Raw genomic sequence first — 57,671 nt, 5'->3', positions numbered from 1 at the left:
ACCAGTTACCAGTTATCAGTTATCAGTTACCAAATACTACAGAGTAAGTACATATTTATTAATATTTCTTTTCGGGAATGTATCTAGTAATTTGCTATATTGAAAACGAGATTTAATCTAGCAAACATTTATAGAAATAAATATAACGTTCTTTGTGCAAATTCTGTTAAATAGAATACAAATTAGGTTTAATTATTTAGGATGCTTTGCAGATAATATTTTAACAATAGTATCTAACTGCTATATAACATAAGATAAAAATTATTTAAACATATTTAACAAAGACGAAAACTATTGGAGTTGCATATTTTGAAAAATTCAAGTAATAGTTCTTTAGATTTAACTAGCCTGAAAGAACCAATAATTCATTTAGGTAGTCAAATCCAGAGTCATGGTGTATTACTTGTTCTTCAAGAACCATCACTAGATATTTTACAAGTTAGTCGCAATGCTGCTTCGATTCTTGATGTTTCTTTAGAACAACTCTTACAAACAAATTTAGAAGATTTATTAGATCCGTATCAAATCGGGAGAATCAAATCTCGTTTAGCAGAAGATGCTCTCGATTTTACTAATCCGACAAAAGTTTGGGTAAAGAAAACAAGAGAAGAATATACTGTATTTGACGCGGTATTTCATCGCAATTCGGAAGGAATTTTAATATTAGAATTAGAACCAGCAATTTCTGAAGATAATATTCCTTTTTTGAGCTTTTATCATTTAGCTAAAGCTTCTATAAATCAGTTACAAGAATCTGCCAGCCTTGAAGATTACTGTCAAATTATTGCCGAAACAGTACGAAAAGTCACCGAGTTTGACAGGGTGATGCTTTATAAATTTGATCGTGATGGGCATGGCTGCGTAGTTGCTGAAGATAAAGTCGCAAGTATGGAGCCTTATTTGGGTTTGAATTTCCCAGAGTCGGATATTCCTAAACCTGCGAGAAAAATGTTTCTTTCTAATTTGATTAGATTGATCCAAGATAGTCAAGAGGAACCTGTAGATATATTTCCGGTTTTAAATCCACTTACAGATCGTCCCATTGACTTAAGTCATTCTACTTTGAGAAGTCCTTATTCCTGTCACGTAGAATATTTACATAATATGGGTGTGGGTGCTTCTTTAACTATTTCTTTGATTAAAGAAGGTAAACTTTGGGGCTTAATTGCTTGTCACCATCCAACACCGAAATTCGTTTCCTTTGAATTGCGGAAAGCCTGTGAATTCTTGGGAAGAATGATATTTAGCGAAATTTCGTCAAGAGAAAAAACTGAAGATCGCGACTATCGAATCAAGTTGAAATCTATTCAATCTAGTTTGATTGAAAGTATATCTCAAGTGGGTAATTTTATTGTTGGTTTGATCGAGCATCAGTCAAATTTGTTGGATTTAACTAGCGCTCAAGGTGCAGCAATTTGTTTTGGTGGTAATTACACTAAGGTGGGTGAAACTCCCCAAGAAGAAGATTTAAACGATTTAGTTAACTGGTTGCAAAAAAACGTTGATGAGGAAGTTTTCTATACAGATTCTCTACCGAAAATTTATCCAGAAGCGGAAAAATTTAAAAATATTGGAAGTGGATTATTAGCGATTCCAATTGGTAAAAGGAATTATGTATTATGGTTTCGTCCCGAAGTAATTCAAACTGTTAATTGGGGAGGTAATCCCGATCGAGCATTTGAAGTTTACGAAGAAGAAGGAAATTTACGTTTATGTCCGCGTAAGTCTTTTGAATTGTGGAAAGAAACCGTTAGTTTAACCTCTTTACCTTGGCAATCTGTTGAAATCAAAGCAGCATTAGATTTGCGGAAAGCTATAGTTAATATTGTTTTAGAGCAAGCTGAAGAATTAGCCCACTTAGCAGCAGAATTAGAAGGTTTTGATGGTGGAAAAAATTTGCTGACATTGCTTCTTAGGGTTATTAAATAGTTAGCACTTAGGAATTAGGAGTTAGGAGTTAATAATTAAATCTCCCCCATCTCCCCCATCCCTCCATCCCCCTCTCCCCATCTCTTCATCCCCCAGCTTCACGCAGCAATTGCTGTACTGCCCAATCGGCTAACATTATCGGCGTATTCCCTTCGTTGTCTCCCTGATTGACATCGGCTCCCGCTTCAATCAATGCTTTGACTGAATCGGCATTATCGCAACCTATAATCAATGCTGTTTCACCGCTATCATTACGTGCATTCACATCGGCTCCCCGGTTAACTAGAAACTTAATTATTTCAGCGCGGTTAGAAGCAAAAAGGCTGCTAGCAATGCACATTAAGGCTGTTGTACCTTCTTCAAATTCTTCTTCACCTCCAAGGTTTGGATCTGCTCCGGCATTTAATAACGCTTCCATAACATTTTTATGTCCGTACATTGCAGCTAACATTAGCGGAGTTTTGCCACATTCGGTAATTGCGTTAACGTCTGCACAGAGTGCAACTAGTTGCTCGACTTTGGCTAATTTACCGTACATTGCAGCATCACCAAGTTGTTCCGACAAAGGTATATTTTCATCTTCTCCATCAACATCATTTTCCATTACTTGAGACATCCCAACCGAAGCAAGCCCGCTGGTAAACTGCAACAAGCCGTGCCCTGGATTGGATTGCTGGCGGATTGTGTATTCATCCACCATGTGAGCGATCGCTAATAAATCGTCAAACATCGCTAGCACTTCACCGCAACGTTTTTCAAAGTCTTTGACGTAATCTAAATGCTGCGATATCAGTTCATTTACGTTTAAACCGGGGAGGGAAACGCGAAATAAACCTTGCTCTTCATAAGCGTTTTGAATAACTTTTACCGTGGTGGTTGTAAGATAGCTGTTATCGGCAAATCTAGAGACACAATCAATTCCTTGGAAATTGGATTCTTGTGCTATTACAGAAATTGCAAAATGCTTTTCGGGGCTAACATATGCATAAATTTCTATCTGATGAAATTGCGAGCAAATTAGTTTTCCGACATAAACCATACCTTGATTCGCGAGCAATGCTGCAATTTCAATAATACTGGGATGGACATTTTCTGGCAGCTTATCATATTCTGTACCAAAGTAATCTCCACCTTCTCCGCTATAAATTAAAGCAATCGGTTGGTTTGCGCTCATAGGATTAAAAATACAACTCTAAACTAAAAACTAAAAACTAAAAAACTAAATATTTTAAATGATGTGGTAATGGTTATTTTACAAACCACAACTACATCATTTTATTTGAAAAATTGCTTTTAAATTATATTCCTTTTACTAAAAAATCAGTAATTTTTAAGGCTCTACTCGAACCAGAGTTCCAATTTTGACTTGTTCGTAGAGTGCAATAACATCTTTGTTGTGCATCCGAATACAGCCGTGCGAAACCGCTTTCCCAATTGATTGCGGACGATTAGTTCCATGAAATCCAATTTGAGTTTTACCATCACTCCAAACACCAATCCATCTATTACCTAAAGGATTATTTTTGCCCGGTGGAATAATTGCTCCTGTTTTAAAATTTTTGAAAGTTGGATCTATTTCTCTAGAAAATATATTAAAGCTGCCCTGCGGAGTTTCGTAACCTGGTTTTCCAACGGCTATTGGATAACTTGTAATTGCGCGATCGCCTTTGTATACATAGACGCGCTTTGCATTCAGTTTTACAACTAAAATAATTTCTTCTGAAATAGATTCGCTAGGAATACTATCTTCACCTTCAAAAACCGTAAAATTATTTATTGTACCTTCTTGGATAAGCTGCCAATCTAGATAAATATCTTTGTTTGCTTTGGCATTCTCCTCAGTAATGATTTCTGCATCAGGAAATTGAGAGAGCGTATTAGCTAAAGATGGTTGAACAATTACAAAATTGACTCCACTGCCAGCAATTAATAAAGTCCCTAAATTCAAAAAATTACTTTTTAAAGATTTCCGATTAACACTTATTTTCATCACATTTATACTAATCAAGTTTCAATCAGCGGGTATATTCTGATTTTTTAGCACTCAAAGAATAAAAATAGGTTCGGTAATACTAACTATTTTGATAGTTGTACTTAAATAAAAAATACTTTTAGTTTAAAAAGGTTCAATCAAATCAACGAACAACCACCACGAAATAAAAACCCAAAAAAAAACCTGTCATATCTATGGCTCGCAAGAGTTTATTAGACATCTCCGGAAAAGAAAAAGAACTGCATCCAAACCTCTCCCCCATTCCCTCATGAGGCTTAAAACCCCCATTCCCTCATAGGGAAGGGGGGTAGGGGGGTTAGGTTTGTGTGTAATTTAAAACCATAGAAATGTTTTCCGGAGATGTCTATTTGGGGATGTAGTGTGGGGGGGGGTACGATTAAACTAAAGCTTACGATTCCGAATCGAATGCAAATCTCGCTTCATCTAAAATCAAAATTCTTGGATTGAGTAATATAGCACAAGCGATCGCGATTCAAAGTCTTTGTCCCCCGGATAATTTTGCACCGCCTTCAACGACTCCTGTACCATTAGAAGATTACCATTATTAATCGGAGGGGAAAGAATTATTGTTAGACTGCTGTATGCAATTTGTCCCTATCGCTTAATATCTATGCTTGATAGCCTATATTGTCTTAGGATAAATATTTTAATTTTACTAAAGTTTTTCTTATTATAATCTTGATTTACATAGATAAAACTTATGTAAAGAAAATATTGTTACCTGATGTCACTTTTATTTGGTATCATTTGTATCAGTAATAGAAATTGTTAAAGGTTAATATTGCAGAAGTTTAGATAGATCAAAAATCTGTTTAAATACCGCTAAATTTTGGTTTTCCACAGAATTACATTAACGATCGTAATTCAAGTGATGTTTTATCAAGAAAGGTAGATGTTCCCCGTATCAAGTTCAGGGGTTTCGTCTTTGCGTTCGATTTTGGAGGCGAACGTAATAAGGAGTTTATCATAATATTGTTCTTTGGGAGAACAGTTGAGGATAATTATCTATCCATGTATATAGAGTATTGAAGTAAACTATTTCTTTTGGAATATAATTTTATCCTCACTCAGTAATTATTGAGTGGGGATTGTATATTAAATGAAAATAATAATCACTTCTTAAAAGGATGGTTATGTATTAATTTTCAATTCCACACCCTACGTAAATTCAGCACAAAACCAGGTAAAACCTTTTCACCGAATAGCTCAACAGGATTTTCCAATATTTTTACTTCTATTTCTGGTTGATAAATTTCTACTCGGCGATTTTGTGGATCGAGCAACCAGCCTAATCTTGCGCCATTATCCATATATTCTTTCATCTTAGTTTGCAACGGCTCAATTCTATCGGAGCTAGAGCGTAACTCAACTACAAAATCGGGACAGATATTAGCAAAAGTTCCTTTTTGTTCGGTTGTGAGTGAATCCCATCGCTGTTGAGAAACCCAAGAAGCATCGGGAGAGCGAGTAGCACCGTTAGGTAAAATGAAGCCAGTAGAAGAATCAAAAGCTAACCCCGTTTCGCCGGAATTGCGCCACCATAAATACAACTCTCCAGAAATACTCGAATTAAATCTTCCAGTTTCCCAGCCAGTTGGTGGATTCACAATTAATTCTCCTTGTGCATTTCTTTCAAGTTTCAAATCTCGGTTTGCTACACTCAAGGCTAAAAACTGTTCTTGAGTAACATATAATCCAAGGGTTTTAGGCAATTCAAGCAATAGGGTTTCGGCTTCAGAAGTAGTAGGTGTCTGTACCATCTTGACCTCTTGTACAATAAGAATTTGGTGAATGGAACTACCTTATTTAGTAGTATATTCTTTTTTTGTTCTTGGAGAGAGGGGGGAGAGGGGGGAGAATAAATTTCAAAATGATAAAATTCTCCTTTATCGATTATTAACGGCTCATGGTAAAGTCAGTTGCAAAAATACCTTTAAGTGAATTTCTTTCTCAACCTAATATTGAGGCTTCTCCTGCATGGGAATTAATTAATGGGGAAGCGGTGCAAAAACCAATGCCAACTCTTTTTCATTCCCGGTTGCAACGCAATCTTGTAAATTACATCAATAATAATACCGAGCAGTTTGAAGCGATACAAGAATTACGCTATATTGTACCTCCATTATCGACCGTACCAGATATTTCTGTAATTGCTTGTCAAAGAATTTCTGATGAAGATGGAGCCTTTGAAGGTGCGCCGGATTGGTTAATTGAAATTCGTTCTCCGGGGCAAAGTACTATAGATTTACAGAACAAAATTCTCCACTGTTTGAGCAATGGAACCCAATTGGCTTGGTTAATAGATATAAATCGTCAACAAATTTGGGTATGGATTGGTGATGAGCTACCCCTTGTTTTTTCGGGAGAGGATGTTTTACCAGTTTTGGGTGAGTTACCGGAGCTTACAGTTAATGTAGTGGTGAGTATGACTCGTAAGTAAAAAATCACTTGGGTATTCCCATTGAAATGGGTAAGCGATGGTTAGAGACAGCGAAACACAATCAGTAATGCCCCACAAAATGTAATAGATAGGAAATATTCAAGGATACTTCTGATGCATTTATCGTCTAAGAGGATGTTTGAAAAGTATTATGTTTTACTTCCAGCATCTCGAAAACCTAACCCCCCTACCCCCCTTCCCTACGAGGGAATGGGGATTTTAAAGCCTCTCTCCGCATCTGGAGAGAGGTTTGGAGAGAGGTTTTGGATATATTTATAGACTTCCCAAACATCTTCTAAGCTAATATATAAACTTACTACCGTTTTAGGTACAAAATCAGTGCGTGACAACAGCTAACCATCCGCAATTTGAAATTTATCTGCAATCCATCAGCGAAAAGTATAAAGACTGGTGGAATCTCTACACGTTGACAGATGCAGAAGGAAAAATACACCACAATCCAAATATTGTTCACTTTTGCGGGCATGGTGCGGGGGATGATGGTTTACTATTAGAAAATGAAAATGAACAAAAGCAATTTGTCAGTAGCGAGTCTTTAGCAGGTTTATTTAAGTTATTTAAAAATGATGTTGAATGTGTAGTGATGAATGCTTGTTATAGCGAAGTACAAGCAGAAGCAATTCACCAACATATTAACTGTGTAATTGGGATGAATCAAGCTATTGGGGATAACGCTGCAATTAACTTTGCGACTGGTTTTTATGAGGGTTTATTCAATGCTCGGAATTATCAAGATAGTTTTGAATTTGGAAAAAATGCCCTTGATTTAAAAGGTATTCCCAAATCGCAAATTCCACAAATTAAGATTAGAGATAGTTCTCAAAGTTTGATTTCTTGAGATTCAAAGAATTTCGGGGTTGGGTGAATACCAAGATAGAATAATTAATTATGAAGCTGCAAATTCCGAAAGTTTTCTTTGCTCAAAATCTCTAAAACCTAAAACAACTTTCTCTTTAGGAATTCCCTGAGCAACCAAATCTAAAGCAATACCTTCTTCTGTACCATCGTGCTGAATCCAAAGCTTATTATCAATGATATCTATATGTAATAAAGTACCATAAATACGATAACCATTTTGCCATCCAGCTTCTACTAAAAGATATCTATCGCGTTCCCTATCAAATACCAATTCTATTTTTACATTCTCATCATTACCTAAAAAATCAGCGTAATCTTGTAGTACTTTTTCGATAATGTCAGGGTAATTAGAATTTAGCGAATCCATCGGACAATTTCCTCTTTAGCGATATCGAAGGTAAATAAACAATAATATCTTTTCCTATTACCTTAGAATTGTTTAAAAGATAAATAAAAAAAACTCTGCATCCCTTTGCGTTTACCTTAGCGTCCCTTTGCGTTTAAAATATATAATTCCGAATTATTCAATTGATAAATTTATATTTCATTTCAACTAAACTGCCTTGCATAAAACCTGGCATACCGACGCTCAAAAGCCAACAATTCATCATGAGTTCCCGATTCTACTATTTCCCCATGTTCCATTACTAAAATACGATCGCACTTCCTAACCGTACTCAAACGGTGAGCAATTATAAACACGGTGCGATTTACCATCAATCTTTCCAAAGCTTCCTGTACTAAAGCTTCCGATTCCGAATCTAGTGCAGATGTGGCTTCATCTAAAATCAAAATTCTCGGATTTAGTAATACAGCACGTGCGATCGCAATTCTTTGTCTTTGTCCCCCAGATAAGCTCGCGCCGCGTTCGCCGACTACGGTATAATAACCATCGGGCATTTGACTGATAAAATCGTGGGCGTTGGCGATTTTCGCTGCTGATTCAACGGCTTGCATATCGAAGTCGGTTTGTCCAAAAGCGATATTTCCAGCGATTGTACCGGAAAACATCACGGTTTCTTGAGGTACTATTCCGATTTGTCTTCTTAAACTATTTAATGTAACATCTTTTATATCTATTCCATCAATTAGTATTTGACCTTTTTGAGTATCATAAAAACGCGGTAAAAGATTGACAAATGTAGTTTTACCAGCACCGGAAGCACCTACGAGAGCAATTGCTTCTCCCGGCATTGCTAATACATCGATATCTTGAATTACGGGTTTATCTGGTTGATACGCAAAGCTAACGTTGCGATATTCTACTTTACCAGTAACTCGCGGAAGAATCATCGCGTCTGGTTTTTCTACTACCGCTGGTTTAATTGCTAATAATTCAAAAACTCTATCAACAGAAGCTTCACCTTCTTTAAATAAATTATAGTTATTAGTAGTATGACTTACGGGATCGATTAATAAAGCTGCTGCAGAAAGATAGCTAAAAAACGTTCCAACTGTAATATTTTCTATAGAAATCTGCCAAGCAGCGAAGAATAATAATAATATAAAACTTAATGCCTGTAAAAATCCAATAATTGGAATTTGAATCGCTTTTAATCTTTCGGTATTGTACTTAGCTTTTAAAGTGCCTTCCGCTTCCTTACTAAACCGAGCAACTTCGTAAGACTCCGCCGCAAACGCTTGTATAATCCGGATTCCACCAAATACTTCGGTTAAAATTGCCGATAAATCCGATACATGATTTTGACTGCGACGAGATAACTTTTGCAGCCTATTTCCAAACCAAGCAATCAACACACCCATCAAGGGAGCAATAATTAATGTAGCTAAGGTTAGTTGCCAGCTAAGATAAATCATATAGATGGGAATGGCAACCAACTGTAGCGAGGAAGGGATAAAATCGTGAAACATTTTATGGACAACTTCCCCAACTCTGTCAACATCTTCGGTGAGTCGGTAAGATAAATCCCCAGCTTTCGCGGTTTCAAAATAGCTCAGATTCAACTTTTGTAGATGAGCGTAAACTTGCTTGCGGAGATTAAAAGCTACTCTTAAAGCAGCTTTTGCCATATAAATATCTTGTACTGATTGAAAAAAGCCTCTAATTAAGAAAACTGCCGCTAAGATAACCGCAAGCTTTGCTATCTGTAAAACATTTCCTTGTCCGAAGGGAGTTGCTAATTCTTCTACAAGTTTAATTAATCCTAATGTTGCGATAACATATCCGATAATGCCCACAAAACCCTTAGCGATCGTTTGCGATTGGGGACGGATATAAGGTACAAGTTGCCAGTAGTTAGAACGATTCAAGCTGAAATTCCCAAAAGTTGATTTATTAATCTTCAGACGGTATCAGCTTTTAAGTGGTTTCTCAAATAATTGGGAATTGGGCATGGGGATTGGGCATGGGGAAGCGGTAAAAAACACTTGTAATGCAAGTGTGGAATCCAAGGGGTTTTGTTTTTATAAATCTACGAATGGAATTAAAAGACACGCTTGCTGTAGATAGCTTGGGGTTTCCTTTTTTTACGCACTGCACCAAAGCGGGGCGTATCATTTGGATTTGGGATTAATTGAAATGTTGTCAGATAATATTGATTATTTCAAATCTAAACCCGTCAACATTCCTAAAATCACAATCCTGCTTGACAACGGATATCACCCGGAAAAATTGCAGGAAGAGTTGAAAAAAATTTACCCACCAATAATGACCAAAATTAGGTTTAAGCTTTCACCAAAACCATCTAAAGCCCAAAAGGAAAAACAAGGGAAAATAGGCTTTATTCCAGTCAAAGCAAGATGGGTCATAGAAAGAACCAATTCTTGGATGGAGAGATGCAAAAGCTTAGTAAAAAACTTTGAAAGAACTCTTGAACATTCTATCGCTAAAATTAATCTTTGTTGTGTCCGATTGATGCTTAAAAGATTGGCTGCCGATTAAATAGATCCCAAATGGGTTCTATAAAATAATGCCAAGAAAGTAAGGCTCTAATTTCAAAATTGTAAAAATTTATAAAAATGTATTTATTTTTTCTTTTCTTATACGGAAAATAGTATGATAATCATTATCATTATTAAAAATATTACAGCTACTACAGCATTATGAGGGTCAAAAACTCATAAGACTTTTGTGTTGTGGGCTGAAATTTTCTGTGTCTATTTATCAGAGTGTGGAGTGGAGGAAAATCTTGAAGCTACGACATTTTAGTTATTTATGGATTGCAGGAGTTGTTTGTTGGCTATGTTCCGAGTCTGTACAAGCACAGGAAAAAGAAAAGTTAGTCAAGATTAATTTAAATCCAGAGTATACAGTCTCTAAAGAGGGAACAAAAGCAGAAGTACCTATCACACAGATTCCCCGAATAAGTGATATTCAACATCCCCACACCACCGCCAAAGACTTGCTAGCACAGCAGCAAAATCAAGTCATATTAGTAACAGGGGTAAACTTAAACACCAGCGAGAATAGTTTTGAAGTAATTTTAGAAACATCTAATCCTAAGCAATTGCAAGCAGTAGCTAAGAGTGAAGGAAATAATTTTATCGTTGATATTCCTAACGCTCAACTGAAGCTAAATACTGGTGAATTATTCCGTCAAGAAAAACCAATTGCGGGAATTACTGATGTTGTGGTGACAAATCAAAATCCAAATACTATCCGAGTCATGGTGACGGGTGAGATGGGTTTACCGAAAGTTGAGCTATATGAGAGCGATAAAGGTCTAATTTTTGTTACCACACCAGCTACAACTTCTGCACAGCAACCACAAACACCGGATACACCCTCTGCAAACACCACAGAACAAGCTGAAGAACCACCAATAGAACTCGTTGTCACGGGGACAAGATTTGAAGTTCCGATTCAGGACGCTCCGCAATCAATTCAGGTAATTCCGCGCCAAGTGCTGGAAGATAGGGGAGTAGTACGTTTAGATGAGTTTACTGATAACGTCAGTGGTATACAAAGATTAACTGGAGGAACAGGACCTGGTTCATCAGGCTTTATCATTCGTGGTTTTGCTGACGACTACGAAACTCTCCGCAACGGGTTTCGCACTCAGGGCGGTTTTGCCAGGGATTTAGCAAACATAGACCGTGTTGAAGTCTTGAAAGGGCCTGCTGCTATTTTGTATGGCAGTGGTTTTCAATCTGGTACTGTCAATACAATCACGAAAAAGCCCTTAGAAGACCCATTATATGAAGTAAAAGCCACAGTTGGTAGTTATGCTTTTTATCGAGGTGAAGTTGATTTTACCGGGCCGCTAACCGAGTCAGGATCACTACTATACCGACTTAACGCTTCCTATCAAAATCAAGGGAGTTTTCGTGATTTTGGTAGATATGCGGGGACTTTTATTGCGCCGGCCTTGACTTGGAAACTGGGCGATCGCACTACATTGAGCGTTGACTACGAAAACTTAACCTACGAATCAGTAGATCCTGGTACATTCCGAGCAGATCCAAGGTTTTTGAACGTCCGTCGCAGCTTTTATCAAGGAGAACCCGATCTCGATCTAGAAACCTACAGTGCTAACTCGCTAACTTACGAATTTGAGCATCGATTTAGCGATAATTGGCAATTCAAACAGACATTTAACCGCCTCTGGCAGGAACTTAGTATAAAGCGAGCGAGTAGAAGAGGATTGCAAGCAGATGGGGAAACGCTAAACCGTCAATATGTAGTCGGTGATAGTGATACGAATAATTTAACGTTTCGTAACGAACTCTTTGGTAAGTTCAACACGGGGTCATTACGGCACAACTTACTATTTGGGGTAGAATACTCGCACTTGGACTATCCTGGTAAATCCTTCAGCACAGCCATCGATCCCATTAACATCTTCAATCCTCGTTATGGTGCTAGACCAACTGGGGAACTCTCACTAGACTACTTTGAAACTTACGGCAATGATGTTTTTAGTATTTACGTTCAGGATCTCATAGAAGTGCTGCCTAATTTAAAAATTGCCGCAGGAGTCCGCTTCGATAGCTCCAAAGGATTTTACGAAGACTTACAAACAAACACCACTATCAACGAGGTAAGTGATAGCCAATTTTCACCGAGGCTTGGCATTGTTTACCAACCCAGTGATACAACAACGCTCTATGCTAGTTTTTCTAATTCATTTACACCACAAATTTTTGGTAGAAACACCTCTGGAGAAGCTTTCAAGCCAATCACTTCGGAGCAATTAGAGGTGGGAATTCGGCAGGAGTTTTTTGATAGAAGGTTATTAGCAGGTCTAGCACTATATCAAATTACACGCCAAAACGTCTCTACTACAGACCCGAACTCAGATGACTTTTTTGACAGAATTCAAACAGGAGAACAACGCAGTCGGGGGATAGAATTAGATATCTCTGGGGAAATATCACCTGGATGGAAAATTATTGCTACCTATGCCTATACTGATGCTGTGGTGACAAAGGATAATGTCATTCCAGTTGGCGATCGCCTGGGGGGTGTGCCATACAATAGTGCGAGTTTGTGGACAACCTATGAAATTCAAAAAGGTAATTTGCAAGGATTTGGCGGTGGTTTAGGATTAGTGTATGTAGGCGATCGCCCAGATGCAATACCCAATACATTCACTGTTCCATCGTATTTGCGAACGGACGCAGCACTGTTTTATCGTCGCGAGCAGCTTGAAGCACGACTGAATTTTAAAAATGTTTTTGATTTGAAATATTTTGATACTAATAATTTTGGTAGCTTGAGCGCACAAGAGCCATTTACAGTTATTGGTAGTTTTTCCTATAGGTTTTGAAGATGATTTTGATGAATTATACCTGTGCAGAAACTACGGTTAAGTCGCTTTGCTCCAATTCAAAATTTTTGATATGGCGTTTCCTAAACAACTGAGGTACACATATTTATTTTTTCTTTATGTTTTTCTACGGAAAATAGCATGATAATCATTCTTATAAAAAATATTACAGCATTTAAAAGTCAAAAACTCATAAAACTTTTGTGTTATGGGCTGAAATTGTAAGTGTCGATTTATCAGACTCGGAAGTGGAGGAAAATCTTGAAGTTAAGACATTTTAGTTATTTAGGGATTGCAGGAATTATCTGTTTGCTATGTTCTGAGTCTGTACAAGCACAGGAAAAAGAAAATTTAGTCCAGATTAATTTAAATTCAGAAAATATAGTTTCTCAAGCCGAAACAAAAGCAAAAGTACCGGTCACACAAATTCCCCAGATAAGAGATATTCAACGTCCCCACACCACCGCCAAAGACTTGCTAGCACAGCAGCAAAATCAAGTCATATTAGTAACAGGGGTAAACTTAAACACCAGCGAGAATAGTTTTGAAGTAATTTTAGAAACATCTAATCCTAAGCAATTGCAAGCAGTAGCTAAGAGTGAAGGAAATAATTTTATCGTTGATATTCCTAACGCTCAACTGAAGCTAAATACTGGTGAATTATTTCGTCAAGAAAAACCAATTGCGGGAATTACTGATGTTGTGGTGACAAATCAGGATGCAAATACCATCCGAATCATGGTGACGGGTGAAACTGGTTTACCGAAGGTTGAGCTATATGAGAGCGATAAAGGTCTAATTTTTGTTGCCACACCAGTTACAACTTCCACACAACAACCACAAACGCCGGATAAACCTCCTGCAAACACCACAGAACAAGGCGAAGAACCACCAATAGAACTCGTTGTCACGGGGACAATATTTGAAGTTCCCATTGAAGACACTCCGCAATCAATTCAGGTAGTACCACGGGAAGTGCTGGAGAATAGAGGAGTAGTACGTTTGGATGAATTTACTGATAATGTCAGTGGTGTCCAACGGATAACAGGTGGAGATGGATTTGGGACATCGGGTTTTATCATTCGTGGGTTCTCCGATCAATTTGAAAATCTCCGCAATGGATTTCGCTCTCAGGGCGGTTTTCCGCGCGATTTGGCCAATATTGATCGAGTTGAGGTACTTAAAGGACCGGCGGCAGCTTTGTACGGTGGTGGTTTTCAGTCAGGTGTTGTGAATATTTTGACGAAAAAACCCCTTGAAGAACCAAGTTATGAAGTCAAAGCTACTGTTGGGAGTTTCGACTTTTATCGTGGTGAAGTCGATTTAACAGGCCCATTGGTAGAAAATCAATCGCTGCTGTATCGTCTCAACGTCGCTTATCAAGATCAGGGGAGTTTTCGTGACTTCCTTAACTACAAAAACTTTTTTATTGCGCCATCTTTGACCTGGAACATCGGTCCACGTACTACTTTGAGTTTTGATTACGAATATGTTGATGCCGATTACTCTGACGATCAAATATTTCCAGCCGAGCCAGAATTTTTACAAATTTCCCCGAAAACCTATCTGGGTGAACCAGATTTAGCCAGTGAAAGATTCACTGCTCACTCCCTTGTACTCGGATTTTCACATGAGTTTAGCGATAACTGGCAGTATCGATTAGGATTTAATACACTTTGGCAAGATGTTTTTGATGAGGGAGTAATTGAGAGTGGTGGACTACAAGCAGATCGTCGCACATTGAATCGGGAGTTCCAAAGACGCACTAACGATCTGGAAAATCTGACCCTGAGAAATGAAATTTTAGGAAAGTTCAATACTGGTTCGGTGAAGCATAATCTACTCTTTGGGGTGGAGTACTCCCGCTTAGAGTATGCCTATAAATTCTCTGGTGCGCCAATCGCTCCCATTGATATCTTTAATCCAATCTACGGTGCTAGACCAACAGAAGCACTTTCACTGAGCTTTAACGAGGCATACGGTAATGATACCCTTGGTATTTACCTTCAGGATATTGCTGAAGTGCTGCCTAGTTTGAAAATTGTAGCAGGAGTGCGCTTCGATAATGTCGATGGCTTCTACGAAGACCGCGAAACAAACACTAGCTTTAATGAAGTAAGTGATAGTCAGTTTTCACCGAGACTTGGGATTGTTTACCAACCCAGTGATACAACGACGCTCTATGCTAGTTGGTCTAATTCATTTACACCACAAGTTTTTGGCAGAAACTCCAGCGGGGAACCTTTTGAGCCAGTCACTTCGGAGCAATTAGAGGTGGGAATTCGGCAGGAGTTATTCGATAAAAAGTTATTAGCAGGTCTAGCACTATATCAAATTACACGCGAGAATGTTGCTACTACAGACCCTAACTCAGATGACTTTTTTGATAGAATCCAAACAGGAGAACAACGCAGTCGGGGGGTTGAATTGGATATTAATGGGGAAATTTTACCTGGCTGGAATATCATTGCTACCTATGCTTATACCGATGCACAGGTGACAGAAGATAATCTCATTCCGGTTGGCGATCGCTTACCAAATGCCCCTTACAATAGCGCGAGTTTATGGACAACTTATGAAATTCAAAGTGGCAATCTGCAAGGGTTGGGTGCAGGCTTGGGGATAGTGTATGTAGGCGAGCGCCAAGGTGGACTGCCTAACACAGTCACCGTACCCTCATATGTCCGTACAGATGCAGCATTATTCTATCGCCGCCGTCAGTTTGAGGCACGCCTAAACTTCAAAAATCTCTTTGATATTGATTATTATGATGCTAATGATTTTTCATCAATTAATCCCCAAGAACCATTTACGGTTATTGGTAGCTTTTCATACAAATTTTGATTGAGAGTTTGATGGATCGTACTAGTTGTAAAAATTATGCAAAGATATTTCTTAGCTGCCATTTCCAAGCCAATGCTGTCTCATTGGCAGGGGATGAAAAAGCTAGCGTTTGCTACTTGGGGAATTTTACTTACAAGTCTAACTGCCTGTAGCCAAAATACTACAAATTTCAACGCAGCAGTAGCTCGTTCTGTTCCTAAAGATAAAATTGTTATCGATTTAGGATGGAATGAATACGTTAATTTCCGCCAGGGATTTGACCCCACCGATGGTTGGTCTTGGGATAGTTACGGCAACCCATTATTGCAAAGTCGCTTATTGAGGCGTGACATTAATCAAGGATTAGTCATGGACTTGGCTCAAGAATATAAATTGAGTAGCGATGGCAAAATTTGGACAGTAAAAATCCGCCCCGATGTCCGCTTCAGTGATGGAAAACCCTTAACAGCAGAAGATGTCGCTTACACATTCAATAAAGAAGCAGATAATGGTTTAGAAAAATTTCTAGACAAAGCCGTAGTTACAGGCGATTACGAGGTTAAGTTATATCTTAAAAAACCAAATATCATCTTTGTTGACAAACTCGCCAGCTTAGGGATTGTCCCCAAACACGCCCACAGCAAAACATACAACCGCAATCCTATTGGTTCTGGCCCCTACAAGTTAGTACAGTGGGTTGAGGGAGAACAAATCGTTTTGGAAGCTAACCCTTACTACTACGGGAAAAAACCCAGCATCAAGCGTGTTGTGTTTTTGTTCACCCAAGGAGATGCTGCTTTTGCGGCGGCTAAATCAGGTCGCGCTCAAATTGCCAAAATTCCCTATCCCTTGGCAAAGCATTCTGTCCCCAGAATGCAACTATACCAAGTCCCGACTTTAGATCATACTGTCACGATCTTACCTTTTGCCCCCGATACTGGACAAAAAAATGCTCAAGGTTATCCCACTGGAAATAACGTCACGTCAGACCGAGCAATTCGCCAAGCAATCAACTATGCAATTAACCGCCAGACATTAGTAGATGCAATTTTGTGGGGCTATGGTAAGAGTGTTTATGGTTATCCTGGCGGGCCACCTTGGCAAGAACCAGCCCCAGCCATTGCTGATGCAGATGTCAATAAAGCAAAACAAATCTTGGCTGAAGCTGGGTGGCGGGATAGCAACGGTAATGGCACAGTGGATAAACAAGGAACAGAAGCAGAATTTACCCTGCTTTATATGGCAAGTTTACCGCACGAACAAGGATTAGCGATGGCGATCGCCCAAATGCTCAAATCAGTCGGGATCAAAGTGAAACCAGAGGGTTCATATTGGGAGCAGATGAAGCATCGCATCTCTCATGATGCTTGGTTATACACTCTAACAACACGTTCTCAAGATTTGTTTTCCCTCTACCGTAGTCCCAATGGGATACCCAACGGTCGCCCTAACTACAGTAATTATACCAATCCCACAGTTGACCGCTTATTGGATCGAGGATTGGGTGCTGCTAATGAAATCGCTGCTAGCAAGTTCTGGAAACAAGTACATTGGAACGGTCAAACTGGAATTGGAACTCAAGGAGATGCTGCTTCTGCTTGGTTGGTTAATCTGAATGAGACTTATTTAGTAAGTGAATGTCTGGATATTGGTAGAAAAAAAATGCCTTCCTTACGTCACCAAGGACGGTTGTTGAGTAACATTACTGAGTGGAAGATAATTTGTAATTCGTAATTTGTAATTAAATGAATTCTTTATTGCAATTCTTTGTGAAAAAACTGCTTTATCTTTTCCTACTACTATTGGCAGTGGCAATTCTCACTTTTGTGTTGATGAGTTTATCTCCTATTGACCCAATTGATGCCTATGTCAATGCTAACCTGAGATTGACACTCACTCCCGAGCAACGAGAATTAATTGCCCAACGCTGGGGATTGGATAAGCCCATGACTACCCGCTTCTTTCTTTGGTTAGGGCAACTTTTGCAAGGGAATTGGGGCGAATCTATGGTTTATCGAGCATCGGTATCTCAAGTGATTGCCAGTCGTTTTGGTGCATCGCTTTGGTTGATGTCACTTGCTTGGTTGCTATCAGGAATATTCGGTGTAACTCTTGGTATCCTCGCCGGAGCAAAAGAAGGCTCATTTTTGGATCAAACTATTCGCCTGTATGCCTACACTTTGGCATCAGCTCCCACCTTCTGGGTCGCTTTACTATTACTGACCTTATTTTCTGTAACCCTACAAGTTACACCAATTTGCTGTGCTTCGCCACCTGGGGTATTGTTGCGGGATGTCAGCCTTTGGGATAGACTCTACCATTTAATCTTACCTGCTCTAGCACTGAGTTTGATGGGTGTTGCCACCATTGCCTTAGCTACTCGTGAAAAACTAATCGAAATTCTTCACAGCAACTTCGCACTGTTCGCCTATGCTCAAGGGGAAACTAAAATAGGGTTGATTCTCCATCATGGTTTGCGAAATATTGCCTTACCTGCGATTACATTACAGTTTGCGGGTTTAGGTGAATTGTTTGGTGGTTCCGTATTGGCTGAAAAGGTGTTTGGCTATCCTGGTTTGGGCGATGCAACAATCAAATCTGTACTCTCTGGTGATGTACCTTTACTGGTGGGTATTGTTTTCTTCAGTGCAGTGTTTGTGTTTACAGGTAATGCAATAGCCGACTTAACCTATCAAATCATTGATCCCCGCATTCGTCTTGGAAACCCCATACCATGAAACAAAAAAATGCGATTCCTGCTTCTTTGACTAGAAAGCGTCATCATCTGTCGATTCTGGGTAATCGCCGTAGTAAAACTTTAGCGATCGCACTCCTTTGTTTATTCGTGTTGATCGTTCTACTTTTGGCTACTCAAATTATCAGCACAGATGGACTAGAAATCAACTTGCAAGCTCAAAGTCAACCACCTAGCTTTGCCCATCCCTTCGGTACTGATTGGTTGGGACGGGATATGCTCACCCGCACCCTGCATGGATTGAGCCTGAGTTTATGGGTGGGATTACTCACTTCTATATGTAGTGCAGTGTTTGCAATGGTGTTAGGCACAATTTCCGCAATTATGGGTGGTAAAGTCGATATAGCTATCACTTGGTTAATTGATGTGTTTTTCAGCCTACCTCATTTGGTGCTGATTATCTTAGTGGCATTTGCAGCTGGTGGTGGAGTAGGGGGTTTGTTCATTTCGATCATCATTACTCATTGGATGCAATTAGCAAGACTTTTGCGAGCAGAAGTTCTGCAAATTAAGAGTTCCGACTACGTGCAGCTATCTTCTAAATTGGGGCGATCGCCATTTTGGATTGCCCGTCATCACATGATACCCCACCTGTTTCCCCAGTTCATCGTTGGGCTAATTTTAATGTTTCCTCATGCTATTCTCCATGAGGCAGGTCTGACTTTTCTGGGTCTAGGTCTTTCACCGGAGACACCAGCCCTGGGTATCATACTATCAGAATCAATGCGCTACTTATCAGCAGGTTACTGGTGGCTTTCCGTATTACCTGGAATTGCACTATTAATTGCGGTCAAAGCATTCGATATCTTGGGTGCAAGTGTGCGTGCATTACTCGACCCCAAAACAAGTCAGGGTTAGTAACGGCAACAATTCAAAATTTTAATATGTTATCAGTAAAAAATCTGAGTGTCACTTTCACAATGTACGATGCAGGACAGATCCAGAAGCAGTTAACTGTAATTACTGACTTGGATTTAGAAGTTAATGCTGGTGAAGTAGTGGCAGTTGTTGGTTCTAGTGGCTCAGGAAAAAGTCTACTCGCTCATGCCATATTGGGTATATTACCGCACAACGCTCAAGTAACAGGACAGATAATATTTCAGGGAGAACCGTTAACTGTAGAACGTCAAGCGCAGTTGCGAGGAAAGCAAATCGCCTTGATTCCCCAGTCCATAAGCTATCTTAACCCTTTGATGCGTGTTGGCTCTCAGGTGCATCGCGCAGGTCGTTTAAGTGGATTACCTAAGATAAAAGCCAAACAAGAAGTAGATCGAGTATTTGACCGTTATAGTCTGGCTGCATTGGTGAAACAACAGTATCCTTTTCAAATTTCTGGAGGTATGGCACGGCGAGTGCTGGTTGCTACAGCGGCGATAGGATGTGCTGAGTTATTAATTGCAGATGAACCTACTCCTGGGCTTCACCCAGAGGTGGTAGTGGAGACGTTGAATCATCTGCGGAAACTTGCTAACGAGGGTAAAGGTGTAATTTTAATTACCCATGACTTAGAAGCAGCCTTGCAAGTGGCGGATCGAGTGGCTGTGTTTTATGCAGGGACAACACTAGAAGTGGCGAAAGCTGGTGATTTTACTTCTGGAAATCTACGTCATCCCTATACCCAAGCTTTATGGCGGTCGCTTCCCCAAAATGAGTTTATCCCAGTTCCTGGTAGCCAACCCAGCCCAGAGGATTTACCTGTTGGTTGTCTATTTGGCAACCGCTGTCCCCTAGCAACAGAAGCTTGCTTGGAAGCTAGACCCCAAATTAGTATTGTGCGGGACGCTCCCGTAAGGTGTATTCATGTTGAAAACTGAACATTTATCTTTTCGTTACCATTCCCAGCAAAGGTGGATTTTGCAAGATTTTAGTTTGGAATTAGCCAAAGGCGAAGTTGTGGGTTTGACTGGGCCAAGTGGTTTGGGGAAAACCACAATTGGTAAACTCCTGGCTGGATATCTCCAACCGACTCAAGGAAAGGTAACTTGTAACGGTCAATCCTTACCAAGCAGTAGTTATTCTCCTGTACAGATGATTTTTCAAAACCCTGAACTAGCTGTTAATCCACGCTGGCGAATTAGCAAGATTTTAGCAGAAGGACAGCCGCCTTCAGACGATTTACTAGCTGCTTTAGGCATTCACCAAAGTTGGCTCAATCGCTATCCTCATGAACTCAGTGGGGGTGAGTTGCAAAGGATTGCAGTGGCGCGATCGCTCAATTCTTTCACACGCTACTTAATTGCAGATGAAATGACGGCAATGCTAGATGCTAACACTCAAGCCCTTATTTGGCAGGTGGTAATTCAATATGCAAGAGCGCATCAGGTAGGAATTTTGGTGATTAGCCATGAAACTGCCTTACTTAGGCGCCTTTGTAATCACACCATGAACTTGGATATATGATAATTGCAAAAAAAATGAAGCCATAATCACCCAGCGATTATCTTCCAATAACTTTCCCTCGAAAGGGAATTCAAAATTTTCTGCTGGAGTTTGAACTTGCTATTTTTTATGGTATGTATATACTATTGGGGGATTTGACTGCTTCTTACGGTAATGCAAAGGTTTTGAAGTATTTTAGAGTTTTTTCTTCGCTAAAATCTCAAACGATGCTGAGGCTATTTCAGGAGGCGATCGCCACTCTTAGAACGCTAGTTTTATTGATAAAAAAGCTATGTAATTGAAAATTGAAGCCATGTTTCACCTGCCGGAACCTTGCTCTTGGTTTATTTTTAAATGCGGGTTTACTGAACATTTACGTGTCTTATTATTTACTTATACTCAGAAATCACCATGTAACGTTTGTGTACTACATTTTGAAGTGCGGAATGTGGGATATAATTAGATAATTTAGCTGCGATCGCATCCTGAAATAGCATATTTTCGTTCCAAATTTTAATAACCTTTTTCGCGTTGCTCCCAAATCAACAATCATCTAGCTTATAACCGGGCTATAATTTTAGATTATTTGCAGATTTTGCACAAGTTAGCGTGTTTTACCAACAGCATAAGTTAATTGGAAAGTTAAATCGTAATTATTAATTATTTTTACCATAAGTAAGTCGGCTCAAAAAAAACACAACTACATTTAGTTTTGTAAACAAGCTTGAATTCCAGCTATATAGAACCCATTTGGGATCTATAAATAGGACTGAGCAAGGCTTTTAGTGCGTTTCAACGTACTTCCTATATCAGCCTTGAAATTGATTTCTCTGCGAGAAAGCCTCCGGCTTACAAGGCGGGAATGTAGGCTTAACGATAATGGTGCAAGATGTGAGTTAATTCTGACTTCTTGCACCAATCTCAACAAGCCGAATATTCCCGGTTTCTTTTTGTTTTTTGTTAATCATATTGAAATAATTCTCAACTACCAATTACCCATTACCCATTCCCAATTACCCATTACCTAATATTCTCTACCCACTTCCGAGGCTCGCTTGCTCTGCGTATATTTCGCCAGATTTGAGTGGCTGCCATTGTACCATCTGCGACTGCAACAGAAACTTGATTTAATCCCTTTTTCAAATCTCCTAGAGCAAAAATACGCTCGTGAGTAGTTTGAGCTAAATCATGAGTGACTAAGTTTTCACCATCCCACTCCAATCCATCTATACCCTTCAAATATTTATTGTGGTAAATCGAACCCATATTAATTAAACCAGTGGTTGCTTCAATTATCGTACCGTCTTCTAATTCAACACCACTCATTTGATGCTTTTCACCCAAGAATTTAGCAATCTTTTGCTCGTACAAAGGATAACCGTAATCTGCTAATTTCTGTTTCATTTCGTCACCCACTTCACACAATCCATGAGTCAAAACGGTGATATAAGGTGTAAACCAGTTCATCACGAATGCGGCATTAATTTGAGACTCTTTGCCTGCAATCAAAACTGCACGTCGATCCCACATATCAAAACCATCACAAATCATGCAGACGTGCAATGTATAACCAGCATAATCGTAAACGTTCTGCATATTTTCTAATTCGGGTAAAACATCAATTACACCCGATGCAGCAATCAAATATTTACTTCTAAATACTGTAGGAATACCGTCTTTTCTGCCAATTTTAGTTTTAACTGTAAAGATATCACCTTCATCGATAACGTCTTCCACAAATCCCTGCAAGCTATCTGCACCCCATTCAATAGCTTGCTTGGTAGATTGATTGACAATTGAACCTCCGCTGGTATCGGGGCTTAATCCGACATAATTACGCAAGTCTTGCATCCATATCGAACGTCCCTTTCCTTTTTCAATTACGAGACATTTTAAACCGTAGCGAGCCAAATAAATTGCAGCTGATAAACCACCCATTCCACCACCAACAACGATGGCATCATATATTGTATCCGCACGCTCGGCAAGATTCTTTTTAGTTAGTTTCATAACACTACTCCTAGATTTTTAATTTTAATTTTTTAATTTTTTAATTTTTTTATTTTATTTGAAAAAAGGAACGGGGAAATTTTTAAGTAAAAAACTGGCGTTAAAATGAATTTAACTAAAAGAGATTTTTAACTTTTTAAGATCAAAAATAGTTTAAAAGCTTAATCTAATTCTGAATGAAAAAAGTCTTTTGATTTTTAAAGGATTTTGGACTGGATTTTACTGACGAGAAAAATCCAATCCAAAACAAATGTTAAAATCCAAAATCTAAAATTCTTCGCTTATCCTACAAATGCACGAGCTTGGGAAACACCAGCCGATTTATCTCCCTTTAGATAAGCCAACATGGTATCAGCGTCGGAAACCTCAAAAGGATCGGTGGGACAGTTATCGCCAAAATCCGCCTCTATGAACATTTTTTCAATCTTGCCATCGTTCACCAGCATAGAATAACGCCAGGAACGATATCCGAAACCTAAATTTGATTTATCAACAAGCATCCCCATCTTGCGGGTAAATTCACCGCTGCCATCGGGAAGTAAGTAAACATTCTTTGCTCCAATTTGCTTACCCCATTGGAACATTACAAAAGCATCATTTACAGAAACGCAGATGATTCGATCTACACCTTGAGCTTTAAACTCATCATAAAGTTCTTCGTAGCGTGGTAGGTGATTGGAAGAGCAGGTGGGAGTAAACGCACCGGGCAAAGAGAATACTACAACTTTCTTTCCAGCAAAAATATCTTGAGTGGTTTTATCTTCCCAGCGATAAGGATTGGGGCCAGAAACGGACTCATCACGGACACGAGTTTTAAAAACGACGTTAGGAACCTGTTCGATTGCAGGCATAGTTACCTCCTGATTTTTGAGCAAAATTTTGATTAACTCCTAAATCAGAATAATTCTTACTTAGAAAATATTCAATAGAGATAATTACTCATTGGTTATTTTTAGTTTTTTGTTAAATTAATACTTATACAAAAAATTTATGCTCGGATTAGTTTTATCTTTTGATAAAAAAATACAGCAAACATAAATATGGAAAAACAAGCCGATACAATTGTCCAAACTTTAAAGTCTAAGGGATTGCGAGTAACACCCCAGCGGTTTGCGGTTTATTCAAATCTACTTAATCGTCAAGATCATCCAACTGCGGAACAGATATTAATTAGTTTAAATCAAAACAGCCCTACTTCTTCTCAAGCTACGATATATAGTTCTCTTCAAGCTTTAAGAGATGTGGGATTAGTTAGAGAAGTTTTATTAGAGGAAGGTGTTTGTCGTTACGATGCTAACGTTGCATCCCACCACCATTTCCGCTGCAACAAATGTGGAAGTATTGAAGATATTGATTGGGAGCAGGTTGAAGGTATTAGTTTTAAGAATATTCGTTCTGGATTAACCGTAGATAAATATGAGTTGACGGTAAGGGGTGTTTGCGATCGTTGTGGGGATTGAAATTTTGACCTCTCTCCAAACCTCTCTCCTAAGAGGAGAGAGGCTTTCAGTTTCCCCATTCCCTTGCAGGGAAGGGGGTTTTAGGTCTGACGATAAATTTTGACCTCTCTCCAAACCACTAAAGCTGCGAGGAGAGAGGCTTTCTTGTTCCCCATTCCCTTGCAGGGAAGGGGGTTAGGGGGTTAGGTCTGACAAGCTTGTAAAATATCTTTCAAAACTTTATCAATATTATCTCTTACTTCTTCATTTTTGATTCGTAATAAACGCAATCCCCTAGCTAACAAAACTTTATCTCTTTCTGCATCATATTCAACTTGGTTTTCATGAATTTTTCCATCTATTTCTAATACCAAAGCCGCAGCATGACAGTAAAAATCGATAAGAAGTCCATCTATAATTTGCTGACGGCGAAAGTGAAAACCCTGTAAACGATTTGCCCGTAAATTCTGCCAAATAATCTTTTCTTCTGGTGTCATATTGCGCCGAAGTTCTTTAGCGCGTTGTAGTTTTATTGATGTTATTTTTTGTCCGATAACTATGTTGCGGGTTCCTTCGCTACGTGAAGAGGACTTTTTACCTATGGGTTTACTCATTTAAGTTGATGTCAAATTAGTTTTTTATGTACCCATTTTGGCTTATGTAAAATTGTTTGTCTATGACCTCTCTCCAAACCTCTCTCCTCTTAGGAGAGAGGCTTTGAAAATCCCCCATTCCCTCGCAGGGAAGGGGGCTCGCGGGGGTTAGGTTTGAGAGGCTTTGAAATTAATTATTTCCTGCTTTCAATTTCCCCCATTCCCTCGCAGGGAAGGGGGTTAGGGGGTTAGGTCTTTTAATCCAACGATTTCAACCCGATCGCAATTTTACTATGCTGCTCAATCTGCCCCATTACCTGTTTGGCTCGCTTTATCACTTTTGCTGGTAAACCTGCCAATCTTCCGGCTTCAATTCCATAAGATTTATCAGCACCACCGGGTTGAACTTGATGCAAAAAGATAATTTGATCTGGCATTTCTTTTACCGTCACCTGATAGTTGGCAACGTTATCTAGTAAAGATGCTAATTCATTTAATTCGTGATAATGGGTAGCAAAAATTGTTCTGGCTAAAAGTTCCGTGGCTATATATTCTCCTACTGCCCATGCGATCGATAAACCGTCAAAAGTTGCCGTACCTCTACCAATTTCATCTAATAATACCAATGACCTTGACGTACCATGATTGAGAATATTCGCCGTCTCGTTCATTTCCACCATAAAAGTAGATTGTCCGGTAGCTAAATCATCCACCGCACCTACGCGAGTAAAAATGCGATCGCACACTCCCAGAGTTGCCGAGCTAGCTGGAATATAGCTTCCTACCTGTGCCATTAGCTGAATTAATCCCACCTGACGCAGGTAACAACTTTTACCGCTGGCGTTTGGCCCAGTTAAAATAATTAAATCGGGAGAAGAATTTATATTTTGATTATTATCATGATCTTGATTTTCTTCCCTCCCTAAATAAGTCGAATTTGGTACAAAGAAACCAGCGGGTAAAGATTGTTCAACTACCGGATGTCTGCCGTCAATAATTGTAATTTCTCTTCCTTCAACCATTTCGGGACGACAATAACCTTGAAATACCGCTAATTCTGCTAAACCACACAACACATCAGCAGCAGCGACAGCACGGGAAATATTGCGAATGGTTTCGGCAAGGGAACCAACTTCTTCCCTTAAGGCAAGAAAGATATCAAATTCCAACTTGTTTAAATCATCTCTCGCTGTCAGAATCCTCGCTTCCCTTTCTTTTAATTCCGGAGTGATATATCGTTCTTCATTAGTTAAAGTCTGCTTGCGAATGTAATTATCGGGGACTTTTTCGGCTAAAGCACGAGAAACGCTGAGATAATAACCAAAAGTCTTGTTATAACCAACCTTTAGTTTAGGAATTCCCGTCCTTTCTCTTTCATCAATTTCTAAATTCGCAATCCATTTTTGGTCATCTTCTACTAATTCTTTTCTTTCATCCAATAAAGGATTTATCCCTTCTTTAATTAAACCACCTTCCTTAATTTGAATCGGCGGTGATTCCACAATATGAGCTTTTATCTTATCCGCCAATTCTTCCATACTCGGCGGAACTTTTTGCAAAGCTTTTAAGAAAGGAGAGCGAGCATCTTTTACTAAATTACCCAACTGCGGTAACTTAGATAAAGAATCAGCTAAAGCAAACAAATCTCTCGCATTTGCAGTTCCAGAACCAGCACGTCCAGACAACCTTTCCAAATCGTAAATCTGTTTTAACAATCCGCGTAAATCTTGACGCAAAGTTGTATTTTCCGTTAATTCCTGTATCGTATCTTGCCTGGATTTAATTCCTTTAACATCCAACAACGGCTGCAACAACCATCTTTTTAAAGCACGTCCACCCATTGCCGTAGTCGTTCTATCCATAGCCCACGACAACGAGCCATGATAAGTACCATCGCGAATCGTCTGGGTAATTTCCAGGTTACGCCTTGTTGAATAATCTACAACTAAAAAATCAGTAAAAGTATAAGTTCTTAAAGGTTGCAAAGGAATTTTATTTTCCTTTTGCGTCTCCTCCAAATATTCTAATAAACCACCAGCAGCACGCACGGCTAACGGTAAATGGTCGCAACCAACCCCTTCCAGAGAGCGGAGTTTGAACTTTTGTAATAAACGACTTCTCGCTTCACCTTGGGAAAACGGAACTTGCGATCGCAACGCATAACAAAACGAAGTTGGCAGACATTCGGGTAAACTATTAGACTTCTCACCAGGTCGTAATAAAGCACCCAAATCCGGAGCATTGGTAGGAAATAATACCTCACTCGGCTGCAATCGCATCAACTCTTGAGTTAAATGCTCTAGATCGTTGGTTTGAGTAGTTAGAAATTCTCCGGTAGAAATATCAGCATAAGCCAAACCCCAATTATCTCCCGCAATTACCACAGCGGCTAAATAATTGTTGCGACTTGCCTTCAACATCCCATCTTCTAAAAGAGTACCGGGAGTTAATATTCTGGTAATTTCCCTTTTTACCAATCTGCCACCAGTTACTTGAGAAGCATCTTCCACCTGATCGCAAATTACTACCGCATAACCTTTTTCCACCAACCCAGTAGCATGACGCTCCCAAGAATGATGGGGAACACCACTCATCGCTACCCTTCCGACATCAGCACCAGCTTGCTTGCTAGTTAAAACAAGTTCCAAAACAGTAGCTAAAGTTACAGCATCTTCAAAATAACATTCAAAAAAATCACCCACCCGATAAAAAAGCACCGCATGAGGATGTTTTTCCTTAGTTTCAATATAATGCTGGTACATCTGACTCAGCTTACTAATATCCACCGTGCGATGGTCGGTAATAGTTGTTGTATTTTGGTTCTTAGATGCAGTCATGGATATTGATGCAGATTGCAAGCTGACAATATATGATGATAACCCGATTGCGAGATTATCCGGAAGCTACTCAAGGTTTATTTATTTTTCTTTAGGTTTGTAGTGAGGGTTTTAACCCTCTACATCAAGTTGACTACAGGTTATTTGCTGCATTTTTTACAATTGCTATTTATATAACTCCGGCTTTTTCTCAATATAATTACTATTTTTATTTGATTGCAGTTAAATAAAATACCTATTTTTCTTAATTTGTAAATTGTAGGTTGGGTTAGACACCCTCGATCAAACTTGATTGTTACGAGAATTTTTCCTCTGGTGTCGTAACCCAACATCTTGCGGGTATATCTACTTGGGGTGATGTTGGGTTACGAGGCTATGTAGATTCTTAGCTAAAACCTTAAATTATAAAAGCGTATAACCCAACCTACAATAATTACTCAACCGTTGAAATACGGCTTTATAAACTTAATTTTCGTATCAAATAATTTTTTGCTTAATAAAACTCAATGTTTAAAAATCTAATTTATGGGTTTGAAGCTATAGATTGTGATAAAAAATTACAAGTTTTTAGTTAATTGAGAATGGCATCATTAATATTGCAAGTCTTGTCATTTAATAAACGAAATTACCTTGTTATCGTTACTGTATAAAAAGGTTGTCAAAATTTAAATTATTTTTTTGATATAATCCTGTTGGGACGTGTATATACTGTTTTTGAAAAAGACTTTTGTAAGTTTGTAGGTTGTAGTTGGTAGGTTGGGTTAGACACCAAAACCAAACTTGATTATTACAAGCATCTTTACTTATGGTGTCGTAACCCAACATTAGCCGAAATGGATAAATAAGAAGATGTTGGGTTACGCCGCTATGTAGATTTTTAATTTAAACCCCAAATTGTAAAAGTGTCTAACCCAACCTACATTTAGTATTAAGGATGTTTCAAAATTATTATTCAAATCCAAAAGCTAAAGTATCGAGCATATGCTTACTTTTTTCGCTACCAACTTCTAAGTAAATCTCTAATAATTCGCTGTAAGCTGTTTCTCCTCCAATAATATTCCAAAACTCATTACCAATAACTACAGCATCTTTAAAAGGCATATATTTTTTTGCATATGACCATTTATAATCAGCTTTTGTGGCTCCGTAAGGATTATAAGGCATAGCATAATAAGCCTGAATTTGAGGACGAGATTTACCATGTAATAAGTGAAATCTCAGCAAACGTTGTGTAACTTCTAAACATTGTCCTTTATTGGGTTTTGGTGCTTTAATTTCAAAAAAATATTCGGTTCCATCTTTTGCCACAATATACAAGTCTGTACGAACGCTTTTTGTTTCTAAATCATCAGTGCGTCTAGCTTGCAGTACTGCTGCTATCATTTCTGCTAAAGTTGGTTTAGCTTTTCCTGTCTTAACTGATGATTCATAATTTTCCTTTTGACGCTCGGCTTCCGCGAATGCTGCAAGACTTACATCTGCTTTGACATCGTAACCTCGACGCGCTTCTTGATGATGTTCAAGAGCAATTAAACGAGCGCATTCTTCAATAGAATTTCCTAACCTTGTACTTAAACCGCGTTCAAATTGATTGATGCGTATTAATGCTGGAGGAATTAATGCTGCTTGAAATGGTTTTAATTCACCTTTAGATGAAAATCTGGATAAATATTCTTCTGCATCGTCTGGCTTTAATATTTCACGTCCTTTATACTCATCTATAAGCCCTTGAATAAAACCTTCTAAATAACCTTTAATTGTAATTCTAGTATTAGAGCTAATAGCTGTCATATTATCAATTATATAAAATTATCAAAAATTACAAAATAAATTCTAACAATGCTTTCGCTAAATTATAAACAACTGGAACTGAAACCGCATTACCAAATTGATGTTTTGCTGTTGTTTCGCTGTCAGCTATCTGAAAAGATTCGGGAAATCCTTGTAGTTTTGCATAATCTTGGGCTGTTAAAGGTTTAAATTTTTTTGGTTGATAAATTTTCTGAATAAAATCTTGTTTATATAATTCTGGCTGTTGACATTCTAAAGAGACTGTTGCCACTAAATCTCTGGTTCCCGTTGCTGTTAAAGTTGCTATTGCATCAGCATGAGGTAAAAATATTTTAGATACTCCGTCAATTCCTGAAGAAATCTTGGAGTTAACAAATTCATATCCTTTATCTTCAACTAATCGCAGAATCTCTTTTTTAGTTAAAATATCCAGTTCTTCTTGATTAAGATTCGGGATGATTTTTTCTAAAACTTGAAAACTTAAAGGATTACCATCTTTCGGTCCGTAAATTTTTTTTCTTCGATTTTTTAAAATCGCTTTACAGATTAACTTTTCTCTAGCACTTGTATCAATTAAATCCCAAGAATGAACCGTGGTATGTCCGTCTCTTATATCAGCAAAGGTAAAAAAATCATTTAGTTCATCTTTTTTTTGAAATCTACCTCTCGAAGCCGGTACTTTCCCACCTTGATATAACACTTCTGGAGCAAACTTTTTCTTGACAAAATCACTCTTTTCAATACCATCAATTACATCATGAAGTTTGATTTTCTTATCTAAAGGTTTCGGAAAGCTAAAACCCCAACAGTTATCTAAATCATTTCTAATTCCAACAATGAATATCCTGTCTCTATCTTGAGGTAAACCAAAATCATAGGAATTTAATACTTGAGATTTGACTACATAACCTAACGTTGTCAAATTGCTAATAATATAATTAAGACTACCTTTATTTCTAGGTTCCATTAAACCTTTGACATTTTCAAAAATAAAAGCTTTGGGTTTATTAAGTTCCACTACTCGAACAACATCCAACCATAACTTACCTCTTGGATCGTCTAAACCTTTTAATTTTCCTGCAATTGACCAAGGTTGACAAGGAACTCCCCCGACAATAACATCTATATCAAAAGGTAATTTATTTATATTATTGATATCTCCTAAAAACAACTCATCTGAATCTGTATTATTAACAAAGTTTTTCTGATAAGTTTTGATTGCTTCTTTATCTATTTCTGAATAACCCAGACAAACTCCTCCTAATTCTGAAAGAGGAATTCTAAATCCGCCAATCCCAGCAAATAAGTCTATAAAAGTAAATTTAGTTTGGATAGTTACCAGATTTGGTTTAAATAATTGAAATAAATCTAACTGTTGAGCATTATCACTTAATTGCATTTTCGATTAAATATAGTTAACTCATTTATTTTTTGGATTTTACCAAATTGCTTGTTATTTTAGAATAAATTTTGGAATAAAATTTTCTAAATGTAATTCGTAGGTTGGGTTAGACACCAAAACCAAACTTGATTATTACAAGCATCTTTACTTATGGTGTCGTAACCCAACACCAGCCTTTATTGGATAAACCCGCAAGATGTTGGGTTACGCCGCTATGTAGATTTTTAATTTAAACCCCAAATGATAAAAGCGTCTAACCCAACCTACAATAAATACAATTAATTCAAGTTTGCACGGCAAATTCTTCTGGATCGATTCCCCAATTAACCCAAGTTATCGCTTCCCTTGCTGAATTAATATCGGGAGGTACTCTTAAAAAATGAATATGTCCCGTACTTGGACAAGTCATCTTTAATAAATGCATGGCTTCATTAGCATCTTGCGAAGCCCATTCATCAACTTCGATATAATTCTCAATCTTTAGTAAAGTATATTCTTGCCAAGAATCTAATTCAACTGCTCCCAATTCTTCACAAATCCGGTAGTTACCAACTCCCTGTACCAAAATTCTTCTTAATTCCGCGTTTCTTTCTGACAGCAACCATTGAGATTTCCATTCCGATGTTGGAATAGTACCGTATTTATCCGGCAATAACACCCCGCTATTAGCATAAACCTTATAACCGTCAGCGTGTTCGATCGCAGCTTCACCATCTGCATGAAGACGGTTTTCTCGATCGAAGGATAATTTAATCGGGCGATTACATATAAAGCAAATTTCTTGAAACGGGAAAAACCAAGGACAATTTATCACGATATTTTGCAAAATCTGCCATCTTTGTTCGTCGTGGGGATAATCTAAGACGGAAATACAAAAGTCATAGTAGCTGCATTCGGCAATTAATAAATCGAATTTGATGTATTTTCTCTGGGTATCTAAGGGAATAAACTTTTCTTCATCGATAGATTCAAGCAAATAAAATTAACGGAAATCTCAACTTTGAAGAACAAATTATCGTTTAAACCAAAGCAAATCAAATCATCGTTATCGTTATATTCGTTGATAGCTGAAAAAATGCTGTCAAAGAAATACACTTTTGGTTCCGTTTCACCAATTAATTCAAAAGCTGCCTTTACCGATTCTGCTGCTTTTTCTTTATCAATTCTCTGGGTTGAACGAGCAATTTTACGCCATTTTTCCTTGTAAACTGGAATTAACGCTTGTTGCTCTGGTGATAGTTGAGCGATGATTTGATTTACAGGCATATAATTTTAATGATAATAATTCAAAATAAAGTATTCCCAGTTGGAAAGCTGGAATTTCGATTTAAGTAATTTGATTAAAATAAGTATACAAAAATATGATTTATTACCAGAGATATTCAGATCCCCCCAACCCCCCTTTTTAAAGGGGGGCTTTTTGTAAGTCTTCAGATTTAATAAAACTAACCAAAATTCCTAGAATTTCTTCTAACGGGGGAAGAGTATATTCTATCAATCCTATTGTCACGGTTTGATTTTCAATTTTGAGAAATTTCCAGCGATCGCCAGTGGTAACGGTACCATAGATAATCGGAATAGAAGTATTATTCGTTTCGTTAAATCTTTGCGCTGCGATCATTTCTGCAACACACTGTCCCAAACCACCATTCAAATCTTCTTTTTTCGCTTCTACTATAACTATTGCTGGTGCTTCTACAAAAAGTTGCTCGGAAGAAAGACTAATTAAAAAATCACAGACTCCAGAAAGTCCTACCGATGCATCAACTGTAAAATCATTACCTGAAAATAAGCTAATAGAAGATGTACAAATTTCTTTAATTTCTAGTAATATAGGACAAATCAACATTTCTGACCTAGCTTTCTCAGTATTTAATGCTAAGGCTAAAGGTAAATATTTTTTGATAAATTCAGCTAGGAATAGACTTGGTTGTTGAGATTGAATATTATCTAAAAAGGTGTTTTGTTCGACAATCGTTAAATTAAAATCTTGTCTCACCTTTCTCAGAGTAAAATCACTGTAGGGCATTTTTTTTATAGATATTGATTAATATACGATAGTTAGAGATTTTGGGTTACGACGCTATATAAATTGTTAACTCAAACCCTAAATCATTAAAGCGTCTAACCCAACCTACAACTTAACTCCTAACTCCTAACTCTGATTCTTCTAATTCTTTCTTATCAACAATATTAAAATCCCCATCTCTCCAACTATCGGCAACACTTTTAATAAAGCTAGCTAAGGGAATCGCAATTAATAATCCCAAAACTCCCAACAATTTAGCACCAACCAACAACGAAATTACTACCCAAACTGGATTCAGTCCCGTAAATTTACTGAGAATACGCGGTGCAACAAAATTATAATTAAACTGGTCAATTGCAATAGCTACCGTTAAAACTTCAACTCCCAACCAAAAGTTTTTTAATCCCACCAACAAACTTACCAAAGTAATTCCAATACCAGTACCGAAGGGAAATAACGCAAAAAATCCAATAACTAATGCAAATAATAAATTTAAAGGCACTCGCAACGCTACAAAAGCCAAAGTTAACCCAGTTGCCAGAATCAAAGCTAAAGTTGCTTGTCCGATAAAGTAATTCTGAAAGTCTTCACTCAAAGACTCGCTTACCTGCTTAGAAATGTGAGAAGGAAACCATTTTAATATCCCCTCCCAAACGCGATCGCCATTTAAAATCATGTATAAAGTTAGCACTACCGTCAGCAATATATTTAAAACGCTGCCGATTGTACCAAAAGCTAAACCTATTATCCTTCCACTCAAGCTTTGCACTTGATTAGATAATTTTTCCAGAATATCGGGAAGTAAACCACTTGGGTTAATTGGTAGCTGTTGAGTAGCAGCCCAATTTTGAAAAGTTTGTAACTGTTGCGTACCAGAATCAATCCAATTGGGCAGTATATTAACTAATTCGTTTACCTGTTCGAGAATTAACGGTAAAACTATAATTCCTAAAACTACGACTATTACAATCGCTAACAACAACACTCCCGCAGTCGCTAAATTACGGTTTACCCCTCGCTTTTGGAAAAAACCAATCGGATACTCTAAAACAAAAGCCAGCAATACCGCTGCAATAACTATATCTACCAAGGGTTGAAGATATTTTATCACCCCAAGCAATACCCAAGCATTTAAAATAAATAACGGAAAAGCCAACCCGAAACTTAACCATCTCGGCAGTTTGAAACCTTCAGCCATAGCACCTTCTCCACAATAGTTATAAGTTTATATGAAGGGTGGGGGAATGGGGCATTGGTAATTGGGCATGGAGAGAGGGGGGAGAGGGGGAGAGGGGGTAGAGGGGGAAGAATTCAATTTTCATAACTCCTCACTCTTAATTAAGATTTTTAATCCAAAATCCAAAATAGTAAAACGGTTTTTTTGTCAATACCAGTATTTGAACAAACTGTTTTTTGTCTGATTAATCACAATAGAATTTACATCGCTTCATATTAACTACGAACATTTTTCAATGATTCTTCAGCTTTGTAGTATATAAATGATGCAAATATCAGGCTAATTGCTATTCTGTGAAGAGATTTATAGTTTAAAACTGTGGGGAAATTAAAATCTGAGTAAACTGCTTCCCTAAGAATAACAATAGCATATTACAGCGGAAAGTATTGTAATCTCGTGGCTTAATTGAGAATACTGTCAATTAAAAAAAATATGTAAAGTTGGGTAACGGGTTTGTGAAGGAATATGAATACAGAAGTTTGATGAGTTGGGGCTTTTTGAAAAGATTTGATTATATAAAGGTTGATTAATCAACCATAAATATTATTCATGCGCCTTTAACCCAACCTACTAATAAACCCACGGAGGTGGGTTTTGCCTGTGTAGCCGCGATTTCCAATCGCCAGGTATTTACTTTTAAGCTCCGCCGGTTTAAATAAAGCCTCTTCCAACATGAGCTTGGTGGTCTTTAATGGCTGGCGGCGAGGTCTAAAGCCAAGTCTTAGCCGGCTGATAGCTGATAGCTAAGAACTGATAGCTAGGGCGAAGCCCTTTACCAATCCCCAATTCCCAATCCCCTCCTATTAAAAACGTCAAAAGCCCAGCCATAAAGACTGAGCTTTTAATAATTAACGGGATTTAATAGATGAAGTTTCCCGGTTTCGATATAAAAATTGGCTATAGAATTCGTCAAGCTGATTATTACTTCCACCGTATTTCTATCTATTCCGGAAAGTTTATGAATTATTTACTGGTAATGGGTAATGGGTAATTAGCGAGAGGGGGAAATGGGGAGAAATTAACTCCTAACTATTCCCTGCGGCCCAATTACCCATTCCCAATTCTCAACTTGATAAAATCCAGCAAAATCCTTTGATGCACATCACCTAAAGGTCTTTCTTCCCCTGCTGCTGTTGAATAACGTTTGCCTTGACGAATTTCTTCGGGAGTTACCAAACCCATATCCCAACCTTCACCGAGAACTAATTGATCTAGTTCAACTTCTAGGGGTGCGTGGAAAACATGACGTACTGCTTTTTCTGAGTCATAACGACCAAATTCGTAAATTTTTTCTGGTAACGTATAGCTGATTTCTTCGATAATTTCTCTTCTGACGGCGATTTCTGGGGTTTCACCTGCTTCAATATGTCCGCCGAAAAATGCCCAGTAACCCGGATAAGGAATAGTTGGAATGTTATCTCGCAACTGCATCAGAAATTTATTGTCTTTGTAGAGAATGGCGAGGGACACATAATGCACCTGTTTATCTTGATTATTCATATGGAACAGTGAAAATAGGAATATTTATTTCCAGCAAGCGGCTTTAACACCTTTAACCTTTGACCTATAACCTATAACCTTTAAGCTATAACCTTTACTTTTCTTCCAAATAAACTTGTCCTAATTCTGCACCAGATATAGGAATGCTTTCATATTGAGGTATGGCTTTAACGACAACTTTGTCTCCTACTTTCCAATTTTTCTGATTGGTTAACACCCAAATTTTGCCAGTGGAGTCCTCTATCTGATACATTTGTTTTTCTAGCAAAGGTACTTTTCTTTCTACCTTACCGCTCACGTAAACGGGATCTTTATTGTCTTTGTTTTGCGGTGTTAGCTCGTTAATTGCAGTCACATTCACGCCAATGGCATTCATTCCGTATTCGTTAACGTTACTGCAACTGAGTAAGCCCGACATCAAGATAGAGGCTAATGCTAAACGCGATATAAGTTTAAGGAAAATAAGGAAAAATCTTTTTCTGACTGGTTGCATTGTAGGCACCATATCCGGATTGGGTATCAGCGCTTGGATTGTCGTAATTTTCATATATATAGTTCCCGATAATACTAAGTTTTTAACAGATAAAAATAAGATTGAGCGTACAGCCTTCCTATCTGAGAAGATAAATAATATGGTGAAGACAAGGGCGTATTTACGCTCCTTAAAATTGCTCATGGAAACAAAAACAGCAAAACGACTTGATGGTAAAGCTTTAGGGTTCAAGATTCACGAACAACTTTCAACTAAGATAGCCCAATTACAAATTAAAATTGGTCGTCCCCCCGGTTTGGCGGTGTTGATGGTGGGTGACAACCCTGCAAGTGCTGCTTATGTCCGCAACAAGGAACGAGCTTGCAGCAAAGTGGGTATTGCTTCGTTTAACCGACATTTCCCCACAGAAACCAGTTTTAACGAACTTCAAGAAGTTATTCATAAGTTAAATTCTGACGAACGAGTTGATGGGATTTTGGTACAGCTACCCCTACCCTCCCATTTAGATAGTGTGGCTTTACTACACCAAATTGCTCCCGATAAAGATGTTGATGGACTGCATCCCCTGAATTTGGGAAGATTGTTAAGGGGTGAGCCGGGATTACGCAGCTGCACTCCTGCGGGGGTGATGCGGTTGTTAGAGGAATATTCTATACCTTTATCGGGAAAACAAGCCGTAGTTTTAGGACGTTCGATTTTGGTAGGGAAACCAATGTCGATCATGCTATTAGAAGCAAATGCCACGGTAACAATGGCTCATTCGCGCACCCAAAATTTACAAGATATTACAAAAAATGCCGATATTTTAGTTAGCGCGGTGGGAATTCCAGAATTAATTACCGCCGAAATGGTGAAAAAAGGCGCAGTTGTGGTAGATGTGGGGATAAACCGTATTACCGACGAAAACGGTAAAAGTCGCTTAATTGGTGATGTCAGGTTTGATGAAGTTGCAACCGTTGCAGACTATCTTACCCCAGTTCCCGGTGGTATAGGACCTATGACTGTTGCCATGTTGTTAGAAAATACTGTTAGCAGTTATCAGTTAACAGTTAACAGTGAACAGTGAACAATTACCAATTACCAATTACCAATTACCAGGAAATCAAGGAAATTTACAATGCTTGCAGCAGATAATCTGACAAAAAATGGAACGGAATCTAAACAATTAAAGTTTGATTTATCGGTTTATCTCAAGGAAAGACAACAGCTTGTGGAAGCTGCTTTGAATAAATCGATTCCGGTTGTTTATCCGGAGAAAATTTATGAGTCAATGCGCTATTCTCTTTTAGCTGGAGGTAAGCGCTTGCGTCCGATTTTATGTCTGGCTACTTGTGAAATGACTGGTGGCAATATCGAAATTGCCATGCCGACGGCTTGCGCTTTGGAAATGATTCATACCATGTCTTTGATTCACGATGACCTCCCGGCGATGGATAATGATGATTACCGTCGGGGAAAGTTAACCAATCATAAAGTATATGGCGATGATGTAGCAATTTTAGCTGGCGATGGGTTACTCGCTTACGCTTTTGAATATGTGGTAGCTAACACTAAAGAAGTGCCAGCAAGCCAAGTTTTACAGGTTATTTCCCGTTTGGGACGTGCGGTAGGTGCTGCTGGTTTAGTTGGCGGACAAGTTGTAGATTTAGAAATGGAAGGAAAAACCGATGTTTCCTTAGAAACTTTGAATTTTATTCACAATCATAAAACAGCCGCTCTTTTAGAAGCTAGTGTAGTTTGTGGCGGTATCTTATCGGGAACATCGTTAGAAGACTTACAAAGATTATCTAAATACTCTCAAAATATTGGACTTGCATTTCAGATAGTTGATGATATTCTGGATATCACCGCAACCCAAGAACAATTAGGTAAAACTGCTGGAAAAGACCTAGAAGCACAAAAAGTTACCTATCCCAGTCTTTGGGGTTTGGAAGAATCGAAGAAACAAGCACAGTTACTTGTTGAAGCCGCTTGTGCCCAATTAGAACCTTTTGGGGAGCAAGCTAAACCTTTAATTGCTCTGGCTTATTTCATTACTAGTCGTAATAACTAATTCAATCTTTCGCAAGATTCGCCTTCCGGGGATTTTAATTAGTAATGTCCCACACTTGCTCACGCGCACAACCGCTGCTAATATTACCCTAATTTAACCGTAATACCATGCAAGACATAGGCAATATCTTTGACAATCACGTACTGTTGGTTGCCTTAATAGCTTGTTTCGCCGCCCAGGCATTAAAGCTCTTAGTAGAGTTCATCAAGAACCGTAAAGTGAGTGCGAGTGTTTTAGTCACAACAGGAGGTATGCCCAGCGCTCATTCAGCCCTTGTTACCGCTTTGGCTGCTGGTGTCGGACAAACTATCGGCTGGGCTTCCCCCGATTTTGCTTTAGCTGCGATTTTCGCCGTTATAGTCATGTACGATGCTGCTGGTGTCCGACAAGCTGCCGGAAAACAAGCACGCATCCTCAACCAGGTAATTGACGAAATGTTTCACGATCATCCAGAAATAGCTGCCGAGCGTCTTAAAGAACTACTCGGACATACACCCTTTCAAGTCATAGCCGGTTCGGCTTTGGGTGTGACTATTTCCTGGTTGGCGCAAGCAGCGTACTAATCAATGAACAATATCAATTTAGTTAGGAGTTAGGAGTTAGAAGTTAAAAGTTAGGAGTTAAAACTAATAACTAACAACTAATAACTGATAATTAATTTGGCAAATCGACGACAGAACGCAATAACATTACCTTTTGACTATCAACTATGATGGCGAAGAAGCCGCGTTTTGATAGTTCTTCTAAGGTTTGATAGGCTTCTTTTTGATTGCTGGTGTAACTTGCTAATAAGTAAGGTCGTCTTCCGTAAGCAACGAAACCTACGTCTCCTTTAACTGCTTTACGAACGTCAGATGCTAGTTGCGGACGATTGTAATAATCTACTAGTACTGCATAACCATTCCCCAAGCGTCGGGGTTTGTAGCTGACAGTAGTTGCTTGGGTTCCGGCTTGAGATGGTGTGGGCGTATCCGTAGGCTTAGTAGTAATTATTGCAGACAACCCAGCAGAATCTTTGATATATCTTGCCCAGCGATTGGCATCGTCAATTTTCTTAAATCCACCGATACGGGTAACTGTATCGTCGAGATATTTACAGGTATTTGTGCTAATTTTTGTTGGTAATACTCGCTTTAATTGAGTTTGATTATCTTCTGTCGGACTGACTACTAATAAAATATATTCACCAGTTCGAGGAGCTTCACAGGTCGGAGGATTGCTCTGAGCAAATGCAGAATTTATACCGCACAGCAAACCCGCTGTTGATAATATTAAAGCGGTTGGTATTTTAAATTTACGCAAGATACTTACCTTATTTGGATTCATATTTATTCCCCTAATACACACCATATTTAAAAGACTTTATCAAAGATTGAAGGTTTAAGGTTTAAGGTTTAAGGTTAAAGTTATTAAATTGCCTCGCGATCGATTGCATAAAAAAATATTTTTCTCCATTCCCTATTCCCTATTCCCCGTTCCCTATAATTAAAGGTTAAAGGTATTAAGTTCCCTCGCGATTGATTGCATAAAAAAATATTTTTTCCCCGTTCCCCGTTCCCTGTTCCCCATTCCCCGTTTCCCTACTAAGAAACTGAAGCAAGACTCGCTAAAGCATCGGGAATTTCTGAACTGGGAGCTTGAAATTCACCAGTTACCACATATTCCAATCGCAGTTTCAACCAAGTGATAAATTGAGGATTGGTAGAAACAACTGCCGCCGACGGTTGAGGACATTTGGCTTTAATTTCTGACATAGCCGCAGTTTCGAGAAAAGCTGGCTGTTTAACCAACCAAAAATCAATTTCTTTTTCTTGTTCGTGATAATAACGGGTACGCTCCTTCAAAACCTCCTCTAAAGGTTCTTCTTCTAGTAAAAAGCGTTGAGAAGCTAGTACGTAATAGTATGTTTGCATTGTCACACTCTTATTGATTGAATAGCTAATTGAACAAAATTGAACAAACAATTGGGACACAGCATATAATACTGCGTCCAAGTACAATTTAATTTGAAGAATTGAAAGGAGCGGCTAATTTTTTAAATGGACAGCTAGTTGCTAGCTGCTGCGAATGCCGTGTTTCACGAAGCAAGAAAAATCTTTTGATTGTTGCCCAAATTGACTTACCACTTTGATGCTTTCCACCACTCGTCAGCTTGGCAAAAAACTGGCTGTTGTCAAAGTAATGTTCCACATTGATGATTTTCAAGTCATCGGTAACGCGGGCTATGCTCATCCCTATTATCTCCACAACTTCCCCTGTAGGAGAATAGTCTTTGTATTTACCATTAAAAGTTCCCCAATGTCGCCATTTAAATGTAACGTTTGGTGGAGAACTGTAAACTTCTAAAACTTCCCATAAAAATCCTTTGGGAAATGCGCTGCGAAAAAGTCTTCCCGATGATTCAAAGTTTTCCTCCGAGGCTTTGTATTGTTCGGAGTCGGTAATAAATAAATTATAAGTTCCTGCTGCCGAAACATCTTCAGCCCTAAACTCTTCACCACCATTGCTACTCATGCGAAACTTTTCATTTACAACCGATAACCACTGTTTGGGATTGGTTTTAAATGAAGCCTCCAATTCAAAAGCTCGCACCAAGTTTTCTACAATAGCTTCGAGGGAACCCACAGGATGATGAATTAGACTCTCGGCAGCCAAACCTTGATTTGATTCGGAATAATCGGGAGGATTCCCACCACGCCATTCGTTATCAATGCCACTAGCAATTATCTTCTCTCTCTCTTGCACCCACAATGGCAAATCCTGAGATTGTGTTGCGCTCATATCGTACTTCTACCGGGCTGTTAACAATTATCAATTATCAATTAACGACAAATTTTTACTGTTTACTGTTAACCGTTAACTGTTCACTGTTTGCCATGCATAATTTGCTTGATTTCTCGCACTGCTCTTTCCATACCTATCAAAGAAGCTCTACTAACGATGGTATGACCAATATTAAGTTCTTCCATACCTTCAATGCAAGCTACTGGATAAACGTTGGTGTAGGTAAGTCCATGTCCGGCATTGACGCGCAATCCGGCATTTCTCGCTTGATTGCAAGCATATGTTAATAAATTCAACTCCATATCTTGAGTTACTTGATTTTTTGCTTCTGCATACCTTCCCGTATGTAACTCAATAAATTTGGCTTTTACCTTGACAGATGCCTCAATTTGTGAGTCTTCAGCATCGATAAATAAACTTACCGGAATACCAACACTTTGCAACTTATCTACAATATTTCCGATTCTATCAACTTGTCCGGCAATATCCAAACCGCCTTCCGTGGTAACTTCTTCCCGCTTTTCCGGTACTAAAGTTACATAATCGGGTTTGATATCGAGAGCGATCGCCAACATTTCATCGGTAGCCGCCATTTCCAAATTCAGATGAGTCCTGACAGTTTCCCGCAGTATCCGCACATCTCTGTCTTGAATGTGTCTTCTATCTTCCCGTAAATGTACGGTAATACCATCAGCGCCACCCAACTCAGCTAGTACCGCAGCCGCCACGGGATCTGGTTCCACCGTGCGCCGCGCTTGTCGAATAGTGGCGATGTGGTCAATATTTACACCGAGTGTCAGCACCCTTGTTATCTCCCGTTTGCAGTTTATTATCTTTTATCTTTATCTAAAAATTGATTTTACCTTTTAATGGGCATAGGGAATAAAAAGTTAAGAGTTAAGAGTAAAAATATCAATAAAAATGTATTCTTCTTAATGTCAATAAATTTTGTCTTCAATCCATACTTGATTTATGTAAAACGAAAAACTGCGATATTAAATTGGCATATTATTTATACAATTTATTTTTTGTGAGGGTAATTGAGCGTGTGGTTATACGATAAAGATTCGGTAGAGTACGAAGTATTTAAAAAGTACGAAAAAGCTTTAGTTAGTGCTGGTGTAAATTTCTCGCGTATTGATGTACGAGAAGCTTGTATGGGTTGTTTTGATGGACTTGAAGATGCTTTAAGAGCAGCAATTAGCTATATATTATGGTTGCACGAATACAAACATGAAATCCATCCCAGTATGATTCTTGTCAAGGCACTTAATGAAAAATGGCAGCCGAAAGAATGGGAAGATGAATATCTAAGTTTACCAATACTCAAGTCTCAAGGGCAAAGATGGTGGGAAGGTGCTGAAAATATCTGGGGATATGACAAGCGCAATCAACTTGTTGCCGATATTATTTATGACGCAGGAAAAGAATACATTGTTTTTACTAATGGTAAAGAAATGTTGGTAGAAACCGCTTGGCGCTGGGGTTGGGAACGAGTTTTAGATTATGCTAGTAATTAGGGAATTGGGGATTGGGGATTGGGAATGGGTAATTGGTAATTGGTAGTAGTGAATAGGGAATAGGGAACGGTGAATGGGGAACAGCAGGAAATCCAAAATCTAAAAGAGTTGTTAAAATCTAAAATCCAAAATCGAATGACTTCACTTACATTAAACTTAAATTCTATAATCAAACTTACTTCAGAACAGTTTTATCAACTGTGTGAAACAAATCCGGAATTAAAATTAGAACGTAATGCTCAAGGGGAATTAATTGTTATGCCACCAACGGGAGGAGAAACGGGAAGAAGTAATTCTAGTATTAACGCTCAAATATGGTTTTGGAACGAGCAAAAGCAACTTGGTGAAGTTTTTGATTCTTCAACTGGATTTACATTACCATCTGGTGCAGAACGTTCTCCAGATGTTTCTTGGGTAGAAAAGTCTCGTTGGGATGGTTTAACAAAAGAACAAAAAGAAAGATTTATTCCTCTTTGTCCGGATTTTGTAATTGAAATCATGTCACCTTCCGATAATTTGAAAAAGCTGCAAAATAAGATGCAGGAATATCTGGAAAATGGTTGTCGTTTGGGTTGGTTGATAAATCGTAAGAAACAGGAAGTTGAAATTTATCGTCAGGGAAAAGAAGTTGAAATATTGAAATTACCGCAAACTATTTCTGGAGAGGATGTGTTACCTGGATTTGTGCTGAATATGCAGAAAATTTGGGGATGAGATATTTTGATTATAGGGAATAGGGAACGGGTAACAGAAAGAATAGTAAGTGATAGTGGCTTTTTAAGGTAAAATTGAGTATGAAAGGTACGGAAAAGCCTTGATTATAATATATACTTTTTTCAATATATTTAAGTAAACTAAAAACTAAAAACTAAAAAGTTGTCTATAAAAACAAAAAAACCGGGAGAATACATCCGTAAATTAGCTAGAAAACGAACGCGATCGGCAATGATACGTTATTTTCTGGCTGGGGGTGTTTCAATCGCTACAGTGTGGTTATTTATTATTTTCTCTACCTCCTCAGCAGCAATTTTGATTTTGTTGGCAGGTATAGGCGGCTCATACTATTTATGTCGTAGTGGTAGATACTTTCAAAAACGAGCTTTGGATGCTCAACGTGGTGCAAAAGCCGAAACTGACGTAGCCGATTTATTAGATGTTTTAGAACTTAAAAAATGGCACATTGAATATAATTTGAGAATTCAAAAATGGGGAGATGCAGATATAGTTTTACACTCACCTAAAGGTAAGTGGTACGTAGTTGATGTTAAGTCTCATGGTGGGACAAAAATAGCTGAAAACGGACGTTTAAGAAGACGTTACGGTAAAAATATTTATGATTTTAGAGAAGGCGATTTAATTCATAAAGTCAAAGGACAAGCAAAAGAAGTAAGATTGTTAAAAAGTGCTTCGTGGGTAACTGCAATTCTTTGTTTTACCAGGGGTGGCGTGAATATTGCTGGTGATGAAATTAATGATGTTTATGTAGTCAGCGATGGTAAATTAGTTGATATTTTGTTGCAGTTGGATAAGTGATTGGGGAATGGGTAATTGGTAATTGGTACAGAGCAAAATATTCATGAATCAAAACATCAAACCAGCAGACTTAAATTGCTGCTTTATTTCGGGGCCAGTTCTTTCTCCTTCATTATTAAATGCAATCCAAAGTTGGAATATTTCCGTTTACTTGCAACCTCCAACACCTCCACTACCAGAAACAATTAATATTATTAATGATGCCGAAGCAGCCACTTATATTAAAGATAAAAATGCAGCAGTAATTATAAATTGGGAAGCAAGTCTTTCTTTTATTCTTAATAATCTTCCACAGCAAAAATTAAATCAAGTTAATGCTTTTAAAAATAAAGCTATTTTCCGTAAATTAGTTAAAGAGTTATATCCAAACTTATTTTATGTAGAACTTACAAGAGATACTTTGCAAGATTTCCGATTTCCTGAAGAAGTTGAAACGGTAGTAATTAAACCCAATATAGGAACTGCTTCTATAGGTATTCGCACCGTACACGGACAAAAAGAATGGGTAAAAGCGGTAGATTCAGTTCTTAAAGATATTGATATAGCCAAAGAACACATGAATCCTGCTATGTTAAACGACTCTTCTTTTCTTGTGGAAGAATTCGTGAATGGGGATGAATTTGCTTGTGATGGTTTTTGGGATGCAAACGGTAAAACGGTAATAACTGGGATTTATCAACATCCTTTTGCTTCAAGTTTGGATGTTAGTGACACGGTTTACTATACGTCTACAAAAGTGGTAGCTGAAACAATAAAGCCGACGATGCAGGTATTAGAGGATATTGGAAAAAAGCTTGATATGCGTCGTTTTCCGTTTCATTTTGAATTTAGATTTAGTAACGGTAATCTTTTCCCTATTGAATTAAATCCGCTGCGGTTTGGACAAGTTGCTCTACCAGATATTACAGAATATGCTTTTGGTTTCAATCCTTATGATTTATTTTTTACAGATAAAGCACCAGATTGGGATTCTTTGTTAAATGATGTAGGTAATTCTAAAGTTTATGCTTTTGTTCTTGCTAGCATACCATCGAAATATGAACCTGAAAAATACAGCTTTGATGAGGAATCTTTTTGTAATAGCTTTGGGGATAAGTTATTAAATTATCTTCCTAGTAATCCGGAAATAACTCCTTTTTTTGGGGTAGCGCATATTGTTGTAGATAAAGTTGAAGAAGTTTTGGAATATCTTACTCTTGATTTTGAGAGTTTTTTGAAGAGTAGGGAACAAGATTAAGAAAATAAAACCGCAGAGACGCGGAGGGCGCAGAGGAAAGAGGTTAAGAGAGATGGGTTGTTTTGGAGGTATATAGGTGAGGATAAAGCGAAAGTCTACTCAAGTAGACTAAAAACCTTGGACAGTCCTATTCATCTGACATCTTGCACCATTCTCAACAACCGCCTTGGAATAAATTCCCAGGCTTACATACAAAGTCTGATAAATCAGACTGGGCAAGGCTTTTAGTGCGTTTTAACGTACTTTATGTATTAGCCTTGAAATTGATTTCTCTGCGAGAAAGCCTCCGGCTTACAAGGCGGGTATTTGTGCTTAACGACATTGGTGCAAGATGTAAGATTCATAGGACTTTTACTATTAGACGGGGGTTTGCAACCGCCGGCGGTGTTGAGAATGGTGCAAAATATGAGATAACCGCACTTCTACGGACGGACACCACTACAGTTACAAACATTAAAATTGCTTAACACTTCGTTACTATAAATGTATTGAGAGCAGAGAATTTGCCTCTCGATGTAAAAAAAACAAAGGTAAAAGCCATGAATAACACAATTCGTGTTGGCAACCTATTCGGAATTCCCTTCTATATTCATCCATCCTGGTTTTTAGTATTAGGTTTGGTGACTTGGACTTATGGTAGCGGGCTAGGGAGTGCATTTCCTTATTTAGGAACTGCGTCTGCTTTATTGTTGGGTTTAATGACAGCTTTAATGCTTTTTGGTTCTGTTGTTGCCCACGAACTGGGACATAGTTTTGTTGCCATTCGTCAAGGGATTGATGTTAAATCCATCACCCTGTTTATATTTGGTGGTTTGGCAAGTTTAGAGAAAGAATCAAACACTCCAGCATCTGCTTTTTGGGTCGCGATCGCCGGTCCTTTAGTTAGCCTGTTGTTGTTTGGTGTATTTGCAGCAATTGGTTTTGGTACTGGAGCCTCTGGGGTATTCTCAGCAATTTTGGGACTGCTCGCTTCTGTTAACTTAGCACTATGCTTATTTAACTTAATTCCGGGCTTGCCCTTAGACGGTGGAAATATACTTAAAGCCATAGTTTGGAAAATCACAGGTAATCCTAATAAAGGAGTGGTTTTCGCTAGTAGAGTAGGACAACTCTTTGGTTGGATTGCGATCGCAAGTGGCTTACTTCCATTATTGTTAACTGGCAGTTTTGCTAACTTCTGGAACTTATTGATTGGCTTCTTCTTATTGAGAAATGCTGGTAATGCAGCCCAAGTTGCAAGGGTGCAAGAACAGTTTACAGGTTTAACTGCTGCGGATGCAGTAAGTAGCGATAGCCCCATTGTTGCCGATAACCTTACAATTCGAGAGTTTGCTGACGAGCAGATAGTAAGCGGACAAAAATGGCAGCGCTTTTTAGTTACCAACAGCGATGGACAACTGGTAGGAGCAATATCTGCTGATAATTTTCGTTCCGTTTCACCACAATTATGGTCAGAAACTCAAGTCAAAGATGTAATGCGACCAATTGCAGAATCTACTACAGTAAAAGCCGACCAACCTTTACTCGAAGTAGTGCAGTTAATCGAACAACAAAAACTATCTGCACTAACCGTGATTCGCGATAATAACGTATTAGTAGGAATTTTAGAAAAAGCTGCAATTCTCAGTTTGCTACAGAAAAGGATGCTTTCCAATCCTGCTTAATTCTCGCTTGTTGAATAATTAATAGTGATTGATGTATGAAGCGATTCGGGCTGTATCGCTTCATTCGTCGTTTAAAGCTGATACAGCCATGATTTTTACCGCTCCTTTTAAATCCGGAGTTGATAAACCTTCTTTTCGTAAACCTTCTAAGTGAAACTTAATAGCTTCTTTAATTTGCTGATTAACTTCTTGAATAGTCGCACCAGTTGCTACACATCCAGGTAAATCTGGAACATAAGCCGAGTAATTATTGGTTGCTTTTTCAATTACAATTGCATAACGCATTAAATGAATTAAAAATAATTTTAAATACTAGGTAAAGATTTAAGATAATTTAAAAACTCTGTGATTTCATTTTTGTTCAACTCTTGGCGAGAATATTTTTTATAATTTTTCTCTAAGTACGAACGTCCTTGTTTTATACTCCAACCAATTCGCTTCATTTCAACTAAAATCAAGTCAAACTCAGATAATTCAATCACACCTGCAATCAATTTCCAGCATGGGTAAGGGTCATCTTTCCCCCAGGTCGGAGGTTTATATGGCATACCTAAACTGACGCTTACTAAGCAAGGATTGTGAGGACGATAACTAGATTTGAGTCGTTCAACAAATACAGGATCGGTTATGCGAGTTTCAGTTAGCTGTAACCCAGTATCAGTTATGAGTGTACCTTTCCATTTTCCATTTTGAAGTTCATCTTCCTTCACCGAGAATTTTGTTGCGTATACAAGTTCTAAAGTGCGTCTTTCTTGGAAGGGTAGGGATTGTAGAGAACTTACTGTAACATACTTGTTGGAATTATGAAGAATATAGCTATAATTATGGCAATATTCAAGTAAATCAGTTGGTTGAACTCGTTCTACTAACTGCCATTTTCCAGAACCTATAGTGATGTTTTCACTTTCAAAACCGAAGTCCGGACCGTTATTTTCTAGAGGAATGTCTAAAACATCAAGTAAAGCAGGTTCTTTTCCCTCTATAAGTCTGACGCTTCTAGGAACCTTACCATCCTTTGGATTTAAACTGGATACTGGACGAATCCATTTTTTTGTATCTATATTTATACCAGCGATGCACCGCTCACCATTTTTCCAAGAATTAGCAAGGCAGATAATTTGAGTCATAAACTATTTTAGATTTAATTTGCTCATAATGGACAGACAAATGTCTATCTCATTGTAGCTTTATCATAAGTATTTAATCATTAAAACAGTAATTTATCAGACAATTCTATAAATGTTTTATACGTATATTTCCTAGTTTATCGTTCAAGTATTCTGCTACTAAACGACGGTGACAGTGATGCGGTTTAGCTTCACTGCATAACAAGCAACCCCCGTCTAAAAGTTCCGGTGAAATTTTCTTTTCTATTTGGCGATCGCCAACCAGTTGCAAAAATTTTTGTTCGTAAGTTTCCCAATCGCCTTTCTTTTTTTTATAATCATCCAAAATATCTTTAGTCGGTGCCATATCTAAAATATGAACATATTCGATATCACCTATTTGCCGCAAAAAATACTCTAAGTCAGCACGTTTAGCAAAGCCTGCTAATTGGGAAACATTATTTAGTCGCGTATCGATAACTCTTTTGACTCCACTATTTACTAAAGTCTCGAAAAATTTTTGAGCAGTCTTTTTAGTAAAGCCAATTGTAAATAAATTAATTGATTGGTTCATACTGTTTTTCTCTTTTCTCTACGTAAGCAATATTATCACCTTGAAGTTTATATGCCTTTTCCAGAGATTCTTCTCTTGAATACTGATTTATTAATGGTTTAGATAATGACATATTATCAAACAAAGATAGTTGGACTTGTTGCGACTGTTCTGGTAGTTTTAACCCATGCAATTTTAAAAGTCTTTCTTCAAGATTATAGTTAGTTTCTAGATCACCGTTTCTCAATATATGATTGATGTCTAAACCAGATTCGCGCAGATGTTGACAGACAAGAACTGCTCGATGGCAGGTAATCGGGTCTTTTTCAGCACACATCAGCGAAATATTATAGCTTTCTGCTCCTTTCAATATTCGTTCAATACCATCATTAAATTCTTTAGTAGATGCAATTTTTTCGTATAGAGCTTTGCCATCAACATAGCAACTAGGATTATTGGATCTTGCTCCCAGTTGATTTCCCAAAAATACGTAGCGAATTCCAGCATCTAGTAAAGATTTTTTTAGCAGTTTCTGATTGAAATGAGGTAAGTACTTGCTATACGGATGCGAACGTACATCAGCAATTGCCGTAACACCGTGCTTTTGCAGCAGTGTAATAAATGTCTCTATGCTGTGATTGGAATGTCCAACGGTAAAAAGTTTCATTTTAAAATAAACGGTTTACGTTTATGCTATCGTGCCACAGTAAACCAATTATAGACCTATGGTTTGGCGAAGGTACTCACAAAAATCAGCAATTTCTAACTCGAAGCACTAGTATAATATCTCAACGCAAACCGCCAAAATCTCGACGAAACAAAAAACAACGCTACCGCCAAAATTCCCGCACCTATTACCCAGTTAATCTGAGTTCTACCCAGCATCGCTTCCGCAGGAATAGTAGTTAAAAATGCCACCGGAACTACAAAGGTAAAAAATAAACGAAAACTTGCCGGATAAGCCACCATTGGATATCTTCCGGCTTCAATCAATCCCCGCAATACTTCCGTGACGTTGTATATTTTCACAAACCAAATACTTGTAGCTCCCAGCATAAACCACAGGCTATAAAGGATTATTAAACCAAAAAACAGCGCTGGAACACTAGCGAGATAATCGCCGATTCCCAAACCGAGACGATTACCAGCGTAAATAATTATAATGCTCCCAAAAATCAAATCAGAGACTCCCCAAGGTGAAACGGTGTGGGAAGAAAGCCAAAATTGGCTGCGAATGGGTTTTAATAAAACAAAATCTAAAGTTCCTTCCTGTACGTGACGCACGATGCGGTTTAAATTAGGAGCGAGAAACGTTTCCGCAAACCCCTGCAATAAAGTGTAAATCCCTACAACAATTAAAGCCGCTTCCCATTGCCATCCAGAGAAAGTATAGCCAGTACGGTAAAACAAAAACAAGCTGAACAAGCTACCCGCAAGGTTTCCCACGCTGCTGAGAGTCGCGATGACAAAATTAACGCGGTACTCCATTTCAGCCGCTATAGCAGCACTCCAAAATAATCTAATAACTTTTAGGTATCTTCCCATGATGAAAACAAGCAGTGCTTCCGGTATAGTTTATTGTCAGACTGTATATTGTGCTTGATAAAACGTATTCTTAATAATCTTATGGCTAAACTGTCCAAGGAATTAAACCGCTTTTTCTTTGAAGAAGAACGTACTTCTACTACGATAACTTTAGAAGATGTTCTGGAATTAGCAGGGGAAAGAATTTTCGGATTTTTGTTTGTTATCTTATCTTTACCTTCAGCTTTACCGCTTCCCGCACCAGTTATATCAATTCCTTTCGGGATTGTCATGGTAGTGCTGGCAGTGCAATTAATTATAGGTCGTCAAGAACCTTGGGTGCCCAAAAAATTTGCCAAACGTCCGATTAAAGTTGAAACAGCGCGAAAATTCATTAAAGCTGGAATTCCTTTCTTACAAAAAATTGAAGCCGTAAGTCGTCCCCGTTTACCGTTTATTTGTACTACTATCCCCGGAAAAATCATTATTGGACTTGCGATCGCGCTAATGTCAACGTTCATGATGATTCCCATTCCCGGAACAAATACTTTACCAGCAATTGGTATCTTTGTAACCGGGTTTGGCTTATTAGAAGACGACGGTGCAATTAGTTTAGGAGGTTTAACTATTTGTTCAATAGCTGCAATATTAGTTGGTTCAGTTTTTGCAGCATTAATTTGGGGAGGTACGAGTTTAATTGACCAAATTAAAACGATGTTGAAAGGTAATGGGTAATTAGGGATTGTAATATACTTTTATACCTCACCCCGCCCTTTGGGCACCCCTCTCCTTATTAAGGAGAGGGGAAGGAGTAAGTATAATTCGTAAATATTCAATAATTTTAAACTTTACGGAATATTACGTATTAATTATGTATCCTCTAACGTAATTGCCGTGGATAAAAATGGTTATGGAAGTTATTACAACTAGTGCGATCGCAACTCTTGCTTTTACTAAAGCTTTTGAAAAGTCTATTGAAAAATTTACTGAGGCAACTTGGAACAAAATTAGCGCTCTACGTAAAAAGATTTGGCAGAAATTCGGTAAAAATGAAGCAGCGCAAAATGCTTTAACTGCTGCCGATACTGGTTCTCAGCAAGATTTGGATTTAGTAGCTCAACACTTAGAGCAAGAAATGGAATGGGATACAAACTTTGCTCAAGAAGTACAAACCCTAGCTCGTGAGATTCAGCAGGAAATTAATATCGGTGAAATACAAGGGCAAAATGTACAAAATGTTTATGGTGGGCAAGCAGAACAAAATATTGTGACTGGCAACAATGCACCAGTTATTCAAGGTGGTAGCGGACACAATATTACATTTAATTGACTACAGTCGTCGGGAGGGGAACCGACAAAGTATCATCCCATCAAATATATACCAAAAATTGGTAATCCGAATTTTGTCGGACGAACAGATGAACTTGAAAATGTTCACAAGGAATTATATCAACACACAAATAATAGAGTCGCCATTTCTTCTGTATCGGGAATGGGTGGTGTAGGGAAAACTGAATTAGCGATACAGTATGCACAAAAATACTACGATGATTATTCTGGGGGTATTTGTTGGTTAAATGTTAGAGATACCAATTTAGCTGCGGAAATTATTCAATTTATCCAGTTGAAGATGGGTTTGGAAGTTCCACAAAAGGATATCCAAGAAAACCCGCTGACTTTGGAGGAACAAGTAGCTTGGTGCTGGAAAAATTGGCAGCCACCTGAAGGTTTGGTATTGGTAATATTAGATGATGTGACGGAATACAAAGACATCAAAAAACTATTACCAAGAATTGATAATCAACGTTTTAAATTATTAATTACAACTCGTCAGCGACGGTTAGATACTAATTTAATTGATATACCTCTTGATGTACTTTATGAATCTGAAGCTTTGTCGCTGTTGAGAAGTATTTTAGGTGAGGATGATTCACGCATTGATAGGGAACTTGAAACAGCCAAAGAATTATGTAAGTGGCTGGGTTATTTACCTCTTGGTTTGGAATTAGTTGGACGATATTTGGTAGAAGATGCGGATTTATCAATCGCTGAAATGTTGGAAGAGTTGAAAGCAGAGCGATTGGAACATGAAGCTATCAATCCAGAGTCAGATGATTTAAAAAATACAGAAATTACCGCTAAGTTAGGAGTTCAAGCTGCATTTAATTTAACTTGGGAAAAACTAGATTCTAAGACTCAAGAAGTTGGAGAAATATTAAGTTTATTCAATCCAAACGCAATTGCTTGGAGTTATGTAGAGTCCGTTAGCGAGTCGTTAAGCTGGAAAAAGAAAGATGTTAGAAACGCGAAAAAGCAACTTTATGGACGGAATGTCATTAAAAGGTTAGGAGAAGAAGAAGCTAGCTATCAAATTCATCCTTTAATTCGAGAGTTTTTAAAAGTTAAGTCACAAGTATCAGTACAGTTAAAGGAGTTAAAACAAGCATTTACTGGTACTTTCATTGAAATTAGTAAAACAATTCTCCAAACATTAACCCTCGAATTTTGTAATTCTGTTAAAAACGCGATTTCTCATTTAACAGAAGTTGCAGAAAATCATCTTGATGTAGTGAGTGATGAAAATTTATATTGGGTTTTAGTAGGTTTAGGGAAATTTTATCAAGGACAGGGTTTATATACTTCAGCAGAACCTTGGTATGAAAAATATATAAATGAAGTTGAGTCTCGTTTAGGAAAAAATCATCAAGATTATGCAACTAGCTTAGCCTGCTTAGCTAATCTCTACTTTTATCAAGGAAAATACGAACAAGCTGAACCACTTCTTATCCAAGCTTTGGAATTATATAAACAACTTCTCGGAGTTAATCATCCCCAAACTGCAACCAGTTTGAACAATTTAGCTTCACTCTATGAAAGTCAAGGAAAGTACGATGAGGCTGAACCCCTTTATATCCAAGCTTTGGAATTATATAAACAACTTCTCGGAGAAAATCATCCCCACACTGCAATGAGCTTGAACAATTTAGCTTATCTCTACTCCAGTCAAGGAAAATACGAACAAGCTGAACCCCTTTATATCCAAGCTTTGGAATTATATAAACAACTTTTCGGAGTTAATCATCCCGACACAGCAAAAAGTTTGAACAATTTAGCTCAACTCTACTTTTATCAAGGAAAGTACGAACAAGCAGAACCCCTATTTATCCAATCCTTGGAATTACATAAGCAACTTCTCGGAGAAAATCATCCCCACACTGCAATGAGCTTGAACAATTTAGCTCTACTCTACTCCAATCAAGGAAAGTATGAACAAGCAGAACCCCTTTGTATCCAAGCTTTGGAATTATATAAACAACTTCTCGGAGAAAATCATCCCGAGACAGCAAACAATTTGAACAATTTAGCTCAACTCTACTTTTATCAAGGAAAGTACGAACAAGCAGAACCCCTATTTATCCAATCCTTGGAATTACATAAGCAACTTCTCGGAGAAAATCATCCCCACACTGCAATGAGCTTGAACAATTTAGCTCTACTCTACTCCAATCAAGGAAAGTATGAACAAGCAGAACCCCTTTGTATCCAAGCTTTGGAATTATATAAACAACTTCTCGGAGAAAATCATCCCGAGACAGCAAACAATTTGAACAATTTAGCTCAACTCTACTTTTATCAAGGAAAGTACGAACAAGCAGAACCCCTTCTTATCCAAGCTTTGGAATTATATAAACAACTTCTCGGAGAAAATCATCCCCACACTGCAATGAGCTTGAATAATTTAGCTTATCTCTACTTCAGTCAAGAAAAGTACGATGAGGCTGAACCCCTTTATATCCAAGCATTGGAATTAAGAAAACAACTTCTCGGAGTTAATCATCCCGACACTGCAATGAGCTTGAACAATTTAGCTTTACTCTACAAGAGTCAAGGAAAGTATGAACAAGCAGAACCCTTTTATGTCCAAGCTTTGGAGATTGTGGAACGGGTTTTGGGTGCAAATCATCCTCATACCGTGCTTTATAGGAATAATTTGGAATATTTACGAGCAAAGCAGGGAGAAGGTGAAAGATGATTGTTAGTTTTTGTCATTGCGAGTGAAACATAAGCCGCAGCTTCGCTGAACTCACATCTTGCATCATTGTCGTTAAGTCTAAATTCCCGCCTTGTAAGCCGGAGGCTTTCTCGCAGAGAAATCAATTTCAAGGCTAATATACAAAGTACGTTTTAACGTACTAAAAGCCTTGCCTAGTCTGATTTATCAGACTTTGTTTGTAAGCCTGGGAATTTATTCCAAGGCGGTTTTGAGAATGGTGCAAGATGTGAATTAAAAGAGAGAACACCCCATCTAAACGAAAGCTTGTTTGTTTAATTTCAGGTGCTATAAATTCATGGCTTGCCCCATCCCCAATCCCCTAATTAATCAAAAACTCCTTAATAAACATCACCGTAGAATAAAACTGAAAGTCAATATTCTTCTTCTTACTAAATCCATGCCCTTCATCTTTCGCCATTAAATACCACACGGGTACATCATTCTTTCTCACCGTTTTTACTATTTGTTCGGCTTCAATCAAAGGAACTCTGGGGTCATTTTTACCGTGAATTACAAATAACGGCACTTTGATATTATCGGCATTATTTGTAGGAGAAATCTTCTGCAAAAACTCGCGCATTTTCGCATCCCTTTCGTCTCCATATTCCACCCGTCGCAAATCTCTTCGATAACCCTGAGTATTTTCTAAAAAAGTGACAAAATTAGAAATACCAACAATATCAATTGCAGCTTTGATTTTATCGCTGTATTTCGTTGCTACAGCTAATGACATATAGCCACCGTAACTTCCCCCAGTAACCAAAATTTTATCTGCATCTAATTGCGGTTGCGTCGCTATCCAATCAAGTAACGCACCGATATCTTTAACAGAATCTTCCCGACGAAACCCGTTATCTAACTTAGTAAAGGTTTTACCGTATCCCGTCGAACCCCGTACATTAGGAAATAATATTGCAACACCCAATTCATTCAGGTAGTAATTATAACGTCCGAGGAAAGAAGGGCGAAACTGCGATTCGGGGCCGCCATGAATGTCAATTATTAACGGACGTTTTCCGGTAAACTTAGCGGGAGGACGATATAAAAAGCCGGAAATTGTTCTATCGTCAAAACTCTTCCACCTTACCAACTCTGCATCGGAGAAGCTGCTCGTATTTAAACCACCTGTTTCGCTTAATGTCCATCGTTGAACTTTATTGTTGCGAATATTCAAAGAATATGCATCAGCGGTATATTTAGCTGAAATCAGCGTAAAACCTAAGTCGCGGTTGTTATTATGCCATTGAATACCGTATATTTGCCCGATAGGAAGCTTTGGTAAACGTTTAAAACGACGGGTAGCAGTATTTAATATATGTAATACCCCAGTACCATCTTCGTTGGTGACAAAAGCTAAGAAATTACCATCATCGGAAAGGTCAAAATCTGTCACATCCCAACGAAACTTTTTGCTGAGATAGGTGTGTTGTAAAGTATCTAGTTCAACATAAGCTAACCGGGAAAACTCGGAATCGCGATCGGTAATTACATATAAACCTTTGCCATCCTTACTAAAATAACCGCCATCGTAGGAAATTTTTTCCTCACCTGCTTTAGGTAATAGCTGCTGCTTCTTACCAGTTGAAGTATCTATTAACCACAGATAACTTTCATTCACCGAAACATATTGCAACGCTAAGAATTTACTATCATCCGGCGAGAAATCCAAACCATACCAACCACCACCTTCATTTTGAGTTAATAACTTATTGCTTGCGGGATTTTGCGGATTAATCATGTAAAAATCAGCATCATTACCCGTGCGGCGAGTCGAAGTGTAAATTATTTTTTCACCATTATTAGACCATACACCACCACTGTTTTTTGATTCACCATCGGTTAATAAAGTGGTTTCCCCGGTATCTAAGTCATAACGATAATTTTGGTTAAATTCATTACCGCCAGTATCTTTACTAAAGACAAAATAGTTACCTTCCGTAGGTTGAAAACTCGCACCGGCAACGGGTTCGGGAAAAAAGGTTAACTGCTGACGAGTAGCCAGGGGAGATTTTACATAATGTGTTTGTCGCGTATCCCCGAACCTTGTAGAAATCAGCATCTCACGCCGTTTCGGGTGCCAGCTAGAGATACCAGCAGAGCGGAATTGAGTATAACGTTCGACTTTTTGAGCTAAATCCGCAGGAATCGGCGGAATTCCCTCAACAACAAGATTGTCTCCAGGAGTAACAGGAGTAACAGCAGCAACCATCGGCATAGGTAGTAAGATTACTGCAAGCAGAGTAGCAAAAAATAAAGATAAAAATCGCATTTAATAATTATTACAGTTATCAGTTACCAGTAACCAGTTATAAATTATCAGTTTGTAAGTTTGTAGGTTGGGTTAGGTTCACGAAAAGATATAGTTTTCAACGAATAATCTATATTTGAACCGTAACCCAACATCGATTCGTAAGTATTTCACAATATTTATCCACAATCATGGTGTTGGGTTACGACACGATTATTAAAGATTTCTATTACAAGCCAAATTTGGTTTATGTCCTCCGGACACGCTTCGCTAACGTGTCTAACCCAACCTACTAACTGTAGTGAGGGCGATTATGATGACAACCAACAACCAAATATTGATAATATACTCATGTTTACGGCTTTTAAAAATATGACAAAGCAACACGATAAGATTATTATTTTTGATTGTGACAGTACTTTGAGCAGTATTGAAGGAGTTGATGAGTTAGCCCGTGTTGCTGGTGAGGAAGCAACTCAAGAAATTGAAAGAATGACTGCTGAAGCAATGGAAGGTACTATTTCTTTAGAAAGTATCTTTGCAAAACGTTTGGAAATTATTCAACCTACTGCTGATTCTGTCTCAAAAGTTGGTCAGTTATATATCGATACAGTTGAGCCTTCCGCAAAGCAAGTTATTACAACTTTGAAAAATAAAGGTTGGGCACCAATTATTTTGAGCGGTGGTTATCGTCAAGCAATCAAACCTTTAGCCGATTATCTTGGTGTAGAATTTATCGAAGCTGTTGACCTTTATTTTTACGAAGATGGCACCTATCGCGACTTTGACCGTAATTATCCCTCAACGCGCTCCGGTGGTAAACCCGAAGTTGTTAAAAGTTTACGAGATAAATATTCACCCAGCAAAATAGTGGCGATCGGTGATGGTGTCAGCGATTTAGAAAGCAAACCCGTTGTCGATATGTTTATCGGGTTTGGTAGATATGCTGTAAGGGAAAAAGTTAAACAAGAAGCCGATTATTTTATTACTGATTTACACGAAATTGTTTCTTTGGTTGGTAATTTGTAATTGGTAATTGGTAATTTAATTTATTTAATCATTTGTAGGTTGGGTTAGGTTCACGAAAAATTGGTTGTAAACAAATAATTTAGATTT

At 38.1% G+C, this 57,671-nt stretch carries 50 protein-coding genes and 2 pseudogenes; 24 read left to right on the top strand and 28 right to left on the bottom strand.

What is annotated here, in order from left to right:
• Positions 1-309 precede the first annotated feature (309 nt).
• Positions 310-1,875: pseudogene (locus ACM03V_RS27205) on the top strand (GAF domain-containing protein); the annotation flags it as partial.
• Positions 1,876-2,014: 139 nt separating this feature from the next.
• On the opposite strand, the gene ACM03V_RS27200 reads toward ACM03V_RS27205, so the two are convergent.
• The 4 genes and pseudogenes from ACM03V_RS27200 to ACM03V_RS27185 form a co-directional block, all read right to left on the bottom strand.
• The gene (locus ACM03V_RS27200; RefSeq protein WP_414623931.1) at positions 2,015-3,103 is read right to left on the bottom strand and encodes an ankyrin repeat domain-containing protein; all 1,089 of its coding nucleotides are present in this window, start codon (positions 3,101-3,103) and stop codon (positions 2,015-2,017) included.
• A gap of 156 nt (positions 3,104-3,259) precedes the next feature.
• Entirely contained in the window at positions 3,260-3,919 is a 660-nt protein-coding gene (locus ACM03V_RS27195; protein ID WP_414623930.1) for a L,D-transpeptidase, read from the bottom strand.
• A gap of 415 nt (positions 3,920-4,334) precedes the next feature.
• Positions 4,335-4,466: pseudogene (locus ACM03V_RS27190) on the bottom strand (ATP-binding cassette domain-containing protein); the annotation flags it as partial.
• Positions 4,467-5,088: 622 nt separating this feature from the next.
• Positions 5,089-5,703: a Uma2 family endonuclease gene (locus ACM03V_RS27185; RefSeq protein WP_414623929.1), complete on the bottom strand. Its 615-nt coding sequence runs from the start codon at positions 5,701-5,703 to the stop codon at positions 5,089-5,091.
• A 146-nt stretch (positions 5,704-5,849) separates the two neighbouring features.
• On the opposite strand from ACM03V_RS27185, the gene ACM03V_RS27180 reads away from it, so the two are divergent.
• Both ACM03V_RS27180 and ACM03V_RS27175 read left to right on the top strand, forming a co-directional pair.
• Positions 5,850-6,383: a Uma2 family endonuclease gene (locus ACM03V_RS27180; RefSeq protein ID WP_414623928.1), complete on the top strand. Its 534-nt coding sequence runs from the start codon at positions 5,850-5,852 to the stop codon at positions 6,381-6,383.
• Between the two features lie 343 nt (positions 6,384-6,726).
• Entirely contained in the window at positions 6,727-7,242 is a 516-nt protein-coding gene (locus ACM03V_RS27175) for a CHAT domain-containing protein (protein ID WP_414623927.1), read from the top strand.
• 48 nt (positions 7,243-7,290) lie between these two features.
• On the opposite strand, the gene ACM03V_RS27170 is transcribed toward ACM03V_RS27175, so the two are convergent.
• Together ACM03V_RS27170 and ACM03V_RS27165 are read right to left on the bottom strand one after the other, a co-directional pair.
• On the bottom strand, positions 7,291-7,629 hold the full coding sequence (locus ACM03V_RS27170; RefSeq protein WP_414623926.1) for a XisI protein: 339 nt from the start codon (positions 7,627-7,629) through the stop codon (positions 7,291-7,293).
• 182 nt (positions 7,630-7,811) lie between these two features.
• Positions 7,812-9,533, bottom strand: a complete 1,722-nt coding sequence (locus ACM03V_RS27165; RefSeq protein ID WP_414623925.1) for an ABC transporter ATP-binding protein — start codon at positions 9,531-9,533, stop codon at positions 7,812-7,814.
• A 268-nt stretch (positions 9,534-9,801) separates the two neighbouring features.
• Between ACM03V_RS27165 and ACM03V_RS27160 the strand changes: the two genes are divergently transcribed.
• The 8 genes from ACM03V_RS27160 to ACM03V_RS27125 all read left to right on the top strand — a co-directional run bounded on the left by ACM03V_RS27160 (position 9,802) and on the right by ACM03V_RS27125 (position 20,969).
• A complete protein-coding gene (locus tag ACM03V_RS27160; RefSeq protein ID WP_414623924.1) occupies positions 9,802-10,164 on the top strand; it encodes an IS5/IS1182 family transposase in 363 nt (120 codons plus the stop codon).
• Positions 10,165-10,375: 211 nt separating this feature from the next.
• Positions 10,376-12,991, top strand: a complete 2,616-nt coding sequence (locus ACM03V_RS27155) for a TonB-dependent siderophore receptor (protein ID WP_414623923.1) — start codon at positions 10,376-10,378, stop codon at positions 12,989-12,991.
• A gap of 261 nt (positions 12,992-13,252) precedes the next feature.
• Complete coding sequence (locus ACM03V_RS27150; protein ID WP_414623922.1) at positions 13,253-15,835, top strand: TonB-dependent siderophore receptor; 2,583 nt, start codon at positions 13,253-13,255, stop codon at positions 15,833-15,835.
• A 36-nt stretch (positions 15,836-15,871) separates the two neighbouring features.
• Positions 15,872-17,548, top strand: coding sequence for an ABC transporter substrate-binding protein (locus ACM03V_RS27145; protein WP_414623921.1), 1,677 nt, complete (start codon positions 15,872-15,874; stop codon positions 17,546-17,548).
• An 11-nt stretch (positions 17,549-17,559) separates the two neighbouring features.
• On the top strand, positions 17,560-18,552 hold the full coding sequence (locus ACM03V_RS27140; protein WP_414623920.1) for an ABC transporter permease: 993 nt from the start codon (positions 17,560-17,562) through the stop codon (positions 18,550-18,552).
• The gene (locus tag ACM03V_RS27135; RefSeq protein ID WP_414623919.1) at positions 18,549-19,427 is read left to right on the top strand and encodes an ABC transporter permease; all 879 of its coding nucleotides are present in this window, start codon (positions 18,549-18,551) and stop codon (positions 19,425-19,427) included. The genes ACM03V_RS27140 and ACM03V_RS27135 overlap by 4 nt, the downstream gene beginning before the upstream one ends.
• A 26-nt stretch (positions 19,428-19,453) precedes the next feature.
• Complete coding sequence (locus tag ACM03V_RS27130) at positions 19,454-20,383, top strand: ABC transporter ATP-binding protein (RefSeq protein ID WP_414623918.1); 930 nt, start codon at positions 19,454-19,456, stop codon at positions 20,381-20,383.
• On the top strand, positions 20,370-20,969 hold the full coding sequence (locus tag ACM03V_RS27125; RefSeq protein WP_414623917.1) for an ABC transporter ATP-binding protein: 600 nt from the start codon (positions 20,370-20,372) through the stop codon (positions 20,967-20,969). The genes ACM03V_RS27130 and ACM03V_RS27125 overlap by 14 nt, the downstream gene beginning before the upstream one ends.
• Positions 20,970-21,968: 999 nt before the next feature.
• Here ACM03V_RS27125 and ACM03V_RS27120 read toward each other — a convergent pair.
• Positions 21,969-22,958 carry an NAD(P)/FAD-dependent oxidoreductase gene (locus tag ACM03V_RS27120; RefSeq protein ID WP_414623916.1) on the bottom strand — a complete coding sequence of 330 codons (990 nt, stop codon included), beginning with the start codon at positions 22,956-22,958 and terminating at the stop codon, positions 21,969-21,971.
• A gap of 281 nt (positions 22,959-23,239) precedes the next feature.
• Positions 23,240-23,809 (bottom strand): peroxiredoxin, encoded by a 570-nt coding sequence (locus ACM03V_RS27115; protein ID WP_414623915.1) that lies wholly within the window; start codon positions 23,807-23,809, stop codon positions 23,240-23,242.
• A gap of 189 nt (positions 23,810-23,998) precedes the next feature.
• Here ACM03V_RS27115 and ACM03V_RS27110 point away from each other — a divergent pair, with 189 nt between their 5' ends.
• Entirely contained in the window at positions 23,999-24,418 is a 420-nt protein-coding gene (locus tag ACM03V_RS27110) for a Fur family transcriptional regulator (RefSeq protein ID WP_414623914.1), read from the top strand.
• A 182-nt stretch (positions 24,419-24,600) separates the two neighbouring features.
• Here the strand turns inward: ACM03V_RS27110 and ACM03V_RS27105 are convergent, their stop codons facing one another.
• The 10 genes from ACM03V_RS27105 to ACM03V_RS27060 form a co-directional block, all read right to left on the bottom strand.
• On the bottom strand, positions 24,601-25,011 hold the full coding sequence (locus ACM03V_RS27105; RefSeq protein ID WP_414623913.1) for an endonuclease domain-containing protein: 411 nt from the start codon (positions 25,009-25,011) through the stop codon (positions 24,601-24,603).
• A gap of 236 nt (positions 25,012-25,247) precedes the next feature.
• Positions 25,248-27,827, bottom strand: coding sequence for a DNA mismatch repair protein MutS (gene mutS / locus ACM03V_RS27100; protein WP_414623912.1), 2,580 nt, complete (start codon positions 27,825-27,827; stop codon positions 25,248-25,250).
• A 948-nt stretch (positions 27,828-28,775) separates the two neighbouring features.
• On the bottom strand, positions 28,776-29,618 hold the full coding sequence (locus tag ACM03V_RS27095; protein ID WP_414623911.1) for a TdeIII family type II restriction endonuclease: 843 nt from the start codon (positions 29,616-29,618) through the stop codon (positions 28,776-28,778).
• A 28-nt stretch (positions 29,619-29,646) separates the two neighbouring features.
• A complete protein-coding gene (locus ACM03V_RS27090) occupies positions 29,647-31,017 on the bottom strand; it encodes a DNA cytosine methyltransferase (RefSeq protein ID WP_414623910.1) in 1,371 nt (456 codons plus the stop codon).
• Positions 31,018-31,303: 286 nt separating this feature from the next.
• Positions 31,304-31,996: a DUF6745 domain-containing protein gene (locus tag ACM03V_RS27085; RefSeq protein WP_414623909.1), complete on the bottom strand. Its 693-nt coding sequence runs from the start codon at positions 31,994-31,996 to the stop codon at positions 31,304-31,306.
• Positions 31,957-32,286, bottom strand: a complete 330-nt coding sequence (locus tag ACM03V_RS27080; RefSeq protein WP_414623908.1) for a hypothetical protein — start codon at positions 32,284-32,286, stop codon at positions 31,957-31,959. Before ACM03V_RS27080 ends, ACM03V_RS27085 begins: the two co-directional genes overlap by 40 nt.
• A gap of 139 nt (positions 32,287-32,425) precedes the next feature.
• The gene (locus tag ACM03V_RS27075; RefSeq protein ID WP_414623907.1) at positions 32,426-33,049 is read right to left on the bottom strand and encodes a hypothetical protein; all 624 of its coding nucleotides are present in this window, start codon (positions 33,047-33,049) and stop codon (positions 32,426-32,428) included.
• A gap of 112 nt (positions 33,050-33,161) precedes the next feature.
• Positions 33,162-34,247: an AI-2E family transporter gene (locus ACM03V_RS27070; protein WP_414623906.1), complete on the bottom strand. Its 1,086-nt coding sequence runs from the start codon at positions 34,245-34,247 to the stop codon at positions 33,162-33,164.
• 1,086 nt (positions 34,248-35,333) lie between these two features.
• Positions 35,334-35,786: an NUDIX hydrolase gene (locus tag ACM03V_RS27065; protein WP_414623905.1), complete on the bottom strand. Its 453-nt coding sequence runs from the start codon at positions 35,784-35,786 to the stop codon at positions 35,334-35,336.
• A gap of 94 nt (positions 35,787-35,880) precedes the next feature.
• Positions 35,881-36,333: a hypothetical protein gene (locus ACM03V_RS27060; RefSeq protein WP_414623904.1), complete on the bottom strand. Its 453-nt coding sequence runs from the start codon at positions 36,331-36,333 to the stop codon at positions 35,881-35,883.
• Between the two features lie 127 nt (positions 36,334-36,460).
• On the opposite strand from ACM03V_RS27060, the gene folD reads away from it, so the two are divergent.
• The 3 genes from folD (at position 36,461) to ACM03V_RS27045 (ending at position 38,895) form a co-directional block, all read left to right on the top strand.
• Positions 36,461-37,345, top strand: coding sequence for a bifunctional methylenetetrahydrofolate dehydrogenase/methenyltetrahydrofolate cyclohydrolase FolD (folD, locus tag ACM03V_RS27055; protein ID WP_414623903.1), 885 nt, complete (start codon positions 36,461-36,463; stop codon positions 37,343-37,345).
• A 51-nt stretch (positions 37,346-37,396) separates the two neighbouring features.
• Positions 37,397-38,332 (top strand): geranylgeranyl diphosphate synthase CrtE, encoded by a 936-nt coding sequence (crtE, locus tag ACM03V_RS27050; protein ID WP_414623902.1) that lies wholly within the window; start codon positions 37,397-37,399, stop codon positions 38,330-38,332.
• A 107-nt stretch (positions 38,333-38,439) separates the two neighbouring features.
• Positions 38,440-38,895 (top strand): divergent PAP2 family protein, encoded by a 456-nt coding sequence (locus tag ACM03V_RS27045; protein ID WP_414623901.1) that lies wholly within the window; start codon positions 38,440-38,442, stop codon positions 38,893-38,895.
• 91 nt (positions 38,896-38,986) lie between these two features.
• Here the strand turns inward: ACM03V_RS27045 and ACM03V_RS27040 are convergent, their stop codons facing one another.
• From ACM03V_RS27040 to ACM03V_RS27025, 4 genes are all read right to left on the bottom strand, one after another.
• Positions 38,987-39,658 (bottom strand): hypothetical protein, encoded by a 672-nt coding sequence (locus tag ACM03V_RS27040; RefSeq protein WP_414623900.1) that lies wholly within the window; start codon positions 39,656-39,658, stop codon positions 38,987-38,989.
• 257 nt (positions 39,659-39,915) lie between these two features.
• Positions 39,916-40,245, bottom strand: coding sequence for an MgPME-cyclase complex family protein (locus ACM03V_RS27035; protein ID WP_414623899.1), 330 nt, complete (start codon positions 40,243-40,245; stop codon positions 39,916-39,918).
• 88 nt (positions 40,246-40,333) lie between these two features.
• Positions 40,334-41,113 (bottom strand): ester cyclase, encoded by a 780-nt coding sequence (locus ACM03V_RS27030; RefSeq protein WP_414623898.1) that lies wholly within the window; start codon positions 41,111-41,113, stop codon positions 40,334-40,336.
• Between the two features lie 83 nt (positions 41,114-41,196).
• Positions 41,197-41,919, bottom strand: coding sequence for a pyridoxine 5'-phosphate synthase (locus ACM03V_RS27025; protein ID WP_414623897.1), 723 nt, complete (start codon positions 41,917-41,919; stop codon positions 41,197-41,199).
• 243 nt (positions 41,920-42,162) lie between these two features.
• Between ACM03V_RS27025 and ACM03V_RS27020 the strand changes: the two genes are divergently transcribed.
• The 5 genes from ACM03V_RS27020 to ACM03V_RS27000 all read left to right on the top strand — a co-directional run bounded on the left by ACM03V_RS27020 (position 42,163) and on the right by ACM03V_RS27000 (position 47,070).
• Positions 42,163-42,636: a hypothetical protein gene (locus ACM03V_RS27020; RefSeq protein WP_414623896.1), complete on the top strand. Its 474-nt coding sequence runs from the start codon at positions 42,163-42,165 to the stop codon at positions 42,634-42,636.
• A 135-nt stretch (positions 42,637-42,771) separates the two neighbouring features.
• Entirely contained in the window at positions 42,772-43,350 is a 579-nt protein-coding gene (locus ACM03V_RS27015) for a Uma2 family endonuclease (protein ID WP_414623895.1), read from the top strand.
• 162 nt (positions 43,351-43,512) lie between these two features.
• Positions 43,513-44,169: a nuclease-related domain-containing protein gene (locus ACM03V_RS27010; protein ID WP_414623894.1), complete on the top strand. Its 657-nt coding sequence runs from the start codon at positions 43,513-43,515 to the stop codon at positions 44,167-44,169.
• Between the two features lie 43 nt (positions 44,170-44,212).
• Complete coding sequence (locus ACM03V_RS27005) at positions 44,213-45,406, top strand: ATP-grasp domain-containing protein (RefSeq protein ID WP_414623893.1); 1,194 nt, start codon at positions 44,213-44,215, stop codon at positions 45,404-45,406.
• Positions 45,407-45,945: 539 nt separating this feature from the next.
• Entirely contained in the window at positions 45,946-47,070 is a 1,125-nt protein-coding gene (locus ACM03V_RS27000; RefSeq protein WP_414623892.1) for a site-2 protease family protein, read from the top strand.
• 60 nt (positions 47,071-47,130) lie between these two features.
• Here the strand turns inward: ACM03V_RS27000 and ACM03V_RS26995 are convergent, their stop codons facing one another.
• The 5 genes from ACM03V_RS26995 to ACM03V_RS26975 all read right to left on the bottom strand — a co-directional run bounded on the left by ACM03V_RS26995 (position 47,131) and on the right by ACM03V_RS26975 (position 50,274).
• Entirely contained in the window at positions 47,131-47,355 is a 225-nt protein-coding gene (locus ACM03V_RS26995) for a type II toxin-antitoxin system HicB family antitoxin (RefSeq protein WP_414623891.1), read from the bottom strand.
• A 20-nt stretch (positions 47,356-47,375) separates the two neighbouring features.
• Positions 47,376-48,197, bottom strand: a complete 822-nt coding sequence (locus ACM03V_RS26990) for a dual OB domain-containing protein (RefSeq protein ID WP_414623890.1) — start codon at positions 48,195-48,197, stop codon at positions 47,376-47,378.
• Positions 48,198-48,303: 106 nt separating this feature from the next.
• Positions 48,304-48,750: a DUF488 family protein gene (locus ACM03V_RS26985; RefSeq protein ID WP_414623889.1), complete on the bottom strand. Its 447-nt coding sequence runs from the start codon at positions 48,748-48,750 to the stop codon at positions 48,304-48,306.
• Positions 48,734-49,396, bottom strand: a complete 663-nt coding sequence (locus ACM03V_RS26980) for a DUF488 family protein (RefSeq protein ID WP_414623888.1) — start codon at positions 49,394-49,396, stop codon at positions 48,734-48,736. Before ACM03V_RS26980 ends, ACM03V_RS26985 begins: the two co-directional genes overlap by 17 nt.
• A gap of 95 nt (positions 49,397-49,491) precedes the next feature.
• Positions 49,492-50,274 carry an ABC transporter permease gene (locus ACM03V_RS26975; protein WP_414623887.1) on the bottom strand — a complete coding sequence of 261 codons (783 nt, stop codon included), beginning with the start codon at positions 50,272-50,274 and terminating at the stop codon, positions 49,492-49,494.
• Between the two features lie 81 nt (positions 50,275-50,355).
• Here ACM03V_RS26975 and ACM03V_RS26970 point away from each other — a divergent pair, with 81 nt between their 5' ends.
• The 3 genes from ACM03V_RS26970 to ACM03V_RS26960 all read left to right on the top strand — a co-directional run bounded on the left by ACM03V_RS26970 (position 50,356) and on the right by ACM03V_RS26960 (position 54,286).
• Positions 50,356-50,988 carry an exopolysaccharide biosynthesis protein gene (locus ACM03V_RS26970; RefSeq protein ID WP_414623886.1) on the top strand — a complete coding sequence of 211 codons (633 nt, stop codon included), beginning with the start codon at positions 50,356-50,358 and terminating at the stop codon, positions 50,986-50,988.
• 175 nt (positions 50,989-51,163) lie between these two features.
• A complete protein-coding gene (locus tag ACM03V_RS26965) occupies positions 51,164-51,583 on the top strand; it encodes a hypothetical protein (protein WP_414623885.1) in 420 nt (139 codons plus the stop codon).
• 48 nt (positions 51,584-51,631) lie between these two features.
• Positions 51,632-54,286, top strand: coding sequence for a DUF2225 domain-containing protein (locus ACM03V_RS26960; protein ID WP_414623938.1), 2,655 nt, complete (start codon positions 51,632-51,634; stop codon positions 54,284-54,286).
• A gap of 340 nt (positions 54,287-54,626) precedes the next feature.
• Here ACM03V_RS26960 and ACM03V_RS26955 read toward each other — a convergent pair whose 3' ends face one another.
• A complete protein-coding gene (locus tag ACM03V_RS26955) occupies positions 54,627-56,576 on the bottom strand; it encodes a S9 family peptidase (RefSeq protein ID WP_414623884.1) in 1,950 nt (649 codons plus the stop codon).
• Positions 56,577-56,804: 228 nt separating this feature from the next.
• On the opposite strand from ACM03V_RS26955, the gene ACM03V_RS26950 reads away from it, so the two are divergent.
• Entirely contained in the window at positions 56,805-57,584 is a 780-nt protein-coding gene (locus ACM03V_RS26950; RefSeq protein ID WP_414623883.1) for an HAD-IB family phosphatase, read from the top strand.
• Positions 57,585-57,671 lie beyond the last annotated feature (87 nt).

It is taken from the genome of Calothrix sp. CCY 0018, assembly GCF_963920925.1.
In the GTDB taxonomy this organism is placed as follows: Bacteria; Cyanobacteriota; Cyanobacteriia; order Cyanobacteriales; family Nostocaceae; genus Rivularia.
The sequence above is the reverse complement of the archived record's forward strand: the minus strand, read 5'-3'. Positions and strand labels throughout refer to the sequence as shown.

Coding starts and splice junctions, on each gene's coding strand:
- ACM03V_RS27030 (WP_414623898.1), bottom strand. CDS start 41,113: ATGAGCGCAACACAATCTCAGGATTTGCCATTGTGGGTGCAAGAGAGA.
- ACM03V_RS27105 (WP_414623913.1), bottom strand. CDS start 25,011: ATGAGTAAACCCATAGGTAAAAAGTCCTCTTCACGTAGCGAAGGAACC.
- ACM03V_RS26975 (WP_414623887.1), bottom strand. CDS start 50,274: ATGGGAAGATACCTAAAAGTTATTAGATTATTTTGGAGTGCTGCTATA.
- ACM03V_RS27145 (WP_414623921.1), top strand. CDS start 15,872: ATGCAAAGATATTTCTTAGCTGCCATTTCCAAGCCAATGCTGTCTCAT.
- ACM03V_RS27160 (WP_414623924.1), top strand. CDS start 9,802: ATGTTGTCAGATAATATTGATTATTTCAAATCTAAACCCGTCAACATT.
- ACM03V_RS27015 (WP_414623895.1), top strand. CDS start 42,772: ATGACTTCACTTACATTAAACTTAAATTCTATAATCAAACTTACTTCA.
- ACM03V_RS27095 (WP_414623911.1), bottom strand. CDS start 29,618: ATGACAGCTATTAGCTCTAATACTAGAATTACAATTAAAGGTTATTTA.
- ACM03V_RS27135 (WP_414623919.1), top strand. CDS start 18,549: ATGAAACAAAAAAATGCGATTCCTGCTTCTTTGACTAGAAAGCGTCAT.
- ACM03V_RS26955 (WP_414623884.1), bottom strand. CDS start 56,576: ATGCGATTTTTATCTTTATTTTTTGCTACTCTGCTTGCAGTAATCTTA.
- ACM03V_RS27080 (WP_414623908.1), bottom strand. CDS start 32,286: ATGCCTGTAAATCAAATCATCGCTCAACTATCACCAGAGCAACAAGCG.
- ACM03V_RS27200 (WP_414623931.1), bottom strand. CDS start 3,103: ATGAGCGCAAACCAACCGATTGCTTTAATTTATAGCGGAGAAGGTGGA.
- ACM03V_RS27120 (WP_414623916.1), bottom strand. CDS start 22,958: ATGAAACTAACTAAAAAGAATCTTGCCGAGCGTGCGGATACAATATAT.
- ACM03V_RS27065 (WP_414623905.1), bottom strand. CDS start 35,786: ATGAATAATCAAGATAAACAGGTGCATTATGTGTCCCTCGCCATTCTC.
- ACM03V_RS26965 (WP_414623885.1), top strand. CDS start 51,164: ATGGAAGTTATTACAACTAGTGCGATCGCAACTCTTGCTTTTACTAAA.
- ACM03V_RS27005 (WP_414623893.1), top strand. CDS start 44,213: ATGAATCAAAACATCAAACCAGCAGACTTAAATTGCTGCTTTATTTCG.
- crtE (WP_414623902.1), top strand. CDS start 37,397: ATGCTTGCAGCAGATAATCTGACAAAAAATGGAACGGAATCTAAACAA.
- ACM03V_RS26950 (WP_414623883.1), top strand. CDS start 56,805: ATGTCCTCCGGACACGCTTCGCTAACGTGTCTAACCCAACCTACTAAC.
- ACM03V_RS26985 (WP_414623889.1), bottom strand. CDS start 48,750: ATGAACCAATCAATTAATTTATTTACAATTGGCTTTACTAAAAAGACT.
- ACM03V_RS26995 (WP_414623891.1), bottom strand. CDS start 47,355: ATGCGTTATGCAATTGTAATTGAAAAAGCAACCAATAATTACTCGGCT.
- ACM03V_RS27115 (WP_414623915.1), bottom strand. CDS start 23,809: ATGCCTGCAATCGAACAGGTTCCTAACGTCGTTTTTAAAACTCGTGTC.
- ACM03V_RS26980 (WP_414623888.1), bottom strand. CDS start 49,396: ATGAAACTTTTTACCGTTGGACATTCCAATCACAGCATAGAGACATTT.
- ACM03V_RS27130 (WP_414623918.1), top strand. CDS start 19,454: ATGTTATCAGTAAAAAATCTGAGTGTCACTTTCACAATGTACGATGCA.
- mutS (WP_414623912.1), bottom strand. CDS start 27,827: ATGACTGCATCTAAGAACCAAAATACAACAACTATTACCGACCATCGC.
- ACM03V_RS27185 (WP_414623929.1), bottom strand. CDS start 5,703: ATGGTACAGACACCTACTACTTCTGAAGCCGAAACCCTATTGCTTGAA.
- ACM03V_RS27170 (WP_414623926.1), bottom strand. CDS start 7,629: ATGGATTCGCTAAATTCTAATTACCCTGACATTATCGAAAAAGTACTA.
- folD (WP_414623903.1), top strand. CDS start 36,461: ATGGAAACAAAAACAGCAAAACGACTTGATGGTAAAGCTTTAGGGTTC.
- ACM03V_RS27090 (WP_414623910.1), bottom strand. CDS start 31,017: ATGCAATTAAGTGATAATGCTCAACAGTTAGATTTATTTCAATTATTT.
- ACM03V_RS26970 (WP_414623886.1), top strand. CDS start 50,356: ATGGCTAAACTGTCCAAGGAATTAAACCGCTTTTTCTTTGAAGAAGAA.
- ACM03V_RS27000 (WP_414623892.1), top strand. CDS start 45,946: ATGAATAACACAATTCGTGTTGGCAACCTATTCGGAATTCCCTTCTAT.
- ACM03V_RS27110 (WP_414623914.1), top strand. CDS start 23,999: ATGGAAAAACAAGCCGATACAATTGTCCAAACTTTAAAGTCTAAGGGA.
- ACM03V_RS27195 (WP_414623930.1), bottom strand. CDS start 3,919: ATGAAAATAAGTGTTAATCGGAAATCTTTAAAAAGTAATTTTTTGAAT.
- ACM03V_RS27140 (WP_414623920.1), top strand. CDS start 17,560: ATGAATTCTTTATTGCAATTCTTTGTGAAAAAACTGCTTTATCTTTTC.
- ACM03V_RS27070 (WP_414623906.1), bottom strand. CDS start 34,247: ATGGCTGAAGGTTTCAAACTGCCGAGATGGTTAAGTTTCGGGTTGGCT.
- ACM03V_RS27180 (WP_414623928.1), top strand. CDS start 5,850: ATGGTAAAGTCAGTTGCAAAAATACCTTTAAGTGAATTTCTTTCTCAA.
- ACM03V_RS26990 (WP_414623890.1), bottom strand. CDS start 48,197: ATGACTCAAATTATCTGCCTTGCTAATTCTTGGAAAAATGGTGAGCGG.
- ACM03V_RS27040 (WP_414623900.1), bottom strand. CDS start 39,658: ATGAATCCAAATAAGGTAAGTATCTTGCGTAAATTTAAAATACCAACC.
- ACM03V_RS27075 (WP_414623907.1), bottom strand. CDS start 33,049: ATGCCCTACAGTGATTTTACTCTGAGAAAGGTGAGACAAGATTTTAAT.
- ACM03V_RS27035 (WP_414623899.1), bottom strand. CDS start 40,245: ATGCAAACATACTATTACGTACTAGCTTCTCAACGCTTTTTACTAGAA.
- ACM03V_RS27045 (WP_414623901.1), top strand. CDS start 38,440: ATGCAAGACATAGGCAATATCTTTGACAATCACGTACTGTTGGTTGCC.
- ACM03V_RS27125 (WP_414623917.1), top strand. CDS start 20,370: ATGTTGAAAACTGAACATTTATCTTTTCGTTACCATTCCCAGCAAAGG.
- ACM03V_RS27060 (WP_414623904.1), bottom strand. CDS start 36,333: ATGAAAATTACGACAATCCAAGCGCTGATACCCAATCCGGATATGGTG.